Here is a 57,671-nt window from a genome sequence, read left to right on the forward strand (position 1 = left end):
CTCTCCATGGACGATTATACGTTTTTCACGTTCTTGCTCACTGGCCGATATTGTACTCGGAAAATCTGTGATGTGAATCATTCTTTGGGGTTTTCGGGCGATAGTGCTTATCGAAAAATCAAATAATGACATAACCTTACAAACTGTGGGATTTTGTTCCGCCGCCCACTGGCGTACAATAAGCCCACGTGTGAGACATCAATGCCCCTCAGGGGGATGCCAAGTCAGGAATCAAAATGGAAACAGTAGAAAGAATCAAGCAGCAAATCGCTGAAAACCCAATCATTGTCTACATGAAGGGTTCTCCAAAGCTGCCAAGCTGTGGTTTCTCTGCCCGCGTTGCCGAGATGATGATTAACATCGGTGAGCAGTTTGCCTATGTGGACATCCTGCAACATCCGGATATCCGTGCCGAGCTGCCAAAGTACGCCAACTGGCCAACCTTCCCACAGCTGTGGGTCGAAGGTGAACTGATCGGCGGTTGCGACATCCTGACCGAGATGTTCCAAAAAGGCGAACTGCAGCCGCTTATCAAAGAAGTGGCTGCCAAGTATAAGACTGAAGCAGAATAAGCCTCGGTTATTGCCTGAATAAAAAAGCCCCGCGATGCGGGGCTTTTTGTTGTCAGTATTTCCAGTTGGAACATCTAAGCCGTTTCAGAATAAAGAGTCGCTTTCGAGCTTAAGGGCTTTCGGGCTCAGGTGCCGAAGGTGGCAGCAGCAGGTTCATCAAAATGGCAACGATGCCGCACAAGCTGATGCCAGTGAGGCTGAATGAGCCAATGCCAAAAGCCATACCGCCGATACCAAATACCAGCGTTACCCCCACAATGGCGAGGTTACGCGGACAGGCCAAATCGACCTGATTGCGAATAAGGGTGCTGAGGCCCACTGCGGCAATGGAGCCAAACAGCAAACACATAATGCCGCCCATCACTGGCACTGGAATAGTTTGCATCAGCGCCCCAAGTTTGCCGATAAAGGCCAGCAGAATGGCGACAATGGCGGCCCAGGTCATGATTTTGGGGTCAAAGTTGCGGGTTAAGGTCACGGCGCCGGTCACTTCAGAGTAGGTGGTATTTGGCGGTCCGCCAAAGGCGGCAGCGGCCATGGTGGCCACCCCGTCACCGGCGAGGGTGCGGTGCAGGCCCGGGTCTTTCATAAAGTCTTTGCGGGTGACATTGGAAATCGCAAGGATATCGCCAATGTGCTCCACCGCCGGGGCTATGGCCACCGGGATCATGAACAGGATCGCCTGCCAGTGAAATTCCGGCGCGGTAAAGTGAGGCACTGCAAACCAGGGCGCGGTGATAAGGGCATCAAAGCTGACCACTCCATAGAAGAGCGCGGTGACATAACCCACCAGGATCCCGGCCAGGATCGGCATCAGTTTGAGGATCCCTTTGGCAAATATCGCCACCAGTATGGTCGTGGTCAGCGATAACAGAGAAATCACCAGCGCAGTATCACCATCAACCAACACGGCGCTTCCGTCACCGGTTTTACCCAGCGCCATATTCACCGCCACCGGCGCCAAACCAAGACCGATTATGATGATCACTGGACCCACCACCACCGGGGGTAACAGGCGGTGAATAAAGCCAACACCCTTCAGCTTGACCAGCAGCGACAGCATCAGATACACGCCGCCGGCGGCAATCAAGCCACCCATGGTGGCGGCAACGCCCCAGGTTTGCACCGCATACATGATGGGGGCAATAAAGGCGAAGGAGGAGGCGAGAAACACAGGTACTTGTCTGCGGGTGATAAGCTGGAACAGTAAGGTGCCCAGGCCCGCGGTAAAGAGCGCCACACTGGTGTCGAGCCCGGTCAGCAGCGGCATCAACACCAGCGCACCAAACGCCACAAACAGCATTTGGGCACCCTGGAGGGGCAGCAGGAGTTTGTTCATTTTTTTATGTCCTGTAAGGTTAAAATCTTCCCATTCTATCAGCTGAAACGGCTTTGGTAAGCCTGAGTACAGATTTTGTGAACTCCTTGGCGCAAAAGGACAATCTGGCCGCATGAGTGCTAAATTTGCGGCCTTTCGTTGGACTGTGTTGCCCAAGGTCAAGTGTGTTACACTGCCGCCAATTGTTTTTTCAGGGATAGACCAATTTCCATGTTGAAGACCTTTCACAAGCTGGCCCTGGCCACCGGATTGCTGCTGGGTGCCATGGGCGCCGAGGCGGTGCAGGTAAATCGCCTTAATGAAGCCGATGTGCCCATCAGTTCACGCAATGGCGCCGAACTTGAGCAGGCGATTAAAGATGCCATGGCCAAGGTCATGGTAAAAAACAGCGGCAGCCAGGAAGCACTCGCCAATGCCCAGGTACAGGCACTGATTAATCAGGCCCGCTCGGCCCTCAGCCAGTTTGGCTATGTGGAAAACAACGGCAAACTTTACGTGCGTGCCAGTTTCGACAGCGCGCGAATTACCGGCACCCTCAGAAATGCCCAGCTGCCGGTGTGGGGAAAACAGCGTCCTTTGACACTGCTGTGGCTTGCCACCGACGGTGAAACCGAAAAGGTGCTGCTTGGGGATCATTCCGATCTGCCGGTTCGCAGTCAATTCAACGATGCCAGTGCCCAGACAGGCGTGCCACTGCTGTTTCCGCTGTTGGATCTTGACGACATGATGGTCGCCAATATCAACTCGGTACGCGGTTTCTTCCCCGATGAAGTGGCCGGTGCTTCCTCACGCTATCAGTCCGATTTTTTTGCCATTGCGACTCTGGATGCCGTTGATGGCGGTTATGAGTATCGGTTGGCGCTTTACCCGCGCACGGCTGCCAATGAACCGGGGCAGGTTATTCAGGCGGTGAATGAAGTCTCTGGCCGCAGCGAAAATCTTGAAGATGCTATCTCTGCCATGCTGTCTGGCATGAGCAGTTATTATGTGTCCCGCTACGCAGTGACAGGCTCCAGCGAAACCTCGGGAACCGAGCTGGTGTTCACTGGTGTCAACAAGCTTAAAGCCGTGGTGGATATCGAAACTTACCTTGGCCAGCTGTCGATGGTGAAATCTGTACGGCTGGTGAGTATTCAGGGCGATTCGGTGCGCTTTGCACTGGCGCTTTTTGGCAGCGAAGATGAGCTAAGGCGTACTCTTGCTCTGGAGCCGCGGCTGACGCCACTTGGCGATTCATCTGCTGCTCTGGCGGGTAGCTCTGGCTCAAGCGATGCTGCCAGCCAGGGGGATAGCAGCGCGCAACCCGATCCCTTCGCCAATGCCATTAATCCAGGCGATGTACTGGAAACACCGGGGATGCCTGCCAAGCCAAATCACTACGAGTGGCGCGGCCAGTAAGGTCTGCGACTCGGAATTTAACGGCGTCCGTGTTACACTGGCGCCGTTTTTATTTCAGTGCCACCAGATTGATTGAGAAGTAACCGAGTGACACAACAGCCTCCATTGCAATTGTCTCTGCCTGTCCATTTACCGGACGATGAAACCTTCGCCAGTTATTACCCCGCAGCGGGTAATGATGAGCTTATTGGTGCCCTGAAATCGGCGGCGGGCGGCGAGGGCAATCATGCCATTTACCTCTGGGGGCCTATCAAGTCGGGGCGAACTCATCTGATGCACGCAGCCTGTGCCCACGCCAACGAGGTGGAGCGGCGCAGTTTTTATATTCCCCTTGGTATTCACGCCAGTATTTCTACCGCATTGCTCGAAGGGCTTGAGCAGTTTGACCTTATTTGTATCGACGATGTGGATGCCGTGGCCGGTCATCCGCTGTGGGAAGAAGCGATTTTTGACCTCTATAATCGGGTGCTGGAGCAAAAGCGTGGCAGTCTGATTGTCAGCGCCAGCGCCTCGCCGATGGAAGCCGGATTTGGCTTGCCGGATCTGCTCTCCAGAATGCATTGGGGGTTGACCTATCAGCTGCAACCCATGATGGATGATGAAAAACTGGCAGCATTGCAGCGCCGCTCAGCCATGCGTGGCTTGCAGTTACCTGAGGACGTAGGACGTTTTTTGCTGAATCGGATGGCGAGGGATTTACGAACTCTGTTCGATGTGCTCGACAGGCTGGACAAGGCGTCCATGGTGCATCAACGCAAGCTGACAATCCCGTTTGTGAAAGAGATGCTAAGGCTCTAATTTATTCAATAAACTAAGGATTAGCGAGTAAAAATATGGCGAAGCTATTGTTTGTATAAATATTTACCTGTCAAAGAAAATCACAAAAAAGCGCTGCATTGGCAGCGCTTTTTGCTTTCTGGCGTTACGTAAGCGTTAGCCCGTAACGATGAAGCTGTTATTGCGAAGGCTCATCTTTGGACTTTTTCTTCAGTCCAAGCCCCAATTCACGGCCGCGGTGGCGGGCGTAGAAAGGGAAGGTAACCGACAGTAAGATCAGTAAGCCCAGTTCCAGCAGCGCAAACCAGAGCCAATCACCGGCAATATAGACCAGCGTCAGGCCGTGCAGCAGATACAGACACAGCACAAAGCTTGCCCAGGCGTGGGTATAAGGGTTGCCTTTCATCAGCCCCGGCAGTGGCAGCAGCAGGGGAACCAGCCACAGGGCGTTGAATAACAGCGAATATTCCTGGCTGTTTGGGCCAAGCAAGAACCAGTAGCCAAGTACCAGCAACAGCGCCAGATAACCTGCGCGGTTTATTTTGAGCAAAAGCTGGGTATCAGACAGCACGGAAAACCTCAAAGAATGTCCAGAACCTTGACCGGAGGGCGGCCGATGGCAGCTTTGCCGTTGGCGAGCACCACAGGGCGTTCAATCAGTTTGGGGGTGGCGACCATGGCGGCAATAAGCTCAGCGTCGCTGAGGGCCGGATTGTCCAGTCCCTGGGCCTTGTACTCGTCTTCCTTGGTGCGCATCAGTTCGCGGGCGCCGAGGCCCAGCAGCGACAGAATACGGCGGATTTCGTCGGCATCGGGGGTGTCTTTGAGGTATTCAACCACCTCGACCTCAACGCCTTTTTCATTGAGCAGCGCCAGCGTTTCGCGGCTTTTGGAGCAGCGTGGGTTATGCAGGATTACGGCTTTTGTCATTGTGTTATCCGTGTCACTTACCAAAAATTGCCGCGATGATAACAAAAAAAGCGGGCGCCGTCAGGCGCCCGCAGATGGCTTAAGCTGGAATTATTTGAGCTCTTCCAATGCCCGCTCAGCTTCCTTGAACTGGCGAATACGGGCCTCGATGCGCGCCAGTTGCAACGCATCATCTTTGGTGTAGCGGTAAGCAAAGTTGAGCTGGTCAACGGCGCCCTTGTAATCGGCGGCCAGAGCCAGGTTTTCGGCGTTAGAGAAGTGCTCCAGCGCCTTATTGCCTTCCTTGCGATACGCCTCCGTCATCAGCTGATAAGGCAGCGGATTCTGACGGTCGAGGAACACCATGTCTTCCAGCAGTGGAATGGCTTTGGGGCTTTCGCCCGCTTCAATGTAGATATTGGCCAGGTTGGCATTTATCACCTGCGAGGTGGGCTTGAGCTTACGCTTGGCCTCCAGCAGGGTAATGGCGCTCTTGTAGTCTTTGCGCTGGGCTAACAGGTCGGTTTTGGTGTCGAGATAAAACAGATTGTTGTCGTCCCGTGCCAGAAGTTTATCGATAATCGCTTCAGACTCATCAAAACGCTTTAACCGAAACAGGGCCAGCGCCTTGCCATAAAGCGCTGCGCTTTCAAAAGCATAGGTGTGGCGGGCAAGCTGTTTGTCAAACAGGGCCAGTGCCGATTCTTCACTGTAGCTTGAAAAGCGCACCTGGATCCGGGCCTTGGCGAGATGGTAGTTCAGGCTGTCCGGTACATAGCGGTGCGGATACTGGGTTGCGCGGTTGCGTGCCTCACTGATCCGTGACTCGGGCAGCGGGTGAGTCAGCAGCATTTGCGGCGGCTTGGTGGTAAAGCGATAACGGCTGGCGAGCTTTCCGAAAAAGTCGGCAGCGGCATTGGGGTCAAAACCGGCTTCCACCAGAATTTGCATACCGATGCGGTCGGCTTCTTTTTCATGCAAACGGGTGTAGTTGATTTTGGACTGGGTGGCCAGCGCCTGGGTGGTGGCCAGTGCCGCCATACCGGCCTGGGGCGCGGCGATGGTTAACAGGATTGCACCAAGGAGCCCGGCAATGGTGGCAGGACCGGATTTTTGCTGGGCTTCCAGTGAGCGCGCCAGATGGCGCTGGGTCACGTGGGTGATTTCGTGGGCCAGCACCGAGGCGATTTCACTCTCGGTGTCGGCATTCAAAAACAGTCCGGTGTGCACCCCAACGTGGCCGCCGAAAAATGCGAAGGCGTTGATTTCATCATTACGCAGCAAAAAGAAGTAAAAGGGGGTTTTCACGCCGGTGGCATTGGCAACGAGCTTGTTTCCAAGCTCGGTGAGGTATTGGCTCAGCACAGGGTCACTCAATAGCGGCGCCGATGAGCGAATGACCCGCATATAGGCATCGCCATACACCATCTCTTTTTCCAGACTGAAGGTATTGACTGCGGCAGTGCCAAGATCCGGCAGATCGTTATTGGCGAAACTGGTGGCCGGCAGGCTCAACAAGGCAGTGAGCCCCGCAGCGGCGAGGGTGTTGGTCAGTCGAGAGAGAGTCAATATACGCAAGTGGCTACTACTTCCTGTGTCTATGCCCGTTACCGGGTATGCTGCTTGAGGTTTAGCGTGCAAGCAAGGATAATAGCCCCGGTTTGGCTGTGGCAAGTTCATTATGATTTTTATCGATTTAACCGCGTTTCGATGTCCTGTTCCTCTGGTTCAGGTTAAGCTGGCGCTGAAAAAGTTGCCCGCAGGCGAAACGCTCGAAGTTGCCTTGTTGGACAGCGCATCCCGCCGTGATGTTCCCGCTTTTCTTGAAAAACAGGGATATCGGGTAGAAAAGACCCGGGATGACCAAAGTTGCCTTACACTTCGGATCAGCCGGATGGCACCGAATTAACACAAGGATCGCGACTTCTCTCATTAAGGAGCCCCAATGCTCGACTTCGTGACTCGCTGGTACAAGGACAAGTTCAGTGATCCCCAGGCAGTGACGCTGCTGTTTATTCTCTTTTCCCTGTGGGCCTTGATTTACTTTGCCGGCGGCTTGCTGGCGCCTTTGTTGGTGGCTCTGGTGTTGGCTTTCCTTCTGGAGTGGCCGGTGGCTCAGATGACCCGGATTGGCGTTAACCGCACCACAGGTGCCTCGCTGATGTTGGTGCTGTTTGCCGGGATAGTGCTGCTGATTGTATTTGGCCTGGTGCCCAGTATCTGGAAGCAGGGTATGGCGCTGCTGACCGAGCTGCCCACCATGCTCGATAAAGGTATGGGCTACCTTGAGGAACTGACGCAGAAGTACCCTCAATATGTGAGTGCCGATCAGGTAGTTGCCATGGAGGCTGAGCTTAAGCGTATGCTCGATACCCAGCATCTGCTGGATATCGGCAAGCAAATTCTCGGCTTTTCGGCGTCGCTGCTGGTGCTGATGGTGTACACCATTCTTGTGCCGCTGCTGGTGTTCTTTTTCCTTAAAGATAAAGAAGAGCTTATCCGCGGAAGCAAGCGCTTTTTCCCCTCTAACCGCGACCTTGCCCGTAAGGTATGGGGTGAGATGAATCAGCAGATTTTCAACTATATTCGCGGCAAAGTGATTGAAATCATTATTGTTGGCGCCGTGAGTTATGTGTTCTTTGCATTTATGGGGCTCAGATACTCGGCGCTGCTGGGGGTACTGACAGGTCTGTCAGTGCTGATCCCTTACGTGGGCGCGACCCTGGTGACACTGCCGATTGCATTGGTGGGCTTTTTCCAGTGGGGCTTCTCGGCGGAATTTGGCTACCTGATGCTGGGCTACGGCATTATTCAGGCGCTTGATGGTAACGTGCTGGTGCCGATTTTGTTCTCGGATGCAGTGGACCTGCACCCGGTTATCATTATCGCGGCTGTGCTGGTATTTGGCGGTCTGTGGGGCTTCTGGGGCGTGTTTTTTGCCATTCCGCTGGCATCGCTGGTCAAAGCCGTTATCAACGTTTGGCCGCGCAATCATCCGCCCGAGCAGCCGCTGCTACCCGGTGGTGGCGCCACAGCCACAGCAGGCAAGCCCGTGAGCGAATAACACACGCTGACGCTGCGGTACTGACCCAAACAAAAAAGGCCCGGATGGGCCTTTTTTAATGGCTGTGATTGGACATAAATCACAGCGTTCCGATATGCAAAAGATGAAGCCGGAAAAGGTGGGCGAGAAAAAGATCGCCCGGCGCCATTCCGGCGGTATCTTAACGCTATCAGCCCAGCGCTTCGAGCACAGTTTCGTGGTGGGTCTTGGTTTTGAACTTGGTCAAATCCCGGCTGATGGTGCCATCGGTGCCAACAATAAAGCTCAAGCGGTGAATGCCGTCATACACCTTGCCCATGAACTTTTTCTCACCCCAAACACCGAAGGCATCGGCCACGGCGTGGTCTTCATCTGACAGCAAATGGAAATTGAGGCTGTGCTTTTCTTCAAACTTTTTCAGCTTGGCCACGGGATCAGGGCTGATGCCAAATACAGTCACGCCCTTGGCATCCAGCTGCGGCTTACTGTCGCGAAGGCCACAGGCCTGATCGGTACAGCCAGGGGTCAGCGCCTTGGGGTAGAAGTACACCAGCACAGGACCGTTCTTGAGGCTCTCAGCCAGGGAAATCATCTCGCCGTTTTGGTTGGGCAAGGTAAACTGCGGCGCTTTATCGCCTGCTTTTAAGGTATTCATTCGTCGTCCTTTTGGTTAATGCCGGTTCAGCTTTGCATTCTTTTGATCTGACAGGCCAGCGACATCTCGCTTGCCAGCTCATGAATACTCTTTTCGAGCTTATCCAGTTCAACTTTTTCAGGAATATTGATGGCGAGGAACACGTGCTGGATAGATTCTCCGGCTGCTGTTTCCTCTGCGTTTGAGCGCACTGCTGCCAAATCCAGCGAACGGTCCGCCAAAAACTGGGTGATGCGCTTCATGGTGCCGCGCTGATCTTTACCGTGGAACTCCACCTCAATCCGCGACACATAGTTTTGCGGCGTGTGACGCGAAGTGCGCTTCATCACGGTCAGCAGTTCCATTTCCACCGACAATTGGGGCAGGGCGCTTTCAATCTTGGTGATGGCCGCCCAGGAGCCGGACACCATCATGATCAAGGTGAATTCATTGCCGAAAAGCGCCATGCGGCTGTCGACGATATCACAATCACAATCGCTGGCCAGACGGGCGAGCTTGCTGACGATACCGGGACGATCGGATCCCATGGCGGTGACGACCAGGTAATTGGTCATGTAGGTTCCTCTTTTTGTGTCGTTGTCATGGCGTCTTTTTAACCACATCGGCAGTGGTTTTGACGCGCGCCAATGCTACCACAAACAAATCCTTTTGAGAGCCCTGTAAATGGCTTGTCAATCGCCATAGGGGTCAGTACCATAGCGAATCCTGCAACCTTGGGGAAGTCAGATGATAAACGGAAGCATCGTAGCCTTAATCACGCCTATGAACAGTGATGGCTCAGTGGATTTTGCAAGTCTTGAGAGTTTAGTCGAGTTTCATATCGCCAATGGCACCGATGCCATTGTGGCCGTTGGGACCACAGGCGAATCGGCCACTCTGCCAATGAAAGAACACATCAATGTGGTGGCCAAAACCGTTGAGTATGCCAAAGGCCGTATTCCGGTTATCGGCGGCAACGGCGCCAATGCTACTGCCGAGGCAATTGAGCTGACCCAGGCCCTGTCTGCAACCGGTGTTGCGGCTATGCTCGGCGTTACGCCTTACTACAACAAACCCACGCCCAAAGGCCTGGTTGCCCACTATAAAGCGGTGGCTGCGGCCACTGACATCCCACAGATTCTGTATAACGTGCCTGGCCGTACCGCGCTGGACATGAAGCCTGAGACAGTGGCTGAACTTTGCGATGTGGCCAACATCATCGGCATTAAAGAAGCCACGGGTGATGTGAGCCGCGTGGCCCGTCTGCGTGAGCTTTGTGGCCCCGACTTTTTGCTGTACAGCGGCGATGATGCCACTGCGCGCGAATTCCTGCTGGCTGGCGGTGATGGGGTCATTTCGGTTGCCAACAACATAGTACCTGCCCAATTTAAAAAGATGTGCGCGCTGGCGCTTGCCAAAGATATCGACGGCTCGCTTGCAGCCGACGAGCCTATGCGTGGCCTGTACAGCACACTCTTTTGTGAAGCTAACCCCATTCCAGTGAAATGGGCCGCGCATCGCATGGGACTTATCAAGGATGGTTTCATTCGTTTGCCACTGACTGAACTTTCTGAGTCTTGTCATGGTCTACTGCTCGATGCCATGAAAAAAGCTGGACTGGAGGTCTAAGTCTTGAAGTTGAAACAAATCACGCCGTTCATTCTCGTCGCCCTTGCCGCGGGATGCAGTACCCCCATGGAGCGCCGTCAGGCCAATGGTAACGACGAATATGTGAACGCAGACGTGGCGGCGCCACTGAAGATCCCGGCGGGTCTTAAGTCGCCCAACTACAGCCGCGAATACGATATTCCGTCTATGGGCTCCCGCGCCAACCCCGAACTGGTTGGCAAGGCGCTGGACATTCGCCCTCCGCTGCAGGTGCTGCCAATGGCAGAAGGCACCCGGGTGGAAGAAGGCTCTGACAACATTAAAGTTATTGTTGAATCTTTCGATAACAGCCTGGATCTGAAACAGGAAATCTTCGGCCTGCTGAAGGACTACCTGGTCGGCCGTCAGGTTGAGATTGTGAAGGAAGACTACGCCACTGGCACCCTCGAGACCGGTTGGATTGAAAACCAGGAAGTGCTGGATACCAGCCTCTGGGGTTCAGATAAGGTATTTACCCTCAAACAGCGTTATCGCTATCAGGTGGAAGTGCGCCCCCATGGCCGCACCGGTGCCATCACCATCGACTTGGTTGACCATCAGGAAAGCTACGATGGCGATGATATCCAGACCAGCCTGTCTGCCGACGACAAGCGCCGTTACACCATCGACATGCTCAACAGCTCCATTGCTTACATGGCGGTGAAGCGTGAGCAGGCCATCAAAGCCAAGCGTGTTCGCGAAAGCCTGGGTATTGGTGTTGAGCTGGTTGACGGCGAAGCGGAAGGCGATGCCTACTATCTGGCCAAGGGCGATTACAACCAGGTGTGGAACCGTCTGCGTATCGTGCTGCCGGAAATGGGCTTTGAAATTGCCGATATGGACAGCAGTAAGGGTCTGTACTTCCTTAACTACAACGATGACTCTGGTTTCTGGAGTTCGCTGTGGGGTGATGCCAAGCTGGATCTGGAAAAGGGCACTTACAAGTTGAAGCTGACCGAAGGCACTCAGGGCAGCAGCGAGCTGCACATCCTCGACAAGGAGGATAAACCCCTTGCCGATGAGAAAGTGGCACAAATCTACCGCGCCATGTCTGAGCTAATGAAAGAAGACCGCAAGGTACGTTAATCACGCTTTTTAGCAAAGCTGAATAAGCAAGCGGAATAAAAAAGAGGCCATTGGGCCTCTTTTTTTATGTTGGGTTTTGCCCGTGTCCTTGTCCCTAGCCCTAGCCTGGCAACGACAGCACAGCTTTTTTTGACCAGGCGGGATCCGCAAGGGGGCATTAAACAACACGCCATACAGAAGTTATCTCTGCCACTTTTCCAATCTACTGAAGTAATTCACCGGTAGCCGTGATTTAACCAGCCGACCTCGCCGGATGGGGTACAAGTGATCCATTTTTGTCATAAAAACGTATTTTGTAAGGAAAAGTAAAACGTATTGAAGCACCTGCGTGCACGGGTAAACTAGCTTCACAATAAGCTGCGGCAAGGCATTTGCCGACAATAACGATAACTTTGCCTGAAGTTCGGAAGTCACATGAAAAAAGTCCTTATACTCCTTGCCCTCGTCGGGGGGGCTGGAGCCTGGTATTTGTATACGCAATCTGAGCCAACCGCCCAGGCTCAGCGTCCGCGTCCCATTCCCAATGTTGTGGTAACCAAGGTAGAGCTGCAAACCGTACGTGACGAAGTGGAGGCCCTGGGTACCACACGCGCCAACGAGTCAGTCACCATCACCGCCAAGGTCACAGAAACCGTGACCCGGGTGAATTTCACCGATGGCGATGTTGTTCGTCAGGGCCAGTTGCTGGTGCAGCTGCAGGATGCCGAGCAGCGTGCCCGGGTGCAGGTAGCAAAGGTTAAAGTGAGTGATAATCAGCGCGAATTTGACCGTATTCGCTCGCTGGTAACCAGCCAAACAGTAGCTGAGCTTGAGCGCGACCGGCTGCAAACCCAGATTGATACCAGCCGCGCCGAGCTTGAGCAGGCTGAATCTGCACTGCGCGATCGCGCTGTAACCGCGCCCTTCGCAGGCCGCCTGGGTTTGCGTCAGGTGAGCCCCGGCGCTCTGGTTACACCAGGCACTGCCATCACCACCCTGGATGATATCTCCATTATTAAACTCGACTTTGCGGTGCCAGAGCGGTTCCTGCCGCAGCTGAACCCCGGTAAGACACTGGAAGCCGAAGCTGTGGCCTATGCCGGTGAAGTGTTTCAGGGCAAGGTGATTTCCATCGACAGCCGGATCAATCCATCCACCCGCGCCGTGACCATTCGTGCCGAAATCCCCAACAAAGATGGCCGTTTGCTGCCCGGCATGCTGATGAAAATTCGTCTTATCAAAACCAGCCGCGAAGCCATGATGGTGCCCGAGTCGGCCATCATTCCTGTGCAAAAACGCCACTATGTGTACATCGTGGGTGCCGATAACAAGGTTGAGCGCCGCGAAGTGAGCCTTGGCCTGCGTAAGCGCGGCTGGGCAGAAATCGTCGATGGCCTCGAGCTTGGCGAAACCATCATGGTACGTGGTCTGCTCAAAGCTCGCCCCGGTGATGAAGTGAAACCCGAAATGAAAGAGCACTTCAGCGCCGCCGTAGCCGGTGATGAGGAGAATGCCGCATGATCCTGACCGATCTGTCTGTAAAGCGGCCGGTGTTTGCTTCGGTGATAAGTTTGCTGCTTATCGCCTTTGGTCTGGTGGCCTTTGATAAGCTGCCGCTGCGTGAGTATCCCCACATTGACCCGCCGGTGGTTTCCATCGAAACCAATTACCGCGGCGCCAGTGCCTCTGTGGTGGAAAGCCGTATTACTCAGTTGGTGGAAGACCGTGTCAGCGGGGTCGAGGGCATTCGCCACATCAGCTCATCTTCCAGTGACGGCCGCTCGTCGGTAACCCTGGAATTCAACATTAACCGCGACATTGAAGCTGCGGCTAACGATATCCGTGACCGCATCTCCAGTATGCTCAATAACCTGCCGGAAGAGGCCGATCCGCCGGAGATCCGTAAAGCCAATGGTGGCGATGAAGTGATCATGTGGCTCAATCTGGTGTCTGACAGTATGAACACCCTTGAGCTGACAGATTACGCCAACCGTTATCTGGCGGACCGCTTTTCGGCCATGGACGGGGTCGCCATGCTGCGCCTCGGGGGCGGCAAGGTGTATGCGCTGCGCATTTGGATTGACCGTCAGGCTTTGGCGGCACGCAATCTAACCGTAGCCGATATCGAGTCCAAGCTGCGCTCTGAGAACGTAGAGCTGCCCGCAGGTTCGGTGGAATCGAAAGAGCGCCACTTTACCGTGCGTCTTGAGCGTACTTTCCGTAACGCCGAAGACTTTGCCAATCTGGTACTGGCACAGGGCGATGACGGCTATCTGGTGAAACTGGGTGACGTGGCCAAGATTGAGCTTGGCTCAGAAGAAGAACGCATCATGTTCCGCGGTAACCGCGAGTCCATGATTGGTCTGGGTGTCACCAAGCAGTCCACTGCCAATACACTGGAAGTGGCCCGCGCGGTGAATGCACTGGTTGACCGGATTAACCCGACCCTGCCTCCCGGCATGGAAATCAAGCGCAGCTACGACAGTTCAGTATTCATCGAAGCCTCTATCAAGGAAGTGTACCAAACCCTGTTTATCGCCATGATTTTGGTGATTTTGGTGATTTACCTGTTCCTTGGAAGCGTGCATGCCATGCTGGTGCCGGCCATTACTGTGCCTGTGTCGCTGCTGGGCACCTTTATCGTGCTCTACATCCTTGGTTACACCATTAACCTGCTGACGTTGCTCGCGATGATCCTCGCCATCGGTATGGTGGTGGACGATGCTATTGTGATGCTGGAAAACATTCACCGCCGTATTGAAGAAGGTGAAACCCCACTGGTGGCCGCTTTCCTCGGCGCCCGTGAGGTGGCCTTTGCTGTGGTGGCCACCACCCTGGTGTTGGTGGCGGTATTTATGCCAATCACCTTCCTTGAGGGCGATTTGGGTAAGCTCTTTAAAGAATTTGCCGTGACCATGAGCGCCGCGGTGATTTTCTCAAGTCTGGTGGCCTTAAGCCTTAGCCCTATGATGTGCTCCAAACTGCTTAAACCCACCAGTGAGAGTTCCTGGCTGGTGAAAAAAGTGGATGCTGGCATGGAGTGGCTGGAAGGCTTCTATCGCCGTTCACTCGAGCGCACCATTCGTCATCCGTTTGCAGTGAGCCTGACGGTGATTGGCGCACTGGGTCTCAGTGTATGGATGATGCAGAAGGTGCCTCAGGAGTTTGCGCCCCGGGAAGACCGTGGCTCCATGTTCCTGATGGTCAATGGTCCTCAGGGCGCCAGCTACGAGTACATCGAAAAGTACATGAACGAAGTGGAAGAGCGCCTGATGCCGCTGGTGGAAAGCGGCGAAGTGAAGCGTCTGCTTATTCGTGCGCCCCGCGGTTTTGGCCGCTCGGCCGATTTCTCCAACGGTATGGCCATTATCGTGCTCGAAGACTGGGGCCAGCGCCGCAGCGCCTTTGCGATTATGAACGACATCCGCGCAAGGCTTTCGGATCTCGCCGGGGTACAGGCATTCCCGATTATGCGTCAGGGCTTTGGCCGCGGCGTGGGTAAACCTGTGCAGTTTGTGCTGGGTGGACCAAGCTATGAGGAGCTGGCCCAGTGGCGGGATATTCTGATGGCCAAGGCCGCCGAAAATCCCAAACTGCTGGCGCTTGACCATGACTACAAGGAAACCAAGCCGCAGATGCGGGTGGTGATTGACCGTGACCGCGCCGCCGATCTCGGTGTGTCTATCTCCCATATCGGCCGCACTCTGGAATCCATGCTCGGCTCACGTCTGGTGACCACCTTTATGCGTGATGGCGAAGAGTATGATGTGATCATCGAAGGTGACCGCGCCAAGCAGAACACAGCGCAGGATCTGACCAATATTTATGTGCGTTCCGAGCGCAGCCGCGAGCTTATTCCACTGTCGAACCTGGTGCATGTGGAAGAGTTTGCCGATGCCTCCAGCCTGAACCGTTACAACCGTATGCGCTCTATCACCATCGAAGCAAACCTGGCCGATGGTTATAGCCTGGGTGAAGCGCTGGATTACCTGAACGACATAGTGCGCACCTATCTGCCCGCCGAGGCGGTGGTGAGCTACAAGGGCCAGTCGCTGGACTATCAGGAATCCGGCAGTTCCATGTACTTTGTGTTTGTACTGGCGCTTGGGGTGGTGTTCCTGGTGCTGGCGGCGCAATTTGAAAGCTACGTGCATCCGGCGATCATCATGCTGACAGTACCGCTGGCGACTCTTGGTGCGCTCGTTGGTCTGTGGATGACCGGGCAAACCATCAACATCTACAGCCAGATTGGCATCATTATGTTGGTGGGGCTCGCAGCCAAAAACGGTATTCTGATTGTGGAGTTTGCCAACCAGCTGCGCGACAGAGGCACAGAGTTTACCGATGCACTGCTGACGGCTTCTACCCAGCGTTTGCGTCCAATTCTGATGACGGGGATCACCACAGCCGCAGGCGCGGTGCCGCTGGTAATGGCGCAGGGCGCCGGCGCCGAAACCCGCTTCGTAATTGGTGTGGTGGTGCTCTCGGGCATTCTGCTGGCCACGGTATTCACCCTGATGGTGATCCCGACGGCCTATGCACTCTTTGCCCGTCACTCAGGCTCACCTGACTCAGTGGCCCATGAACTTGAGGCCGAGCTTGCCAAGCGCAAGTCCTGAAAATAGGGTAGCGGCTGTGTAAATTGCCACCTAACTGAAAAGGCCTGAACATTTGTTCAGGCCTTTTTGTTGGCTCCGTTGCAGATTAAGACCTCTCCGCCTTATGGTGCTGAGTTAATGTCCTGATAAAGCTCCTGATACATCAGTTCCCGCATGCGGAATTTTTGCAGCTTTCCTGTCACCGTCATTGGGTAGCTCTCAACAAACTTGATGTATCTGGGTACCTTGAAATAGGCGACTTTCTCAGTGAGAAAATGGCGGATTTCCTGCTCATCCATCAGGGCCCCGGGGCGAAGTTTAATCCAGGCGCACACCTCTTCACCGTACTTGTCGCTCTGCACCCCAAATACGGCGGCATCCTGCACCTGAGGGTGGGTAAAGAGCTTTTCTTCGATTTCGCGCGGGTAGATGTTCTCGCCGCCGCGGATAATCATATCCTTAATCCGACCTACAATCTGCACGTAGCCGTTTTGGTCCATTACCCCTAAATCACCCGAGTGCAACCAGCCGTCGCTGTCGATGGTGTCGCGGGTTTTGGCTTCATCGTTCCAGTAACCAAGCATGACACAATAGCCGCGGCTGCAGACATCGCCGGGCTCGCCAATGGGTTGGGTGTTGCCGAACACATCGACAATTTTCACCTCTGTGTGGGCGAGGGCTCGGCCAACGGTGCTGACCCGCAATTCGAGGGATGAGTCGATTTCGGTGAGGTTATTGATGGGGCTGCACTCGGTTTGCCCATAGCCAATCACCACTTCGGTCATGTGCATCAGGGACTGAACCCGTTTCATCACTTCTTCCGGACAGGTGGCACCGGCCATGACACCGGTTCTGAGGCTTGAGAGGTCATATTCATCGAAGTTGGCAAGCTCAAGCTCGGCAATGAACATGGTCGGCACCCCATGTAGCGCGGTGCAGCGCTCTTGCTCTACCACCGCCAGCGTGGTGGCCGGATCGAACGCATCGCCGGGGAAGACTGCCGCTGCGCCGGAGGCGATACACACCAGATTGCCAAGCACCATGCCAAAGCAGTGGTACAAAGGCACCGGAATGCACAACTTGTCCTTTTCGGTAAAGCGCATGCCGCGGGCCACCAGTAAGCCATTGTTCAATATATTGTGGTGGGAAAGTGTTGCGCCCTTGGGGTTGCCTGTGGTGCCCGAGGTGAACTGAATATTGATGGCATCAAAGGGCGACAGCCGGGCACCAATGCCGGTCAGATCGGCATACTCAGCCTCTGATCCAAGGTTGCAGACATCGGGGAAGTTCAGCATGCCCGCTGTGGCGTCGCTGCCGGTGCGGATGACCAATTTGAGCTCTGGCAAACGTTTGGCACTGAGTTTACCCGGCTCGCACTGGTCAAGCTCAGGGGCCAGCTCCTTAAGCATGGCCAGATAATCGCTGCTTTTAAATTTATCGTGGGTAATAAGCGCCTTGCAGCCGACGTTGGTTAACGCGTATTCCAGCTCTTCCGGTCGATAGGCCGGGTTAATACACACCATCACGGCGCCGATGCGGGCGGTGGCGAACTGGGTAAGGCACCACTCAATATTATTGGGCGACCAGATCCCAACCCGATCGCCAGGGCCAATCCCCAGCGCAAGCAGGCCGGTGGCGAGGCGATCGATTTCAGTAAGATAACTGCGATAACTCCAGCGAATATCCTGATGGTGCATGACAATCGCATCGCGATCGGGGAAACGATCGGCGATTTTTTGCAGGTAGCTGCCAATAGTTTCTTCGGTGAGCGGCTCATGGGTGTCGCCGCGATAGAGGCTTTGGCTTAACGGAAACTGATTGGGCGCAGATAGGGACATGTTTGCCTCCATGGCATTGCTTGTAAGGTCTGTCGTTATTGTTGTAACCGACGCGTCTTGTCCTGACGCTGTTGCCGGTGAGCTTTGACTCTAGCCAAAAGCCCGGTGGCAGAACAAGCCTTGATTGCCATTCTTATACTAAAGGCTAATACAATGATTTATGGCGTAAAAATTCCCTGCTAACGGCATGTTGGCAAAAGCCGTTAGCAAAGCCACAAGCAGTTAACGGCTGTAAAAATGGACTCAATTTTGCTCAATAAAAAGCCAGCTGGCGCTGGCTTTAGTGGATGTTTGTTGTTGTGCAGTGCTGAGTAGTACTGATATGCGTGTCAGTTACCCGGCTTATGCACCTTCAAGCTCAGCCAGAATGGCCTTTTCCAGGAAGGTGGTAAAGTCATGGCCGTGATTGGCCAGCATCTTGGGGAACATGGAAATCTGGGTCAGACCAGGGAAGGTATTGATTTCATTCAGCAGGATTTGATTGTCTCTGGTGAGGAAGAAGTCAATCCGCGACAGATGGCGCAGTTTCATGCCTTTAAATGCCCTGAGTGCATAGTCGCGGATGGCCTCAACCGTGGCTTCATCCACATCGGGCGCTTCCACATGGGTTACCGCCTGGCTCTTGGCATCGTATTTTTCTTCAAAGCTGTAGAAGGTGTTGGCCGCACAAACAATCTCGCCCGGGCGGGTGGCCACCAGCTCGCCATCGTATTCGTATACCGCTACTTCCAGCTCGCGGGCGACTATGGTTTTTTCCACCACCACAAAAGGCGCGTACTCGAAGGCTCTTTTGACCAGCGCAGGAATGTCTTCACGCTTGGTGGCCGGGAAGCAGCCCACAGATGAGCCTTGGCTCGCAGCCTTGATGAAGACACCATTCCATTCATCGAATGCGCGTTCTACCCGGGCGATGGCGTCATCGCTGGGCTCGTCGAGGTACAGGTAAGGGGTGTTGGGGATCCCAAGGGCGCTGAACCACATCTTGGCGGTGATTTTGTTGAAACAATTGCTGGATGCTTCTGAGCCGCAGCCAAAGTAGGGCAATTGAATGAGGTTAAACCAGGACTGGATATCGCCGGTTTCGCCGGGGAAGCCGTGAATACAGGGAATGATGTAATCCACCGGCCACGCCGCCTTGGTGTCATCGGCGAAGCGAATGTCGCGGCGGTTGGTCAGCTCGACAATCTCACCTTCCTTGGTGCGGTACTCGCCGTTGGCGCCGAGTTCCAGCCACAGGGTGTTGAAGCGGGGATGGCCACTGAGGCAGGCTTCAAAGTATTTTGCCGACAGTAAGGAAATCTCATGTTCGCTGCCACCGCCGCCGCAAAGCAGCACCAGATTGTATTTTTTCATCTCGTCTCCCAAAGGCGCGTCCGGCGTAAAGGCGTATCCCAAAGCGCGCGAATAATGTCAGCCAGCAGTGTAATGAGCCCACAGGGCGGGCGCAAGGCAGATGACAGAGAATTAATCCGCCTGCCAAAGCCTTGCAGCAAGCCCCGAGGCCCGCTCGGTGCGCCGGTCTATGGCACTCTCAAATAAGGTTTCATTGCCAAGGCAGATAAACTTGTCCTTGGCCCGGGTGATGGCGGTGTAGATAAGCTCCCGTCCAATCAAGGCCTGCTGTGAAGGTGATGGCGACATGGGCAGCGACAGCGCTACGTTTGAAAATTCGCTGCCCTGACTCTTGTGTACCGTCATGGCATAGCAGGTGTCGTGGCCGGGGAGCCTTGCAGGCAGTACCTTCAGCAAGCTGCCATCGCTTTGGATAAAGTGCGCCATCAGCCGAAGATCGTCACGGCCCCTGGGCAGTAAAATGCCAATGTCACCGTTAAAGAGCCCAAGTCCATAGTCGTTGCTTTGCACTATGATGGGCCTGCCGGCATAAAACTCCTGCCGCGGCTGAATAAGCCCGCGCTTTGCCAGTGCCACAGTAATAGCGAGGTTGATGCCGTCCACGGCATATTCACCGCTGCGGGTGGCGCAAAGCACCCGGAAACGGTTGTAACGCTCAAGGATATCCTCAGGCGCGGCAAAGGTTGCCATGGCAGATAAGTAATCACTGTAGGCATCGCAGGCGAGTGAAATCAGCGCCTCGCGACCTTCACCCTCGCCCTGTGGCAGCCATTGCAGCTCACTAAAGCCGTGGCGCCACACTTCGCCAACCCGATTTTTGTCGCCCCGGTTCACGGCCAGCGCTAACTGGCCAATGCCGGCATCGGCCCTGAATCTGTGGCTGTGGGTGAGGGTGCAGAGATTATCGCCAAGGCCGGGAGTTGCCTTGGTGTCTGTGGTGGGCATGAGCGCTGTGCCCGTGAGTGCCTGGATAAGTTCACATTGGCGATGGCTATATTGATAGCCACTGCGGGCGCCTTCGCAGATATCCGCCAGTACGGCACCGGCTTCGACCGACGCCAACTGATCCTGATCCCCAAGCAAAATCAGCCTGCCGTGGGGGGGCAGCGCATCGAGCAGCCTGTCCATCATCGGCAAATCGACCATAGAAGCCTCATCCACCAGCAGCAAATCGAGATCCAGCGGATTTTGCCTGTGATGGCGGAAACGATTGCTGCCGGGGATAAAGCCAAGCAGCCTATGCAGAGTCGCAGCATCTTCCGGCAACGCATCCACATCAGCGGCGGTTATCAAACCGTCAGCCAGGCTCGCTTTAAGGCGCTGCTTACTGGCCTTGATGGATTCACTGAGGCGCGCCGCCGCTTTACCGGTTGGTGCCACCATGCGGATACGCAGGGGCGCTTGCTTCAACAGCAGAAGTAACAGCTTGGTGACAGTGGTGGTTTTACCCGTGCCCGGGCCACCTGTGATGACCGATAGCTGCTTGCCTGCGGCGAGCGCCACCGCAATCTTTTGCCAATCAGGCTCGTTGTTATCTTGCAAGCCTTGCGGCTGCGAAGGCGGGAACAGCAGATCCAACAGCTCGCGGGTGTTAGCGGCAACTGGCACAGTGCCCTGAGCGAGACGCCTTAGCCTCAGTGCTACCCGGGTTTCAAAACCATGATAGCGGCGCAGATACAGGCGCTGTCCATCAAGGATAAGCGGTTTATTGTCGGCATTGGCGGCATCCATTTGCTCCTGCACAGCGGAGGCGCTCTGGGCGGGGGCGTTTTGCCCCGAAAGCGCGCTGCCAACGGCTTCAAGCTCAGAAATCGCCGCAATTAAGGCGTCCCGGCTTAGGGGGATGCGACAGCGTGCACGCATGCTGCCAAAGGGGTTAGCCAGGGTGAGGGTGCTTAAATCCAAACAGGGATGCTGCTGCCCAAGTTGCCTTGATACCAGTGCGCACACCAGCAGCATCAGTGGCGATTCATCCTGATGCAGCCGCGCCATTTCCAGCGCAAAGTGGCGATCGAGAGAGGTGAGTTCGCCCTGTTCTGCCAAATGTTTCAGCAGGGATTTGAATTCGCCGCTGCCAAGCTCCTTGCCTGCAAATTCAATCATATCCGCACCTCATTACCTTCAAACAGCGCATCCAGTGCATCAATCAGCAGCTTGGGCGGACGGTCGAAAAACACCCCGCAGCCGGGTGCAGAGGCCGACATGCCACGCAGGAACAGGTAATAACAGCCACCAAAGTGGTGTTCGTAGTCATAGTCCACCAGTCGGCTTCGCAGCAGCCGGTGCAGCGCCAGGGTATAGAGCAGATACTGCAAGTCGTAGTGATGTTCGGCAATGGCTGAGTGCATTGCCTCATGATGGTAGTGGGCCAGAGAATCCCCCAGATGATTGGACTTGTAGTCGGCAATGTAATAGCGGCCGTCGTGGCAGAAGGTGAGGTCGATAAAGCCTTTGAGCATGCCGTTCAGGGTTTCAAAGCCAAAATCACTGCGGTAACGGTAAAGCGCCAGCAGATCCCCAAGGGCGCGCGCTTTAAGCTGGGTTACCGGCAGGTAAAACTCCATTTCAACCAGCATGTTAGTGTGGCTTAGTTGCTGCAGTGCGAATGCTGGCGCTGACAGTGGGTTAGCCTCATTGTTTGATAGCGGCGCCGCCATTAAATCCTGATACCAGTCAAGCAGCACCGACTGCCAAAGGTCATCGATACCGAACTGTGTCATGGCCTGGGGTAACACCTGTGGCAAGGTGCTGGCCACATCATCGAAGCGAATGAGCTCAAGCACCTGGTGCATAAAGCTGCCCGCATTGGCGCCGCGGGGGAAGCTGAACCGGCTCGGCAGTTCATCGGCGGGGCTGCTCAGAACGTTATTTTTGCTATCAACTAAATCAATTGGAACCTGATTTGGCTGCGGCGGGTTACTCATTGAGGCCAGATTAAATGAAATCTCTTCCAGTGAAAATGATTCATCTGATGCGCCTGGGTGCTGGCTGGTTAAACTAAGTCCATCTTCAAACAAGGTGCTGTGGCTGCTGCTTGATAACAGGCCAGCAGCGGCTGTTAAAGCTCCAGAGTCCCTAAGTGAATCAGGATCCGAAACCAAACCCGAGCCAACGGCGGGCGCCGCTGGGCTATGGGCTGGCTTACTGTGGGCCGGCTTGCTGTGGTCAGCATCGCTGTGAGCCACCAAAGCTGAGTAGCTGCCCACCCGCCAGGGAATTTCGCCGCGCCGGTCCGGCACTCTTGCGGCCAATTTCAGACCCTGCTGGCTGTCGACGTTCGCAAGGGCGCGGTTATCATTTTCAATCACCTCCACCACGGCAATAGAGTCTGCCGCCAGGCGCATGGCAGCGGCGCGCAGGGCATCGCCATCGCAGTCTTTGCTGTCGATACCAAGCAGGTACCCCAGTGCCGTTTTATGGACTTCACTGCTTATCCCGGCCTTTAACATGCGGCTGTGGTTGGCAAGGCCGAGTCGGCAGCCATAAATCGGCCGGGTGAGCGCCACGTACAATAGCCGCAGATCTTCACCGAGGCGCTCGGCATCATAGATTTCAACCCCTTCGTCGGTCTGCTCAATATCCCACACCAGGCCGTTTGCCTCGTGGTACAGCAGCGGTGAGGGCTTGCCACGGCTATCCCGCGCCAAACTTAAAAACGGGATGTAACAGAGGCCATATTCGAGCCCCTTGGATTTGTGGATGGTGACAATCTGCACCAGATTCTGCTCACTCTCGAGCCTCAGTTGCTGGATTTCATCGCCGCTCGGGCTTGCCAGTGCCTGCTCGTACCAACCGAGCAGGGCGCTGATGCCATCCAGACCGCTGGCGGCTTGCTCCAGCAGCTCGCACAGATGACGAAAATCGGTCAGGCGCCGTTCTGCCTCATCTTCACTTTGCAGCCGCTGCAGCAGCGCCGTGTCGTCGGCAAATGCCATCAGCGCCGGCATGACCCCTTGCTTTTGCCAGCGCTGATGCCAAAGCTCAAATCGCTCAAGCTCTTCGGCGCGGCGGTCTTCATCCTGATTCACCCTGGCAATATCGCTGAGGGTATAGCCCATCAGTCGGGTGGCCATGGCATTGCGAAGGCGCTTTTCATCGCGGGGATGGGCCAGAGCATACAGAAGATGCATCATCTCCTTCGCTTCCGGGGTGGCAAACACGTTGTCACGGGAGAGAAACACCGCGCCTATGTTGCGCTCGCCGAGTGCTTTTTTGATAAAGGCCGCCTCGTTCCTGTCGCGCACCAGTACGGCAATGTCTTTTGCCATCAGTGGCCGCGATTTATCGGACAGCCTGGCCCTGCCTTCGGCGGCGAGGGTGAGCAGCCTTGCGATATCGGCGGCGGCATCATTTGCCATCAGGGTACGGGCGGTTTGCTTGTTCAGTCCTTTCACGGGATCTTCCGCAAGCAAAGCGATTTCAAGGGCAGCGCCGCTGGCATTGCCATCAATCAGCAGTGCCTTATTGCCCCTGTCGGCGGCATTCACAGGCTCAAACGGGATTTCATCGGTTAAGAACACCCGCTCACGGGCCATAAACAGCCGGTTGACCGCATCCACCATCGGCCTGGAAGAGCGGTAGTTGGTGCCAAGGCTATAGTGGGCGGATGCGGCGCGTCTTGCCCCCAGGTAGGTGTGGATGTCGCCGCCGCGAAAGGCGTAAATGGCCTGCTTGGGATCGCCAATCATCAACAGGCCGCGGGCTTTGCCTTCGGGCCGATAAATGGCATTGAAAATAGCAAATTGCAGCGGATCTGTGTCCTGGAATTCGTCAATCAGGGCTACCGGATAACGGGCTGCAACTTCGGTGGCGAGCCGCTTGGCAATGGTATTGTCGTCTGCATCCGGCGCTGACTCGCCGGCAGCCGACGAATGATGCCCATGGCCCAAGGCTGCCGCGAGTGTCAGTAGCAGATCGTCCGGCGCCATCAGGTTGCGCTGGGACTTGAGTGCGACAAATCGGGCGCGGATATCATCCCGGGCCAATAACAGAAATGCTGGAATAAGCCCTTGGTGAGCCTCGATAAACTCACCAATTTGTACCAGCAGTGGCAATGCATGGGGTTCTGGCAGCACGCCGCCCTTATTGAGTTTGATGCTGTTGTAGGCCAGCGCCTGCATGGCTTTGATAGGCGGCTCCCCCTGACCGCGGGCAGCCCAGGCGTCCAGCGCCGAAGCATGGGCGTTCAGTTTGGGGAAATCATCGGCGGCCTTGCCATAACTGGTGCCATTGAGTGGCAGCTTTTTAAGGGTTTCTATCGAGGCCTGGCTATCTCTTTGCCAGGCAAGCCGCAGCCGTGACAGACGCTGATTGTAGTCGGCTGCGAGCGAGTTAAAGCTGCCCGGACGGGTTTTGGGATTTGCCATCCGCGCGCCAATCAGCGCGCGAAGCCCTGCGCCGAGTGCCTTGGGGGATGGGTATTTGGTATGCACCATGGCCGCCATCTCAGTGGACAGCGGATAGCAGTGAGCCCGCCAGAAATCCGCAACCGCAAGCTCCAGATATTCACTGTCATCGAGGGTAAACTCACTCTCGAACAGCAGCGCAGATTCAAATGCCATATCCGACAATATCCGCTGGCAAAAGCCGTGAATGGTATATATGGCTGCTTCATCCAGGGTCTTGAGCGCCAAATCGAGCTGACGCAGTGCAATGGCGGTATCGTCAATGGCTGCAACCAGTTGCAGCAAAAATGCATCGCCGGTTGGCTGACCAAGCACCGCCTTAAAGGCTTCAAGCACCCGGCGACGGATGCGATCGCGCAGCTCACTGGTGGCGGCATTGGTAAAGGTGACCACCAGAATTTCTTCCACTGTGCAGGGGCGTGGCTCACCTATCCCCAACAGCAGTCGTAAATAGAGGTTGGCGATGGTGTAGGTTTTACCGGTACCTGCGCTGGCCTCAATCAGGCGTGCTCCCGACATGGGCAGGCTGAACGCATCCAAAGGCTGGCTGACTATGGCTGACATATTACTCTCCAGTGCTCGGCTGCTCGCCCGGGGCGCGGGTGGGTTGGTATCGGGGCGCTATTGATGCAGGAGATGCGATAAAGTCGCCAAGCTCACCGAGTTTGCCGCTGTGACACAGTGCCAGCAGCGGCAGCCACAGGTAGGCGGCACGCTGCACAAAGTCGTCGCTGACAAAGTCCTCCGGGAAGCGCAGCAGGCGTTGCTGGTGGGGCTCATTGGCTTCTCCAAGACCATTGCCGTCCTGCCACACCTCTTTCAGGCGCGCTTCCAGGCTGCTGATGTCGGTATCGCCTTCAGCAAGGGCTTCGGCGGCCGCCATGGCCATGGCTGGCACCAGCGTGGATGGTTGCTGCTGGGCGGCCTCATAGATACCGTAAAGCGCGTTTAATCTGGCAAGAGCCTCACTGGCATTCAAAGGCGCCATGGCGTGGAAGTGGCCCACATCCAGAAGGAAGCTGAAGCCGCTGTGATTTGCAGCGCAAAGACACAGATGCCGCAGGTAAAGGGCAAGAAAATCCTTTGGTTTGGCGCTGCCTGGGCGGGTGACAAGCAGCCCCTTGGGGTAAACCTGCTCCAGCGTTCCTGTGAGGGTGATACCGCAATCCAGCAGCAGATTGAGGCTCAGCGTTTCACCGGTAGCATCGCCCATCAAAAAACGGCTTCGCTCCAGTAGCGGCGCCAGATCGCGGCAATAACCTCTGAACATCAGGCTATCGAAAGGCGCCATGGGCATCAGCCCCTGACCGCCGAGGCGCTCGCCCAGCGCATCCAGGGTGCCGGGCTCGAGGCTGGGTTCAACCGCCAGCGCCGTTTCCAGCATCTGCAGCTGCAGCTGATAACGCTCTAGGGCATTGAGCTCAAAGGGCTCGGCATCTTCAAGGGCATCGAGCCGCAGTGATAAATCGAGCCTTAAGCGCCGCTGGCAAAAAAACTTCACCGGATCGCGGAAAAAACGGATTAAGGAGGCGATATCCAGGGTGTTATCGTCGCTGTCTTCACTGTTTTTGTCGCCGTGCTGTTCGGCTTCACAGAGGGGACCATCGATAAAGGGCCTGGGGGAGAGCACATTGGCAGGGCACCACTGGGCGGCAAAGCTGGTGGTCAGTGTCGCTGCATCAGACGTATCTTCTTGTTGAAACAGCTTCACATCAAAGGGTTGCAGCGGCTGCTGCTGAATAAGTCTTGGGGCCAGACTGGCATCCGCTGCGCCGGGAATAAAGGCGCTTAGCTCACAGCAGTCCAGCAGCTCGCTGACCAGCATAGATGGCGTCCGCTCGCTGTCGTCCCGCTCGCTGCGACCGACAAAGCTGATATAAAGTTGGCTGCGGGCCGACAAAAGCGCCTCCAGGAACAGGTATCTGTCATCGAGCCTGCGGGAACGATCGCCCCGTCTGGCACCGGTTCGCGCCATCAGATCGAAGCCCACCGGGTGCTGCACCCGAGGGTAGACGCCATCGTTCATTCCCAGCAGGCACACCAGCTTGAACGGGATGGAGCGCATGGGCATCAGGGTGCAGAAATTAACTGAGCCTGCCAGGAAACGCTGGCCGACCCGCGATTCGGTGAGTTTGCTGCCAAGGTGTGCCTTGAAGACATCAAGTGGCAGGCTGTCCAGCTCTCCTGCTTGCAATAGCATCTCTTTGGTTTGATTGAGGGTATCGCGGATCTGGCTGATATCATCCAGGCTGGTGTCGTCGGCTTCGAACAGGGTACCGAGCAGGGTAAACAGCAGCTCGAATTTGGCCTCCAGGCTCGCGGCATCGCCAAAGTCGTGGCTGAAATTATCCAGCACTTCAATAAAATCGAGCAGCTTACCGACGCACTGGGCCTGCTGACCTTCAATGCCGGAAAACGGTAAGGTGCCCTGATAAAAATCGGCCTCATCACCCAGGGCGTACCCCAGTAAGATCCGCCGGATCCCAAAGGCCCATGAGTGTTTATCAAAGGCTGGCAGCCCCAGCGCCTCGCGGCTTTTGGCATCCCGGCCCCAACGCACACCGGCTTGTTCCAGCCAGTCGGTAAGCCGTGCCAGCTCCTCTTCATCAAGACCAAAGCGGGACATCACCGCCGGCACTTCCAGCAGACTTAAGATTTCCGTCAGGCCAAAGCGGCTGTCGGTGATATCAAGCAAGGTTAGAAACGCATGAATAATGGGGGATTCCTGCGCGGCGCCCCGGTCGGCAATGGCATAAGGAATGTAATGCTCGCCGCGTTTTGAAGCGAATACCGCATCGATAAAGGGCGCATAAGCTGCCACATCCGGCAGCATCACCACGATATCCCGAGGCGCGAGCGAGCCATTGGCACCGCTTAACATGGCAAGCAGATGGTCGTGCAGGGTTTCAACTTCCCGAAGTGGGCTGTGGCAGCTTCGAAGGCACAGGCTGTCGTCGCCGGGCTCTAGTGGCAGTTTGCCTTCTTGCTGCTGATACCGCTCGAGGGTGGCGCAAAGTGGGCTACCGGCAACCTGCATATCGAGGATATCAGCCTGCAATCTGCCAAGCAGAGTATGTGGTTCAGGCGCCTGATATTCGCTGTCGTCTATTTCGAGATGCGTTTCCGGCAAACTGAACACCAAATCGAGCAGTTCACGGCCCATTTTGCCGTTTGCCGCCAACAGCGGGTTGCCGACCTCCAGGGTATCTTCCCAGTGGGCGGGCAGCATCTTGTCTTCGCTGTACTTAAGCGCAAGTCTGGCACGTTGCCGTGGGTCGAGAATATCGCCCCAATATTGGCGACAGGGGCTGAGGCTTAACATGGTTACCGGAATGCGGCAGCCAAGGGCATGCAGTACCTCAAGGGTTTGCGGTGGCAGTGATGAAATACCAAACACAAACAATCTGGAAGGCAGGGCATGCAGCGAGGTGGCCGGGTTTCTCAGCGCTCTGACAAGCTCGGCGTGCAGGTTGGCCCTGTGCCAATGACTGTGGCCAAGCTCGTCGCGATTGTATTGCACCAGGGCGCGCCAGAGGATGGGTTGCCAGCGGCAGTTATCGGCTACCTCGGTTTGATTGGCAAAGGGATTGATGGTCAGTGGCGCATCTTTGTCGTAATTTTTGTCGTAGTTTTTGTCGTAATTGTCCAGCGAAAACAGCGGCTGCTGCGGCGCTGCATCTATGTGCTGCTCCCAGGCAAGAACCCAGTCCGGACGGTACACCAGATACTGATCGAAAATATCCGCAATACGCCCGGCCAGTTGGAATAGCTTTAACGGCGACTCCTGGGTGAGATAGTCTTTCAAGGGCTCAAAATGGGGGGCATCGACCAGCCGTGGCAGCAAGGCCATCAGTTTCCAGGTCATGGCCTCCTTGGTAAAGGCGTTTTCCTTGGGAACCCCCGGGATAAGGGCGTAGCACAGCGACCAGATAAAGTTGGAAGGCAGCGGAAACTCAAGCGCACCGGCAATGCCGTTGTGCGCGGCAATCTCAAGTCTGAGCCAGGTGGCCATGCCGGGGCTTTGCACCAGAATATGCTCGGGGGAAAGCACATTGGCGCAGCTGTGGGTCAAGTCTTTGGCCAGCCGCGCGGCGAGGCGTTCCATCTGGTTGGATTGAACGAGTGTGAACATGCTTTCCCTTTTATCTGGTTGCACGGCGTCTTTCCCGCGCCAATGCTAAGGCTTTCCCGCCGCAATGCGAAGACTTGACGGACATGTCGATTAGGGCGGTTTTCATTGCATTCACAGCCCCAGGAAGCTGCAAACAGCGGCCAAAATTAGCCGACTGTTATTTCAAGGCCGCAAAACAAGGCCGCATACGCTAAGCCTTGTCGTCCGTAAGTAAAAAATGATTGTATGAGACCTACTTAGCCGGTTCAACCGCCTTGGGTTTAACCGTTGATGCTTCGAGCAGGATTTTTGCGCCAGCAGCGGTTTTAAGGCCTGAGTTTGTTAAATGCGTAAGCGCCTACGGGGTCTGAGTCAGTGTGCCTTGCTTACGGATCGCCCGGGCGAGGCGGCGGCTTTGACGTACAAACTGCTTCTCGGCGCTCTTGCCGTGATCTTTGTTGTGGCCGGTATTCTGATAGCGCAGTGCCGTAAAGCGGCCTATCCAGTGATTGATGGCAGTTTGCATCCCTGGCAGTGCCATGGCAGCGCGCTGGCTGTAATCGATAGGGCCTTCGCCGGGAGCCCGTGGCAGAGCGATATCAGTTAAGGCGCGCTCAACCAGCAAAAAGCCCTTGATAGGGGCGGGGCGTTTTGGCGGCAGCCGTAAAATACCGGCCTGCCAGGCTAGCAGCAGAATAAGCGCGGCAACTGAAATCACAAAGGCAATCAAGCGGGAGCGGTTCACGCTGCCAAGTAATTGATTCAGCATGCCTTCACGGCGCTCATTGTCAAAGCCCAGGACCCAGACACTCCAGTAATAGTCGATGCTGGCAAGGCGCATTCTAAGCTCGTTAAGCCAGGGGATTTCTTTGACCCGGTGGGGGCTGAACAGGTTGTCGGCAAGGTAGCTTTCGTCTGAATCAAAGGCGGCATCGAAGCCATCCAAAATCCGCGACGGCGCTATCATGGCGGTGGGGTCGAGTCGCACCCAACCTTTGCCATCGAGCCAGACTTCACTCCAGGCGTGGGCCATGTACTGATAGACACTCACATATCCGCCGTTTGGATTGAACTCGCCGCCCTGATAGCCGGTTACCATCCGTGCCGGAATACCAGCTGCGCGCGCCAAAAAGGTCAGGGCAGACGCATAGTGCACACAAAAACCCTGTTTATTGTCGAATAAAAAGTCATCGATTTGCGCGCTGCCAACCGGCGGGGGCGACAGGGTATAAAAATACGCCTCCTCACTGAAGCGGTGCATTACCTGATTTAAAAACGCGTCGGCAGAGGGATATTGCTGCCAGATTGCCCTGGCAAGTTCGCGGGTTCGTGGATTGCTGTTTGGCGGCAGTGACAGATTAAGCTGCCGCACTGGCTCGGACAGACTTGCATCCATGGGAATGCGGTACGCTTCTGCTCGGTACTGGAAACGGCCATCGAGTTTTCGCTGGGCCAGCAAACGATAGTCGGGCAGGTTAAATACGCCGCTGCTGGCGGAGAAGGCCACATCCAGTCCAAACAGCCAGCGCTGACCACTGGGCTCAGCTATCACTTCATAGCTTAAGGCCTGCGCCGCGGCGGGCTTATCACGGCCGTTGCCAAGCATATAGGCTTCACGCTCCCAGAGCTTGATGCCATCGTCCTGACGCCAGTGCTTGCCATCGTAGTCTTCAAGCACCAGAGCGCGCCAGTAAAGCTCAGGGTTTGCCGGGGGCTGGCCATCGAATTTGACCCTGAATGCCAGCGCATCGGAGCGGGTGAGTTTGCTGATGTCGCCAAAGCCCACTTCATCAGACAGCCCCGTGGTAGCCGATTTGAGGCTTGGCACCATCCACAGTGGCGGCAGACGTGGCAGCACCAAAAATAGCAGCAGAGCCAGTGGCAGGCTTTGCGCCACCAGTTTAAAGGACAGGTAATCGGATTTGCTGCGGCCAAGGTACAAAGACAGCAGCGCCTGGGTATTGAGCCACACCAACGCCAGTGCCAGTGCGGCGGCGCCGATTCCCTGACTGTCGATAAGATTAAGTGCTATTAAAAAGTAACCCACCAAAATCACGGTGCGCACATCGCGCTTATCGATGATTTCGATAGTTTTCAGGCTGTAACCCAAAATCAGCAGGTTCATCAGCGCGTTAAGTAGGCCGATTTGGCTGCCAACCAGTGCCAGGGTGATGGCGGAGGCGATGCCTAAGGCGGTTACCAGCCAGCGCGGCGGGCGGGCAACCTTGCCAAAGAAAATTCCAAGCCGCCACACAAGGCAGATAGCGCTGATCCCAAGTGACCAGGGCGTGGTTTTATCGGCAAGGGGGATGACCAAGGCAAAGTGGGTCAGCAGCAACCAAAAGAGGGTGCTGCGGGCAATGATTTCTTCAGGACGTTTGGCCCACATCATGATGCGGCCTCTTTATTTTCGACGGCTTTGTTATCAGCTGCCTTGGTATGGACGCGGTTTTGTGTCTGGGTGTCGCCATCTGCTGGCTTTTGCTTATCAGCTTGCTGCCCCCGGGTGAGCAATTCACGCCGATAGGGTGCATCGAAGGTGGCCATGGCAGTCTGGCAGGCCAGGCGGTGTGGCTCTCCGCTGCCGGGGGGAATTTCCTCCCCGGGGAGGATAAGGCCATACACCTGCTGGCGCGCGGCAAGCTCATCCACCCAAAAGGACAGCAAGGACAGCCGCTCTTCAAGTGTGCCTTCTTTCAGGGAGTCCAATGCCAGCCACTCGGGCGCGCCCTGTGGTCGGGCAAAATCCTTGGAAAGCATCCCCCGGCCCTGGGCAAGTTGCTTCCAGGCAACCTGCTTGAGCGACTCACCGGGGATGTAGGTTCTAAGCCCCTGATATTCATCCATGCCGGTAACCAGCAACCCGGCCTCGTTTTCACTGCCGGCTTCTGCGTGGGCAAAGGGCGGCATCTTGCCTTCTTTATGGCTGGCAAATACCGGATGTTCGATGGCGAGGTCAACCCAGGTCCAGGTGCGCATCAGGCCCAAGGGAAAGCGGGATTCGACTTTGAGTCGTCCGGGGTTTAGCAGCCCCCGTTTTTCGGTGGGCACAGGCACCAGCACAGAGGCGTCTTCATCAAACACCGATAGATACACGGGCGTGACCCCTGGATAGGCCAGCGCCAGTTGATGCACATCGCGCGCGGCACTGACCGACAGCGGCATTGCCAGGGTTTCACCGGCGTAGATGGGGGGCAGCGGTCGCCGCTTGAGGGTAACCCCTTCCAGATTGCGGTAGCTGTATATCATGCAGGTAACAAACAGGCTGGTCAGCAGCAGAGAAATAGCCAATATCAGGTTGTTCTGATGATTGGTGCCGAGCAAATACAGCAGTAACGTCAGCACCAGCCACGCCAGACCAAAGCCGCTGGGCAAAATGAAAATGCCTTTGTGGCTTAAGGTTTGCTCGGTCGAGGGCGGCAACCGTTTGGCTAAAAAGGGCTCCAGGCGCCGTGCGAGAGGTTTTGCCATGGGTTAACGGATAGGGTTAACACTGGCAAGAATACGCTGCGCCAGGCTTTCACCCTGATGCAGACTGCTGCTTCTTAAGCGATGCTGCGCCACGCACACAAACACGGCCTGAATATCTTCCGGCACCAAAAACTGCCTTCCGGCGAGGAAGGCCCAGGCCTTGGCACTTGCCAGCAGCGCCTTGGTCGCCCGGGGCGACAGACCATAGCCCTCGCCCTGAGCGCGGGTTTCTTCCACCAGTGCCAGCAGGTATCCAAGCACGGCATCGGATGCACTCACTTTATCGACCTCGGCCTGCAGCTGCATCAGCCCCATTGGGCTGACACACTGTGGCAGGCTGCCTGCGGGATCTTCGCCTTTGCCTTTGAGCATGGCGAGTTCAGCTTCCCGGCTGGGGTATCCCACGGAAATCCGCATCATAAAGCGGTCGAGCTGTGACTCCGGCAGGGGGAAGGTGCCCGATTGGTCGGTGGGGTTTTGAGTGGCAATTACAAAAAAGGGTTTTGGCAGCGAATGGGTGTTGCCATCCACCGTGGTTTGACCTTCGGCCATGGCTTCCAGCAGCGCGCTTTGGGTTTTGGGGCTGGCGCGGTTGATTTCATCGGCCAGCACCATCTGTTTGAACAGCGGGCCTGGGTGAAACACAAATTGATTGAGGGATTTATCGTAAATCGACACCCCCAGAATATCGGCGGGCAGCATATCACTGGTGAACTGGATGCGCTGATAGGACAGACCCAGGCTTTTGGCCATGGCCTGACTGAGACTGGTCTTGCCCATGCCGGGCAAATCCTCGATAAGCAGGTGGCCCCTTGCCAACACGCAGGCCAGTGCCAGGCGGATCTGCCGGGATTTACCAAGCAGTACCCGTTCGAGTTGCGCAATTAGGTTTTCAAGCTCAGTGGCGTTCTTGGCGGCGGTATTATCCTGCATGTGATCCCTTCAATCCTTAATGGCCTGGATGTGGGTAAGACACCCGAGTTTGTGGCCTCAGTTAACCCTGCATTAACTATGCGCAATTTTGGCTGGTCATTCCAGCGCTGATGTTATTTGCGGCAAGTTCGTCCAGAAGTCCGACAGTTTTATCCGAAAGTAATTCTTTTACCATGGGTTTTATGAATTGGGCCTGAAAAAGGAAGCCTTGTGCCAGGGTAAAACCAATAGCAGCTACCGCTTGTCGCTGTTGCTCGGTTTCAATGCCCTCGATTACGGTGAACTTACCTGTGCTGTGGGCGTAGCCGACCAGCGACTCGAGTAGCTTACGCTCGGGGCCAATATGCAGCCGGTTTAGCCAGTGGCGGTCGAACTTAATCCAGTCCACCCGAGACAACAGCTCCAGCGACAACATAGCGTGGGGGGCGCCAATGTCATCCAGCGCTACGGCAATTCCTGCCGCCTGTAAGGAGGATTGCAGCGATAATGCCATCAGCGCATCACTGATGCAGGTGTTCTCAATCAGTTCAACCACCAAATCGCCCCGCGCCTGCAGCATGGGCAGCAGCGCTCCCTGAAGCTCTGGGGTCAGGCTGTGGGGGTCGAGATTAACAAACAGCGGCGCCCCCTTTGGTGCCAGTGAAAGTTGCAGCCGCTTGGCGGCAAATTCGGTTTCGGCCAGCGCGGCCGGGCAGGCGTGCAGACAGTCAAACACCCGATTGGGCGCTATGGATGAGCCATCCTTGGCATAAAAACGAGCCAGGGCTTCATAGCCTCTGGGCTTGCCGGTTTGCAGACAGACAAGCGGCTGAAATTCACAGCCCAACATCAGGGCAGTTGCGGGAGAGCTCATGGAAATCAACAAAAGTTGCAAAGTTTGGAATGGTAATTATTATCATTAATGGCGGTGGCGCAACCCAAGACAAAAGTTTTACGGTTTGAGGCGCGCTGATTGCGCTAAAACTGAACAGGGAGCCACTGGGCTCCCTGTTTGAGATGGAAATTGACTTCGCGATTAAAGCGAATTTAGTAACTGAAGTTCAGCTCCGCATCGGTAAAGAGTGGTGCGGGCTCGCCTTTTCTGTGCTCATAAATCAACCGGTAGCTGAATACCGCCTGCACATATTCGCGGGTTTCCCTAAAGGGGATGGACTCGATAAAGGCCATCACGTCCAGCTTCCCCTGTGTGCGGGCAAGCCAGGCATCGACCCGCGAGGGGCCTGCATTATACGCCGCCGTGGCCAACACCCGGTTGTTGTTGTAACGCTCAAGCAGGGAGGCGTAATAGGCGCTGCCAAGGCGAATGTTGTAGGCAGGTTCATAGAGTTCCGCTTCACCCTTGTACTTAAGCCCTTGCTTTTTAGCGGTTTGCTTGGCGGTGGCGGGCATCAGTTGCATCAGGCCGCGGGCACCCACGCCAGATACTGCCGCAGGATTAAAGGCACTTTCGCGGCGGGCAATGGCTCTTAGCTCCTCTTTATTGAGCTTATGGGCCTTGGCTGCCTTGCTGAACCCCTCGTCTTCGGCATTGGGGAAGCGCATCGACAGATCATCCCAAAACTTGCCCTGAATAGAGGCGTCTACCGCCAGCGCGTACAAACCTTTGGATTCGGCCCAGCGGCCATATTCGGCTTTGCGCTTATCATCACCGCGGCCTAAAAGCTGCAGCCATTCACTGCGGGCCTGTTTGGGGCGATCCAATGCCAAAAACTCCTGCATGCGGGCAAAGCCCTTATCGCTTTTCAGGGTTGGCAGATCAAAGCCGGTTGCGGCAGGGGTGTGGTTTAGACTTGGAGTGCTCTTTTGCCGGTCAGCGAGCGCGAAACCATAAAAGCTGCGGTCCGCCAATAGGCTTGCCTTGGCGTTGGCAATGGCGTCTGCGTCCTGCCCGAACAGGGTTTGCCAGTACTGCCAACGGTCTTTGCCAGCGGTGTCAGCGCTCAGCAGCGGCAAAAAGCGGCTGAAGGCGTCTTTGTCGTTGTCACGCAGTGCCCAGCGAAGCCGCATCTCGGTTAAATCGTCAGAGGCCAGGGCGGGGAGGTGTTTATCGCAATATGCCTGCAACGACTCCTCCTGACGGATCAGTGCCCGGCGCACGAGATACGCATGCAGCTCTTTAGCCTGAGTCTTGCTGAAACGGCCGGCCTTTTCATATTTAGCCATCAAGGCTACGGCTTCTTTAAGATCTTTACGGGCCAGAGACTTAAGCGCGAGCTCCACCATTTCGGCCATCACAGGGGCCTTGGCGCGATAGCGCTCGGTATGGCGCAGGTTGCGAGGGTCTTTATAGAGTGCCAGTAACTTTTGCGCTTCCTTGGGATAATTGGTGACCTTCTGGGCAAGATAGTTCAGCAATTTGCCTTCACGGGCCTCGAAGGCAAGGAACATCCGGCTCCAAATCATTTCCTGAGTGCGGTAGCCCGCCTTGGTCCACAGGTTGAAAAGGGGATCGCACTCTTCCGGACGGGAGCGGCCATCAAGCCAGAGTCTGCGTGCACCATCGTAGCCTTCGCTGGTGGCACCTGTGACGATTTTGGCCTGATAGAAGTAGCACTGCAGCACGGTATCGCGGGGAGCATCGGGGCTCAGGGTAAGAAAATCGCCCCAACGGCCCGCGGCGCCAGCGGTTTTCAAGTAGCGATAGCGGGCGCTGCCCAGCAGCGGGGTATTTTCAAATTCGCCAAAAGCCTTAAGCGCCTGGTTGCCTGATACTTTTACCAGCTCGTCCATGTTGGCATTGAAGTCCAGATACACCGTCAGCGGATAGTCATCCAACTGTTTGCGAAGGCGTTTAAATGTGCTGCTATCGCCCGCGCGCAGGGCCTTTTCAGCCTCGACAAACTGGCGACGTTGCTCCTGAATGTCTGCCTTGGCGGTGGCCGAAAACAGCACCAGAGAGCTGAGACAAATGCCGTAAAACTGCTTCAGCATGGGGAATAATCCTCCGTGATCCTGATGTCTCTAATTGGGTTGCAATCGGGGCGCCGAAGCGGCGCTTTCCTGTACGGGTGACTCGGTCAAGTCGTCCTCAAAATCGTCGAGGGTCTCATCCAGCGCCTTGTCCAGCAGCTGTTTATCGAGCTGCTTGCTGCTTTGAACTCCAAGTTTGTGCATCTGGTGTGCCTGACGAATAAGGTTGCCGCGCCCGGATGCGAGTTTCCCCATGGCGGACTGATAGCTTTTTTGTGCTGTCTCGAGCGAGCGGCCCAGTTTTTCCATTTCATCCACGTAGTTGCACAGCTTGTCGTAAATGCGACCAGCGGCATTGGCAATCTGCTGGGCGTGCTGATTTTGATACTCGTAACGCCAGATATTGTGGATGGTGCGCAGCGCCACCAACAGGTTAGTGGGGCTGGCCAGCATGATGTTGTGCTCAAGGGCAAAACCCACGAGGGACGGGTCTTGCTCCAGCGCCAGCAAAAAGGCGGGCTCCACCGGAATAAACATCAGTACATAGTCGAGGGTTTTCAGGCCATGTAGCTTGTGATAATCCTTTTGAGACAAAAGCTTGATATGGTTTCGCACCGATTGCACGTGCTCTTTGAGTGCGCCCTGGCGTTCAAGCTCGTCAGTCGTATTGAAGTAGCGCTCATAGGCGGTGAGGGACATCTTGGCGTCTATCACCACGTCTTTGTCGCCGGGCAGGTGAACCACCACGTCGGGTTTGAACTTCTGACCGTTGTCGGATTTGAGCTCCTGTTGGGTGTGGTATTCGTGGCCTTCACGCAGGCCGCTTTCTGTCAGCACCCGCTCCAAAATCACTTCGCCCCAGTTGCCCTGTTGCTTATTGTCACCCTTAAGTGCGTTGGTGAGGTTAATGGCATCCTGACTCATGCGCAGGTTAAGCGCCGCCAGCTGTTCAAGCTGATGCTTAAGGGTGCTGCGCTCTGCTTGCTCGATTGAATAGGATTCACTGACTTGCTTTCTGAATCCGTCAATCTGCTGCTTTAATGGTCCGATAACGGTATCGAGTTGTAGTAAATTCTGGCCCTTTAACTGCTCAGCTCTTTGTTCAAAAATTTTGTTGGCAAGATTTTCAAATTGCAACTTAAGCCGCTCTTCGGCTTCTTCGAGCAGCGCCAGCTTTTCTTCAAAGCCTTTACGTTCAACCTCGAATTTGGCGCTGAGACTCTGCTGCATCGCCTGGGCTTTGGCGGTTTCGAGCCGGGCTTCCATGAGCTGGCGACCACTGTCGGCCAGGTTTTGCTCTAGGGTTGGTAAGCGGCTGGCCTTGGCATTGGCCTCACCCAAACGCTGGCTGACGTCTTCGAGGCGGCTTTGGAGAAAATTAACTCTGTCTTCTTTGTCATCGAGCTGAACCTTGGCTTCTTCAAGCTGGGTTTCCAGTGTATCGATGGCGGCTTGATGCTGGCTTTGACGCATGGCATCCAGGCTGTCCCAACGTCTGCGGGTAAGAATTTGATTTCCCAGGGCGCCAATCATCAAAAAGAGGCAGGCAATGGCGGCGATGGCAATCCACTGGGGAACGGAAAAAAGCTCAAGCGGGGTCATGGCGTTCCTAAATCGGGTCCGATGGCGCTAAGCTTGGCATGGGCGATTACCCCCTTCAAGGGTCTAAAGCATGATAATTGTCCAGACGGACAAAAAATTGACGAGCCCATGAAAGAAGTCCGACCTTTTTCTTGTCTAATCCTCTGTGGTTGGTGACTTATTTTGGAGTAGCAGCAGATGAAATCCTTCTCCCGTCGGCGAAATCCGGTGAAACCTTCATGGCAATTGAGTGAGTCAGAGGTGACTCCTGAGTCCCTGTTTCATGACCGCCGGGCGCTCATCAAGGCGCTTGGCCTTGGAGCCATTGGCGCGAGTTTGCCAGGCTCGGTGCACGCCGGACTGTTTGATGTGTTTTCCAGTAAAGAAACCAGCGCATTTGTGCGTGAGCCGTTGAGTTTTGTGAAAGCCCCCGGATTTGATGGCGCTGGTGAAGTACTGACGCCGGAAGATAAGGTCATCAGTCACAACAATTTTTATGAGTTTGGTACCGCCAAGTCAGACCCTGCTGCCAATGCCCAGGGGCTAAAAGTGGATCCCTGGCTGTTGTCTGTTGAAGGTTTGGTGGATACGCCGTTGCAGCTCGATTACGACGACCTTATCAAGTCGTTTGGTCTTGAAGAGCGCATCTACCGGCTGCGCTGTGTTGAAGCCTGGTCGATGGTGATCCCCTGGGTTGGTTTTCCGCTGGCGGCGCTGCTTAAAAAGGCCGGTGTGAAGGCGGGGGCGACCCATGTTGCGTTCGAGACACTGTTTTCCCCTGATGAAATGCCCGGCCAAAAGAGTCGTTTGATGGGCGGTGGCATTCATTACCCCTATGTTGAGGGGCTGACGCTTGCCGAGGCGATGAACGATTTGTCGCTGCTCAGTGTGGGCCTGTATGGCAAAACCCTACCACCACAAAATGGCGCGCCTGTCCGGCTGGTTGTGCCCTGGAAGTATGGCTTTAAGAGCATCAAATCCATCGTCAAAATCCGTGTTACCGACAAGCAGCCGCCCACCAGCTGGAATCAGTTGGCGCCCCATGAGTACGGTTTTTACGCCAATGTGAACCCTGACGTGGATCATCCGCGCTGGTCCCAGGCGAGTGAGCGGCGCATCGGCCCCGGCGGGCTTTTTTCTGCCAGCCGCATCCCCACCTTGCCCTTTAATGGTTATGGCGAACAGGTGGCGGGGCTCTATAAAGGGCTGGATTTAAAGAGGTATTATTGATGAAACTGGGCAGTCGCGGCCTGCTGGTACTAAAAACCCTGTTGCACCTGGGCTTTATGCTTCCTCTGCTGTGGCTGGTATGGGGGGTAATGGCAGAGCGCCTCGGCGGCGATCCTGTGCAGTACCTTATTCATTTCACCGGTAAGGGGGCACTGCACGGGCTGATGCTTACTTTGTTGGTTTCGCCTCTCGCTAAGTGGCTTAAACTGGGAGCGCTGATGCAATGTCGGCGACTGCTGGGCCTGTGGGCCTTTGCGTATGCCTTAATTCACCTGATGCTGTTTTTAAGCCTGGATCTGTTGTTTGCATGGGGGCTGCTTTTTTCCGAAGTGATCAAGCGTCCGTATCTGGTGGTGGGCATGATATCGCTGCTTATTTTGCTGGCGCTGGCGCTGACATCCCCCAATGGTGTGCGCCGCAGGCTTGGGCGCAGTTGGCAGAGGTTGCATAATCTGGTGTATGTCGCGGCCATTCTGGTGCCGGTGCATTACCTGTGGTCGGTGAAGTCGGAAGTGATTGAGCCTGGCATCTATCTGGCAGTTTGCATCGGTTTGCTGTGGCTTAGAAAAGATAAGCTGATGCGGATGCTCGCCCGCTACTGACCTCAGCGGGGTGAGCTGGACACATAACCCTTGGGCGCGCCCCGCTTACAGGCGTACATGTTCTTGTCGGCCACTTCCAGCAGGGCTTCGATATTGGAGCCATCTTCCGGGTAGAAGGCCACGCCAATGCTTACGTCTATCAGCAGATGCACGTTTTGAAAACCGATATCCTGATGTAGCTTGTCCAATAGTTTCTCGACCACCACATCAAGCTGCTTTGGTGATTCAATGGGTTCAAGCCACACCACAAATTCATCGCCGCCCAGGCGGGAAATCATGTCCGACTGGCGCAGGGTATAAGCGATGCGACGGGCTACGGTGATCAGCACATGATCGCCGATGTTATGGCCGTAATTGTCATTGATGGGTTTGAATTTATTGATATCGATAAACAGCAGGGCACCTGTGCCGCCATTGCGCTGCAGCCGCTTGAGGCTTTGTTCGAGAATACGGGCGAAGGCATTGCGACTGTAAACCTGGGTCAGGGGATCGTGCTCGGCTTCGTACTTAAGCTTTTCTTTTTGCAGCTGCAGCAGTTCGGTGCGCTTGTTTACTTCATCCTGAAGATCGGCGCGGCTGATGGTAGAGTCTTTGAGCTCCTGCTTCATGCGATTGAAGTGCTGACTTAAGGTGGTGAACTCGGGATTCTCGACTTCTTCCGGCACCTTGCTTGCCATATCACCGCTGGCAAGCTGTCGAATGCCGCTCTCCAGGTTATCAAGGCCGCGGCGGAACAGCTTGAGGGTATTGAGGTTAAACAGGATCACCACGGTCTTGGACATAAACAGCAGCAGCGCAATCACCACCAACATCAGCTTTTTTGCTTCGTGCTGGCGCGCCACCAATTGATGCCGCAGTTCGCCCACTTCGTCCTGCATCGACAGCAAAATGGTGTTGATGCGGGCCATCAGCATATTCAGATTTTCGCTGTTTAGCGCGTCCTGAGTTCGTGGATAAAGCCCCATTAGGGTTCTGAGGTTGGTGTTGGCCTTTTCAATATGGCCAAGCCTGGCATTCTGATGCTGGTTGAGTCCCTGTATCTGAGCATCGAGGGTTAACGATAAATCAATCGCCCGTTCCAGCGCCTGAAAGTCTTCGTATTGGCGCAGCTGCCACAGCTCGCCTGAAAGCTGAGACAGGGTGATCTGCAGCTCCTGATATCGGTAACTGTTGTTGTAGCCCTGATTATCGAGGTACATGATGTAACTCAAAATCCCCATCATCACCACCAAAAACAGTGATGAGATAATCACCGCAAGCTTTAAGCGTCCTGCCAATGTCATGGTGTGCCTCCCGGGCCGCCCATTTGTCCGTGCAGCGCATTGAGCGCTGTGTCATCGATAAAGTCGCGAAAATCCGGCGCCACTAATTGTTCAACATAGCCAGATGATATAGCCCAGTGTGCCTGGGACAACAAATCCAGCTGCAATGTTTTATCCAGCGTCAGGTGAAAGTGATAATCGGGCCAGTAGCTATCGATTTCACTTGCGGGGATCTTGAGATAGTCACTCACCGCTGCCCGGGCTTCGTCCGGCTGGTTTTGAATAAGCTCAATGGCATCTTCAAGGGCCTTCAGTAGTGCTGTGTGCACACTGTGTTTGGCCTGCACATCATCGCGCTTTGCCATCAGGTTAAACGACAACCTATACAGCCCCTTTGTGGATAGCTGGAAACCTTCGTCCTTCAATGACTGAGCAACCTGATTGGCGTAGGGCTCCCACAGCGACACCATATCCACTTCATTGTTTTGCAGCGCAGGGCCAAGCTGCTCAGGCGGCAGATACACCGGGATAATGCCGCTGGGCTCAACCCCGTGCAGCATCAGTGCCGAGTGGAAAAAATACTCGCTGGCACTTGCCTTTATCATGCCGACCCTGTGTCCGGCCACATCCTCAAGCGACTCAATGCCGGCATTGCGGCGTGCCGTGAGTTTGACGTCATTATCGGAGGTGACGAAGGTAGCAATAAGTGAAAAATCGTTGCGTTTAAAGGCGTTGTACATGGCCACTGATTCTGAACTGGTGGCCAGTTCCACTTCACCGCTCATCAGAGCTTCGAAGCAGCGGTGGCCGCCATGGTAGAGCTTGATTTGTACTTCGAGCCCTTGCTTTTTAAACAGGCCGTATTTGTCGGCTAAGATAAAAGGACTGGATAGCGGCGTAGATGAAACCGCAATGGTTAACGGGGCTGAAAACACAGGTTTGGGATTGCCCATTACTATCAGCAGGTACAATCCAACTGCCAGTAGTGAAATCAGCCCAAAACCAATCGGTCTCATATTTCCCCGCGCCCCTGAAAACCCATACTAAAGTGTAGTGTGCTTTATCGGAACACGCATTAACATGGAGAAAATGTGTCCAGTTCCGGCGGGAAGGAGTCGTGCTTATGTTGAGTCAGATCCTGAGAAATATTCGAATATCCCGAAGAATGTTGTTGATGTTGGTGTTGTCTGTGGTGGCAACGCTGGCGATGTTTTTCTATGCCTTCAGTAGCATGAACACCGTACTGGTGCAGGAAAAGGAGGCGCGGCTGCGATCCCTGACCGATTTGGCGGTCAGCATGATTGATGGCTATCACCAGCAGGCCAGCAGCGGCGTTATCAGTGAAGAAGCGGCCAAAGCGGCAGCGCTGGCAGCCCTCGATGGTCTGCGTTACGCCGGCAACGAGTATTACTTCACCATCAATCGTCAGGGGGAGATGATCCAACATCCCTTCGCCAAAAAGTTGGTCGGTACCAATGTGCGAGAAATGGCCGATCCCAACGGCGTGAAACTCTTCAGTGAAATGATCCGCCTTACCGAGCGCAGCGACTCGGCGCTGGTGCATTACATGTGGAATAAACCTGATGCCGAGGCGCCAAGTCCAAAAATGAGCGTGGTCAAACGCTTTCCTGACTGGGGCTGGATTGTGGGAACCGGTATATACGTGGATGACATTGCCGCCCAGGAGAAGGCCTTCGCTTGGCAATACCTGCTGATATTTGTACTGGTGTGGGGCCCGGTGCTGGCGCTGCTGCTGGTGATAAGCCGTAGTGTCACCGAGCCGCTCAAACAAACGCTGACCGCATTCAAAGACATTGCCGAAGGTGAGGGTAACCTGACACTGCGCCTGAAAGAAGATGGCAAAGATGAACTGACTCAGGTGGCCGCCTACTTCAACCTCTTTATTGCCCGCATTCAGGAACTGGTGAGCTCGGTGCGCGACTCGGTGGAAGACAGCCGCACCCTGGCGATGGGTCTGTCGCAAATTGCCCATCAGGCCACAGATGTGACCCAAAGTATGCAGCAGGAAACCGAAAGCGTTGCCACGGCCATCAATGAAATGGCGATGACGGCATCGGAAGTGGCGTCAAATGCGCAGTTGGCGGCGCAGTCGGCTGTGAATGCTGACAGTCAGGCCGACAGTACCAATCTGGTGGTGAATAATGCCATGGAGCATATTCGCAAGCTGTCGAGCGAGCTGGAGCTGACGACTGAAGTCGCAAGGGAGTTGCAGGTAAGCTCGGGTGAAATCGGGCAGATCTTGGATGTGATTGTGGGCATTGCCGAGCAAACCAACCTGCTGGCGCTGAACGCGGCCATTGAAGCGGCCCGGGCAGGAGAGGCCGGACGCGGCTTTGCGGTGGTGGCCGATGAAGTGAGAACCCTTGCCAGTCGCACCCAGGAGTCAACCCGTGAAATCAATGGCATTATTGAAGCTATCCGAGCCGCGGTGGACAGAGTCAATGCCTCGGTCAGCCGTGCCAAGGATCAGTCTGAGGAGACTGTGGGCGAAACGGCCCAGGTAGTGGATGCGCTTGGGCAAATCAAACAGGCAATTGCGCAAATTAATGATATGAATACCCAAATTGCAGCCGCTACTGAAGAACAAAGTGCTGTGATTGCCGAACTCAATATAAATATTACCCGGATGAATGATATTTCAAGAGATAATCAGACCAAGAGTGAGGCTGTGGGCGAAACCAGCGATCGTATCGAGCAGGACTCGCGACAAATGGAAGCCATCATCGCGGTATTTAAGGTATAGCGGGAATATAAAAAATCAGGCCGCATTGGCGGCCTGATGAATTATTTCTTGCGGCTATCAAGACCAGCCATAATCTCCAACACTTCGTTATACGACAGGTTTAATTCTTTGGAGAGATTAATGACTTTGGTTTTATAAGTCTGGATGCTTTCTTTTTGGGCCAGATCGGCCTTTTTATCGGCAACCCACTCGTTTACCGCCTCTTGCAGCAGCTCCATACGGCGCAGGCTGTAGTCGAGTGAATCCAGATACTTACGCATTTGCTGCTTGTTTCTGGCCTGTTCCAGATCCGTGGACAGTTTCTTTTCGTAGCCGTATTCATCCAGAGCGGCAATTGCTTGTTGTAAATCGATTTCGGTTGTCATCTTAGCTTCACTTTACCTGTACAGATTACAGTACAAACCGACCGACCCGGGTGACGGGTCAAAAAAGGAACGTCGATTATAAAGAATAGACCACAAGAGATAAAGGAGAGTCGTCTTCTTGAGCCACAATATTCAGCGCGTTAAAGTGGTACGATGAGATGAAAAAGTGAAATGCGCTGTGGCAGGATAATCACAGCCGCAATCGAACAGAGGGTTTTGCCAGAGTGTAAGGCTCAATAAATCGCAATATCAGGGAGATAACACATGCACGACCTGTTACCGGACTTGTTTGATGAATTCAGTGAACACCTGCAGTTATTGGCAGCAGATTGGCGCCAGTTTGGCGGCAAGCGCATCTTCTATGGTGAAGTTGTCACCGTCAGCTGTTTTGAAGATAACTCCCGGGTGAAGGAAATTCTGGCCACGGCCGGTCATGGCAGAGTATTGGTGGTGGATGGCGGCGGCTCACGTCGAAAGGCTCTGCTTGGCGACTTAATTGCCAAATCGGCGGTGGACAACGGCTGGGCAGGGGTCATTATCCAGGGGGCTGTGCGCGATGCAGGCACCCTTGCCACCCTGCCGCTGGGGGTACAGGCACTTTTTGCGGTACCGATTAAAACAGAACGTCGTGGTTTGGGCGATGCAGGTGTTACCATTAGCATAGCCGGCGTCACCGTTAATCCCGGTGACTGGATTTATGCCGACGACAACGGGATAGCCATCTCCCACGATGCCTTGCCCATTATTGAACAGGATTAAACAGGACACGCAGGATGAAACTGATTAAATGGATCTTGGTTGCCATTGTACTTTTAGTGGCACTGCCGGTGATTTACATCACCCTGATTTTTGACCCCAACGACTTCAAACCCATGCTGGTGGATGAAGTGAAAAAGCAAACTGGCCGCGAGCTGGAGATCAGCGAGCCGCTGTCATGGCAGCTGTTTCCCTCTATTGGGATCCGTCTGGCTGGCGTAAGTCTGTCCAACCCACAGGGTTTCAGCGAAAGCCAAATGATGGCGGTGAATGAAGTGGTGGCCGAAGTGAAGTTGCTGCCGCTGCTGAGCCGCGATGTGCAGATCGATCAGCTGAAAATCGATGGTGCCAAGCTGACACTTATTACCACCAAAGATGGCCGCACCAGTTTTGATGGCCTGAGTAAAGGCGGTGATAAAGCGCCCAAAGCCGAAACCACCGAAGGAAGTGGCCCAGGTCTCAGCGCCATCGCCATTGGCGGGATCAGCATTACCGACACCGGCATCACCCTGATTGATGAGGCCGCTGGCAGCCGTCAGGAGTTCACGCTGGAATCGCTCACTCTGGGTGAATTTACTCCGGGCAAGGCCACACCACTTGAGATAAGTTTCCGCGCCGATACCCCGGATGTGAAGCTTGGCGGTGAAGGCAGTGCCACCCTTACCGTGAATTATGCGCTGAATGCCCTTGATTTGGCAGGCTTTAAACTGGCGCTGGATGCCAAGGGTGCCTCGCTGCCCAAGGGTGAGGTTAAGGTGCTCTTTAACGGCGGCGTGAAGGCCGACCTTGCCGCTCAGACCGCAAGCCTGGCGGTGGATTCATTAAAGGTGATGGACGTGGAAGGCAAGGGCAGTATCGATGCCAACTATGGCCGCAAGGTGCCGCAGGTGAAAGTGAAACTGGCGCTGGGTGCCATCGATGTGGACGCGCTTTTGGGTACCGACAAGGCCGATAAAGCAGCCGACGCCAAGGCGAAAGGCAATGAAAGCGCCCAGTCCGCCCAAACTGAGCCCGATTTGACCGGCATGAAAGCCGTGGATGCGACGCTTGATTTAAGCATCGCCTCAGTCAAGGTGTCGGGGTTGTCGACCCAGGACTGGAAACTCAAGGCCAATCTCAATGGCGGCGTGCTGAAGGTCGATGAGCTGTCGGCAGGGCTTTACGGCGGAAAACTGAGCGCCAGTGCCAGTCTTGATGGTCGTAAAAAAGTTGCTTCTTACAGCTTTAACAAGGTCATCAGCGGCGTACAGATTCAACCACTGCTGAAAGATGCGGCTGAGGTGGATTTGCTGGCCGGTACCGCCAACTTCAATATTCAGGGTAAGGGCGTGGGTCTGGTGCCAGAGCGCGCCAAGCAAAACCTCGTTGCCAACGGTAAGTTTGAAGTGGCAGACGGCGCGCTTTACGGCGTGAACGTGCCGCAGATGATCCGCGGTGCCCAGGCCAAGCTCAAGGGTGACTTGAGCACAGAAGGGAATGTTGAGCAAAAGACCGACTTCTCCAGCCTGACCGGCTCGATTGCCATCGCCAATGGCAAGGCCAATAACCCGGATCTGCTGATGCTGTCGCCATTACTGCGGATTTCCGGTAACGGCGGCGCCGATTTGCTGGCTGAGACCCTCGACTACAAGCTTTCCACCAAGGTGGTGGGTTCGCTCGAAGGTCAGGGCGGTAACACGGCGCTGTCGGGCGTGGATATTCCCCTTGCCATCAGCGGCAGCTTTACTGAGCCCAAGTTTGCGCTCGACACAGAAGCGCTGATGAAAGGCCAGCTTAAGCAGGAAACTGACAAGCTGAAAGACAAGCTCAAAGATTCGCTGTTCAACAAGCTGGGCGGTAAATAATGCAGCCGCGTTGTCAGGCAGGTGTGCTGCTTGTGTTATTGCAGCTCGGCGCGTTTACCGCCGCTGACGCTTGGGCGTTGGACCTAAACCCAGCCCAGGAAGCAACACAGGCAGCAGCGAGCAAAATCCAAGGAGTGGCTAAGATGCAGGACGTACAGGCAACAGCGCCTCTGCATGGCAGTTTAAGCCTGATAGAAGTGAGCGGCGAATATCAGCGCTGGCAATTGGATGTGAGCCATAGCGGCAAAGGTAGCATCAGCGCCCACTTTCGCTCAGGCATGAGTGCCGATCTTAAGCTTAGCGGCGCCAATGGTGAACGTATCTGGGCATGGTCTGATGAGATGATGTTCACCCAGGCGCTTCGCAAAGAAACCATCAGTGCCGGCAGCAGTCTGCAATTTCGCTTCGACGTGCCGGCACCTTTTGGATGGCTGCGGCGGTGAGTGCCGTTTAACCGCTGAGTTTGCCGGACGCAGCGCAGATGGCCAGGAGCTGATGCTCCCCACATTCATTAGCTTATAGCTGCTATTAGCCTATAGCAGCGTTCATATAAGATGCGCACTGCATCCGCCAACAAAAAAGCAGCCTCACGAGGCTGCTTTTTTATTCCGATGGATGTTGAGCGTGAAAGCGTTCGGATAACTACTTAACTGCCGCTCAGCATCACTGTCAGGGTTTGCCCAGGGCGAATGGCCGCACTGGAAAGCTGATTCCAGCTCATCAGTTCAGATACCTTTACCTTGAACTTTTTGGCGATCACCGACAAAGAGTCGCCACTTTTCACCTTATAAGTGGTGGATTTAGCGGTTTTTTTGCTGGCAGGCCATACAGTCAGCAACTGGCCTTTTTTGATAACAGCCTTGCTGCTGAGATTATTCCAGTTGGTCAAATCATCCACGGTAATGCCATGGGCATTGGCGATTTTCCACAGGCTATCGCCATTTTTCACCTTGTAGGTTTGCGCTTTTTGCGGCGCGGCGGCAATTGCCAGGCTGTTGGTGTCGCCGCTGGCGGGTACCACCAATTCCTTGCCCGCCACCAGACGGTTGGAATTCATGTGGTTTACCTGCTTAAGCACCTGAGGCGTGGTGCCAAAACGGCGCGCGATAACCGATAACGAATCGCCACGCTTGATTTGGTAGCGGCGCCAGTTCACCCGGCTGTCTTCCGGGGTTTGCGCTAAAGCCACAACAAAGTTTTCTACCTTGTCCACGGGCACAATCAGGGTGTGTGGGCCTTTTGGGGCGGTCGCCCACTGGCGGTAGCCGGGGTTTAAGCTTTTAAGCTCGTTTACCGACACGCCTGAGAGTTTGGCGGCCAGACTCAGTTCTATCTGGCTGCCAATGTCCACAACGTCGATAACAGGTTCGTTTTTGATGGCAGGCAGTTTCACCTGATAGCGGTCGGCATGTTTGACCACATCTGCCAGCGCCAGCAGGTTAGGCACATAATTGCGGGTTTCTTTGGGCAGTTTCAGTGCCCAAATATCCGTTGGCTTACCCTGACGCTGGTTGTTTTTTACGGCGCTCAGTACCCGGCCTTCACCACTGTTGTAGGCGGCAATGGCATAGTGCCAGTTGTTGCCGGTCCGATCGTAAAGGTACTCGAGGAAATCGGCGGCGGCCTTGGTGGAAGCGGCTATGTCGTTACGGCCGTCGTACCACCAATTCATTTTCAGGCCAAAGTAGCGCGCCATGGGTGGGGTGAGTTGCCAAAGCCCTGAGGCACTGGCGTGTGACAGTGCATCGGCATCGAAGGCACTTTCGATGGCTGGCAGCAGCGCCAGCTCCAGCGGCAGACCTCGGCGGTCGAGCTCTTCCACAATCAAATACAGAAAAGGCTCGGCGCGGCTGAAGATTTGCTCTAGATGGCGCGGATTGGCCAGCAGTCGCTTGCGATAAGGGGCCACGTAGGCTTCGTTGGGGGCTTCCCAATGCATACCATCCTGCAGCCGCTGCCACAGATCTTTCACCTCAATGACGACGTCGTCATGGTGCAGATCCTGCGGCTTTGCAGGTTCGGTCACCATGACCAGATTGGTGTCAGTGTCGTCATCGGCAGCCGGATGGTTATCGGGCGTCAGTTGACAGCCGGACAGCAGCAAAAGACCGCCGGCAAACAGTAAGTTGTAGTGTCGCATCAAAAACAGGCAACCCTCATTGTTATTGGTTTTAGCCCTGCCTGGCAGGCATGTCGCGCGTAGTAAAGGTCAAACAATCGACCAATAAATCATCCATGGAGTACGTCAAAAGGCGGATATGGTAACCCAAAGATCAGAAATTGTCTTTCCAGCGCCGCAAAAGGGCGAGGCTGGTCACTTCATCCGGCACGCCTTGCTGCCAATGTCGCGCTACAGCGGCGGTAATAGCTGGCTGCTCAGTCCGTAAAAACGGATTGATGGCAAGCTCAGTGGTAAGCACTGTGGGAATGGAAGGCTCACCCAGCTGACGCCTGGCATTTACTTCCTGGATGTAGTCAGCAAGTGCCTGATTATCAGGCTCGACTACGGCGGCGAACTTCAGGTTACTTTGGGTGTATTCGTGGGCACAGTACACCCGGGTATCGGCGGGTAGGGCTTTGATTTTGGCAAGAGAATCAAATAGCTGCTCGGGCGTACCTTCAAATAAACGGCCGCAACCGGCTGAAAACAGGGTGTCGCCACAAAAGAGGGCGTTATCGATTACAAAGGCCAAATGATCCAGGGTATGGCCGGGCACTGCGAGTACCTTCATGGAAAGCGGCGCCGTGCTGAGCTCTGACAACATCAGGGTATCGCCATCGTGGCAGGGTACATCGGTAAACTCCGATGATGCCGCGCCATACACTTTAAAAGATCCACCGCGCTTCGATGCCCACTGACGCAGGTCGGCAATGCCTCCGCTGTGGTCGCCATGGTGGTGCGTCAGCAGCACGGCGGCAATACGCAGTCCCTGTTGCTCAAGGGTAGCAATCACAGGTGAGGCGTCACCCGGGTCAACCAGCAGTACGCCATCGCCACCATCGATGGGGCCAAGCATCCAGATATAGTTGTCATTAAAGGCAGCAATAGGTGTGATGGAATACATGGGGTTGCTCGGTAATTAGTTGGGCCAGGGCCGAGTGTGTCACGGCATTACGATGAAAGTACAGTGAAAATCCCTTCACTTTACCGGGAGCTTGATTAAGCCCAATTAATGAATTTTGCGAACCGGCCCCAAGGCTTATCAGTGCCATCGGCGCAAAATTTGCGGTATGCTGTTGCTACAGTACGTCTTTTTCGACACGCCCATGACCAATGCCCCGGGCCCCTGGCAAGCACTGCCAGCCCACCCACAGCTAATGACATCGGTAAACCAGACCCTGGCGCCCTGGTGGCCCAAGGTGTTTGGCTATCATTTGCTGAAGTTGGGGGCCTTGTCGTCGTCGCTGGATACCTCGGGTTGTAAAATCGGCCATCAGATTACCCTCGACGTCGCCGAAGGGCTGGGGGTTCAGGCCGACTTCCATCAGTTACCCTTCCAAAACGCCTGTATCGATGCGGTGCTGATGAGCCTGCTGCTGGAATTTGAAGGCGATCCTTACCGCATTCTGCGTGAAGCAGACCGGGTGCTTATCAGTGGTGGCTATTTGTTTATTGTTGGCTGTAATCCGCTGAGCAGTCTGTTTTTGGGTAAGTTGCTGCCATCACTGCGGGAACAGTCGCCCTGGGACGGCCAGTTCTTCTTGCCGTCGCGGGTCCGCGACTGGTTGGGGCTGTTGGGATATCAGGTGGTGAGCGACGAGCGCTTTTTCTACCATCCGCTGATTGGCTCACCGGAGCGTTTTGGCTTCTGGCAGGATGTACTGCAGGCCTGGCTGCCCGGTGCCGGCAGCTTTTATCTGATTGTGGCGCGTAAAATCGATATCCCTCTCACCCCGGTGGGGGCCAAGTGGAAACTCAGGCAGCCCAAGTGGTCAACCGCTACCAGCGCAGGCCGCGCCGGACGCATGAGCAAAGCGGGCAGTCAGGGGCAGGGCCGCTGACCCATGAAGATGACCCTAAGACAGCTTGAAGTCTTTGAAGCCGTGGCCCGTCAGGGGCAGGTGAGCCGCGCTGCCGATGAACTTGGCATGACAGGCCCCGCCGCCTCCATGGCGCTTGGCGAGCTTGAAAAGCAATTGTCGGTGCGGCTGTTTGAGCGGGTGGGTAACCGGCTTAAACTCAATGCCCAGGGCGCGCAGCTGTTGCCTCTTGCCACCGAGCTTTTACATCAGGCGGGTAAAATCGAAGGGCTTTTTACTGCCCGATCATCAGTGCTGGCCGGCGAGCTTAAAGTGGGCGCCAGTACCACCATAGGTAACTTCCTGCTGGCCAAGTCGGCGGTGGCCTTCGGTCAGCTGCACAGCGAAGCCCAGGTGGATGTCTCGATTCACAATACCCTTAAAGTGATTGAACAGGTGGCGAACTTTGACGTGGAACTTGGCTTTATTGAGGGCCACTGTGTCGACAGGCGCTTAACCGTTACCCCCTGGCATAAAGACAGCCTTAAGGTGTTTTGTCATCCGGCCCACCCCTTTGCCGGTAAACGGGTGTCAGTGGAAGAGGTGCGGGGGCAGCCCTGGGTATTAAGAGAAGAAGGCTCGGGTACCCGTGAAGTGTTTGTGAATGCGGCCCACGATTTGGGGCTGCATCCAGAGGCGCGATTTTGTTTCTCTACCGCCGATGCCATCAAGCTTGCGGTAAAGCAGGGTGCGGGGCTTGGGGTATTGTCGCAGTTGGCGTTGGAGCGTGAGTTTGCCCGGCGGGAGCTGGGCTTGGTGGAAGTGGAGGGCTTGTCGCTCACCCGCCAGTTCTTTCTTATTCGCCACAAGAGCCGCCAGCCAACGGCATTGGCGGAGGCCTTTGTGACGTTTTGCCAGAGTTTTTTCGATATCCGGCCTTAATCTGATGGCTTAGTGTATCGGCCTTCTCAAAGGGATGCGACGTAGCCTTCGTCTGCTGTGGTGGGTTTGGCTTCGGCTGCTTCGCGGGCCAGGGTGTCGCAGCGCTCGTTTTCTTCATGGCCCGCGTGTCCCTTCACCCAGCGCCAATCTACCTTATGTTTGGCTGCTGCCGCATCGAGGCGTTTCCACAGGTCGACATTCTTCACCGGCGTTTTACTGGCGGTAACCCAACCTTTTTTCTTCCAGCCGTGGATCCACTCGGTTATCCCCTGACGCATATATTGGCTGTCGCTGGTAAGAATAACGTCGCAGGGCTCTTTTAAGGCCTCCAGCGCCAGAATGGGGGCGAGCAGCTCCATGCGATTATTGGTGGTCAGCGCGTAGCCGCCGGCCATTTCTTTGCGGTGCTGTTTGTAAATCATCACCACCCCATAGCCACCCGGGCCCGGGTTGCCAAGGCAGGATCCGTCGGTGTAAATGCGGATCTGTTTCCGTTCGCTCATCAAGTTGTTACCATAGTCGTGATTCCCGGCGAGTATAACCGTTTTTCGCCTGTTAAAGGCCAGAATTTCCTATGAATATCATCTCAAGTGCCGAAAGGCAGATCATTCTCGATACCGAAACCACAGGTATGAATCAGGGGGCCGGTGCCGTGTACCTTGGCCACCGGATCATTGAAATTGGCTGCGTGGAGGTGATAAACCGCCGCCCGACCGGTCGTACATATCACCAATACATCAACCCCGGTCAGCCGATTGATGAAGAAGCCATCGCGGTTCACGGCATTACCAACGAGCGGGTCGCCAACGAGCCAAGATTCCATGAAGTGGCCGCCGATTTTATCGAATTTATCCGCGGCGCCGAACTGGTTGCACACAACGCATCGTTCGATATGAGCTTCATTAATCACGAGTTTTCTATGCTGAACCCGCGCGGTCCAGTGGTGGACGACATCTGTGATGTGCTCGACTCCCTGGCGGTGGCCAAGTTTTTACACCCGGGCCAAAAGAACAACCTCGATGCGCTCTGTAAGCGTTACGGCATAGATAACTCGCGCCGCACCTATCACGGCGCTTTGCTCGATGCCGAGATCCTGGCCGATGTCTACCTCATCATGACCGGCGGCCAAACCAAGTTTAATTTGAGCGCAGACGAAGGCGGTCGCTCCGATGGTGGCATCATCCGCCTGGATAGCAATCGTCCTGCCCTTAAAGTTGTCAGCGCCACGGCCGATGAACTGGATAGTCATGAAAAACGGCTTGATTTGGTAGGCAAATCGGGCAAATGCCTCTGGCGGGGATAACCACCTTGTTCAAAGCCTTGCAACTTCTGCTGCTCAGCTGTGTGTGCTGCCTGTTGGCGACGCCTGTGCGCGCCGAAACCGTGCCTGTGGAGCAGGCGAGGGAGCTTAAAAACCGTTTTCGAATCGACCATATGGTCGATAGCCTCACCCTGGTGATACAGCGCGATTATGGCAGTGCCCCTGTGGTGGTGGTGCTGCCCGATGGATCCAAGTGGTATGCCAATCGTCACCCTGATACGGTGCGCTGGACCGATGGCGTCACCGGCGACATCATCACCATTGAAAACCCTGAGCCCGGCCCCTGGCAATTGGTGGGTAAGGTTACCGAAGGCTCCAAGCTGCTTATGCTGAGCAAGTTATCGGTGCAAATCGATCCCTTACCTCAGCCGCTGTTTCAGGGCGAGCGGGTAAAAATTACCGCCAGACTGATGGGGGATAACGAGCGTCTGCGGATGCCGGGGCTCGATTATCTGGTGGAATGGACCGCGCGCTTTATCAGCGATCACCAGCCAGGTGATGAAAACTTTGCCACAGGTACAGTTACTGTCGGCAGCTACAAAGATGATGGTGAAGGGCTTGATGGCCGCCCCGATGACGGCATTTTTACCGGCAAAATCAATCTCAATCAGCCTTGGGGTCACTATAAATTTTTGGTGCGGGCACGCAACAACGTGTTTGAGCGCGAGCAGGAAACCGACATAGTGCTGTCGCCGCACCCGATTGAACTCAAGCTTATCGAACCGGAAGATCCATTAACCGGCCGCTATAAGCTCGGCATTTTGGTCAATACCGAGTCGTTATCGTTGCCGGAAACCTTGCTGGAACTGGAATTGGTGGGACCTGCCGGTTTGCAGCTGCCGATGACCATCTCGGAAATGGCAGAAGGCAGCACTGAGTTTGTGCTGCCCGAAGTGCATGAGTTTGGTAGTTACCGCATTAAGGGTGACGCCTTTGCTACCACTCTCGATGGTCGCGAGATTGTGCTTAGTCTGCCAGAGCAGTTTTTCAACCTGATTGAACCGCCGGCGCCGCCACCAAGCCCAGAGGAAATTGCCGCCCGCGAAGCTGCCATCGCCGCCGCCGAAGAAGCCAAGGCTAAAGAAAGTGCCATGTATTTGCTGATTGGGGTGAATGTGGTGCTGCTGCTTTTGGGGGTTGGTGCGCTCATCTTCTGGCGTAAGCGTCAGGCGCTTAAAAAAGCCTTGGCCGCAGCCGCAGCTGAAGCGGCCGCCAAAGATGCGCCTGAAAAGGGCATGAAAGAAACCCTGGATGATATCGACCTGACCCTGCCGGACGACTAAGCCCAGCAGTGATAAACAGAGGCTGGCGGATTTTTAACCCTTTGGTTTAAAAAGTGTAAAAAAGCCATTGACCGAAATTCGTGCTCTGGGTAATATGCGCAGCATCAATTGGGGAGCGGTAGTTCAGTTGGTTAGAATACCGGCCTGTCACGCCGGGGGTCGCGGGTTCGAGTCCCGTCCGCTCCGCCAATTTCAAATTAGCCTTGTCTGTAAAGACAGGGCTTTTTTGTTTTTGGGCTTTAGACTTGCGCCGGCTGTTCAGACAGTGATGCTTTGCCCTGAACTTGCTGTGGTTTGGCGATGAGGCACATCAAAAAAAGAGCGCCCGAGGGCGCTCTTGAAATCAGGACTTGGCAGTTAGTTAAAGGTCACGCTGGAGATGTCGGAACAGTTTCCAGTGCCGTCTTCGCAAATTTGATAACTGTAGATGCCATAGGGGTTATTGAGGGTGTCAACGTAGTTGCCATCATTGGCAGTGGCGCTGATTACCACCCCATTTCGGTAAACATTGACCTTACGGGTGGTGGCGCCGGACCAGTTCAGCTCTACCTGCTCTCCGCGTTTGCCAGAGTAGCTGGAGCTGGTCAATTGAATGTCCACCGTGGGCGATGCGCTGCAGCGCTTGTCCAACAAGTATTGGTGTGCATCAGCCACTTTAACGATACCGTAGCCAAAATAGTCATCCCGGCCTGAAGCGCCTGCATCATAGGCGGTCATTTTCAGCGCTTGACGAATATCCGTGCCGTTACATTCAGGATGATTTGACCAAAGCAGTGCCGCCAAACCACTGACTGCGGGTGTAGCCATGGAAGTGCCGCTCATCAGGCCATAATCTGAGCCGCCGATTTCGACCGTCAACATGGCTGCGCTGTGAAGAGTGTCCCTGTCTTCAAGGGCTGCACCAACGGCGGGGATTGTGGTAGTTGTGTCGGCTCCGAGGGTGCCATACAGCGTGCCAGCCACATTGTTGACTATCACAGCAGCGATACCACCCGAGGCTTCGCAGTTTATCACCTTGTCGTTAAAGGAAATTTCACCCCGGTCAATCAAGCACACCTTGCCGTTTGCCATGGGGTCGACGGTTGAACCCAGACCCATGTAATATGCATCGCCAGTGACATTGCCCTTGGCAGCATAGCTCATGCCGCTAGAGCCAATGACCTCTGCGCCAGTGCTGAGCAGTGATGCCAGCGCCATGTCGGCGGGGTAGGTGGACAGGGTGTTTACCCCGCCGGCCGTGACTTCGACACAGGTCGTATCGAGGATTTGTTGGTTATTCTTATTGCCCTTGCCTGAATAGACAATGGTACAGGCGGGAAACTGGGAAAAGCTGGCAATCTCGTCGTTAGCGTCGTTAGCGTCGTTAGCGTCATTGGCGCCGTTTTCGTTGACATCGGGCCTGAATTTCTCAAGTTGATAGCCATCGTAAAAGTAGACACCATCCTGGGTCCCAAGCCACATAAACCCCTGTTTATCAAACAGCAACGCAGAAATGTTGTCTGCATCGAAGTCCAGATGTTGGGCAACTTTTTGCGGGGACGCGAATACCAGTACCGGGTGCAGAGCAAACAGGATCAGGTATACGATGATTCTTGTTACCGCTGACATATTTTGTTTACCGCACGCTACCCGCAAAAGTCCCGGCAACGCTACCATCCAGCGCCTTGAATTACAACATGCTGATAACATCGGCAGTTGCTCGACGATTTAAGGCCTGAAGCTGACTAAGGCGGCTAGCGCAATGGGTTACAAGGTCGTGCACTTTGCCGCAGCCTTCACCGGGCAGTGTGATGCCATTTGCCGAGCTGCTCGTTTACACTTCCTGCCCAATCAGTCTGTTATGACTGATGGCACTCTGCTTAAAAACAGATAAGATGTGATTGGCACGTTTAGCTGTTAACGTGGTCTTAATTCTCAGGGATATTCCGTTCAAGGACTAATACATGGTTGAACATATCACCGGCATTCTGGCGCTCATTGGGGTGCTTTCGCTGTTTTGCCAGTGGCTGGGTTGGAAACTTAGGCTCCCGGCTATTTTGCCTTTGCTGCTCTGTGGTCTGCTGCTGGGGCCGGGGCTTGGCTTTTTGAAACCGGACGCGATTTTTGGCGATCTGTTGTTTCCGATGATCTCACTCGGAGTAGCCATCATTCTGTTTGAAGGCTCTCTCACACTTAACTTTAAAGAAATCAAAGACTACGGCCGTATGGTGACCCACCTGGTGACTATAGGCATGGCCGTGACCTGGGTGGCGATTTCCCTGGCAACCCATTACTTTATGGGCTTTGATTGGGCGCTGGCGTGGCTTTTTGGGGCGCTTGTGGTGGTGACAGGCCCTACTGTGATTGTGCCTATGCTGCGCAGTGTGCGGCCCAAGTCGCAGCTTGCCAGCATTCTGCGCTGGGAAGGCATAGTGATTGACCCCATAGGCGCTGTGCTGGCGGTGTTGGTGTTTGAGTACATAGCCGCCTCACAGGATGCCACCAGTCATATGCTGATGTCGTTTGGCTCTATTCTGGCGCTGGGTTTTGGTTTTGGCGCCGCCATGGGCTATCTGGTGGGCTGGGTGCTTCGCAGGGATCTCTTACCTCATTATCTGAAAAACACCGCGGTGCTCACCGTGATGCTCGGCACCTTTGTTGGCTCGAACCTTTTGCAGGAAGAGTCGGGGCTGCTGACAGTAACTGTGATGGGCATTTGGCTTGCCAATATGCGCGGAGTTGATATTGCCGATATCCTTGAATTTAAAGAAACCCTGACGGTGCTGATGATTTCGGCGCTGTTTATTCTGCTTGCGGCCAGGCTTGACTCATCCGCCATGATGGATCTTGGCTGGGGTGGCATTGGCGTGCTGGTGATAGCTATGTTGGTGGCTCGGCCGCTCAGTGTGTGGCTGTCGGGAATAGGTACCAATCTTACCAGCCCTGAAAAGTGGTTTTTAAGCTGGGTGGCGCCGCGCGGTATTGTGGCGGCGGCGGTATCGTCACTGTTTGCCATCAAGCTTGAAGAGCAGGGCGTAGCCGGCGCCGAGAAGATAGTGCCGCTGGTGTTTCTGATTATTATCGGCACTGTGGTGGTGCAAAGCCTGTCGGCTGGCACCTGGGCACGCATTCTGAAAGTGAAAGCCGATTCGGCGCAGGGCATTTTGTTTTTCGGGGCGTCTGCTTTTTCACGCGAGCTTGCCAAGTTATTGAAAGGCAAAAACATCAAGGTGATGCTGGCCGACACCAACTGGGATAACATTCGTCTGGCACGGATGGACAATATTCCGGTGTATTTTGGTAATCCCGCATCTGAACACGCAGAGACCTACCTCGATTTAACCGGCATCGGCCGGGTGCTGGTGTTGTCGCCATACCGCCAGCTCAACCCCTTGGTGAGCTTCCATTTCCAGGACTATTTTGGCGCCGAGAAGGTGTATGGTCTGAATAACATGGAAGGCTCCAGCGCCCGTCATTTGGCGTCTGAGGCCTACATGAAGCGTCTTTGCCTGTTCGGCGAGGGCGTCTCATACGCCAAAATAGCCAGCCAAATGGCAAAGGGTGGCATTTTAAAGAGCACAACGCTGCGGGAAAACTTTACCTTGGTTGAGTTCACCCGTCGCTATGGCGAAAGTGCTTTACCGCTGGTGTACCTGCAGGATGAAAAGCTGCGTATTGTCACCGCCGGCAGTGAAATTCCGGCCACCGGCATTGAGCTTATCAGCCTTATTCCGGTTGAGGCGCAGCAATACGCTAAAGAGCAGCAGGAAAAAGAAGCG

44 protein-coding genes and 1 tRNA gene (1 of these 45 running past the window's edge) are annotated in these 57,671 nt (G+C 55.0%); 21 read left to right on the forward strand and 24 right to left on the reverse strand.

The genetic code is table 11. The features are described from left to right. Positions 1 to 236 precede the first annotated feature (236 nt). On the forward strand, positions 237 to 572 hold the full coding sequence (gene grxD / locus MJ923_RS08210) for a Grx4 family monothiol glutaredoxin (protein WP_126167064.1): 336 nt from the start codon (positions 237 to 239) through the stop codon (positions 570 to 572). Between the two features lie 109 nt (positions 573 to 681). Here the strand turns inward: grxD and MJ923_RS08215 are convergent, their stop codons facing one another. Further along, on the reverse strand, positions 682 to 1,911 hold the full coding sequence (locus MJ923_RS08215) for a uracil-xanthine permease family protein (protein WP_240590668.1): 1,230 nt from the start codon (positions 1,909 to 1,911) through the stop codon (positions 682 to 684). Positions 1,912 to 2,121: 210 nt separating this feature from the next. On the opposite strand from MJ923_RS08215, the gene MJ923_RS08220 reads away from it, so the two are divergent. Further along, positions 2,122 to 3,309: a DUF2066 domain-containing protein gene (locus MJ923_RS08220; RefSeq protein ID WP_240590669.1), complete on the forward strand. Its 1,188-nt coding sequence runs from the start codon at positions 2,122 to 2,124 to the stop codon at positions 3,307 to 3,309. 87 nt (positions 3,310 to 3,396) lie between these two features. Then, a complete protein-coding gene (gene hda, locus MJ923_RS08225) occupies positions 3,397 to 4,107 on the forward strand; it encodes a DnaA inactivator Hda (RefSeq protein WP_240590670.1) in 711 nt (236 codons plus the stop codon). A 157-nt stretch (positions 4,108 to 4,264) separates the two neighbouring features. Here hda and MJ923_RS08230 read toward each other — a convergent pair whose 3' ends face one another. The 3 genes from MJ923_RS08230 to bepA form a co-directional block, all read right to left on the reverse strand. After that, a complete protein-coding gene (locus MJ923_RS08230; protein WP_237158792.1) occupies positions 4,265 to 4,669 on the reverse strand; it encodes a DUF2069 domain-containing protein in 405 nt (134 codons plus the stop codon). Continuing rightward, the gene (arsC, locus tag MJ923_RS08235; RefSeq protein WP_240590671.1) at positions 4,666 to 5,016 is read right to left on the reverse strand and encodes an arsenate reductase (glutaredoxin); all 351 of its coding nucleotides are present in this window, start codon (positions 5,014 to 5,016) and stop codon (positions 4,666 to 4,668) included. Before arsC ends, MJ923_RS08230 begins: the two co-directional genes overlap by 4 nt. 90 nt (positions 5,017 to 5,106) lie before the next feature. Next, on the reverse strand, positions 5,107 to 6,573 hold the full coding sequence (gene bepA, locus MJ923_RS08240; protein WP_126167059.1) for a beta-barrel assembly-enhancing protease: 1,467 nt from the start codon (positions 6,571 to 6,573) through the stop codon (positions 5,107 to 5,109). Between the two features lie 103 nt (positions 6,574 to 6,676). On the opposite strand from bepA, the gene MJ923_RS08245 reads away from it, so the two are divergent. Both MJ923_RS08245 and MJ923_RS08250 read left to right on the forward strand, forming a co-directional pair. Beyond that, positions 6,677 to 6,904 (forward strand): sulfurtransferase TusA family protein, encoded by a 228-nt coding sequence (locus MJ923_RS08245; protein ID WP_126167058.1) that lies wholly within the window; start codon positions 6,677 to 6,679, stop codon positions 6,902 to 6,904. A gap of 36 nt (positions 6,905 to 6,940) precedes the next feature. After that, positions 6,941 to 8,059, forward strand: a complete 1,119-nt coding sequence (locus MJ923_RS08250) for an AI-2E family transporter (RefSeq protein ID WP_240590672.1) — start codon at positions 6,941 to 6,943, stop codon at positions 8,057 to 8,059. Between the two features lie 169 nt (positions 8,060 to 8,228). On the opposite strand, the gene bcp is transcribed toward MJ923_RS08250, so the two are convergent. Both bcp and MJ923_RS08260 read right to left on the reverse strand, forming a co-directional pair. Continuing rightward, positions 8,229 to 8,693, reverse strand: a complete 465-nt coding sequence (gene bcp, locus MJ923_RS08255; RefSeq protein ID WP_240590673.1) for a thioredoxin-dependent thiol peroxidase — start codon at positions 8,691 to 8,693, stop codon at positions 8,229 to 8,231. A gap of 26 nt (positions 8,694 to 8,719) precedes the next feature. Then, entirely contained in the window at positions 8,720 to 9,247 is a 528-nt protein-coding gene (locus MJ923_RS08260) for a glycine cleavage system transcriptional repressor (RefSeq protein WP_240590674.1), read from the reverse strand. Between the two features lie 172 nt (positions 9,248 to 9,419). On the opposite strand from MJ923_RS08260, the gene dapA reads away from it, so the two are divergent. The 4 genes from dapA to MJ923_RS08280 all read left to right on the forward strand — a co-directional run bounded on the left by dapA (position 9,420) and on the right by MJ923_RS08280 (position 16,003). Next, a complete protein-coding gene (gene dapA, locus MJ923_RS08265; protein ID WP_240590675.1) occupies positions 9,420 to 10,301 on the forward strand; it encodes a 4-hydroxy-tetrahydrodipicolinate synthase in 882 nt (293 codons plus the stop codon). 66 nt (positions 10,302 to 10,367) lie between these two features. Beyond that, a complete protein-coding gene (gene bamC, locus MJ923_RS08270; RefSeq protein WP_240590884.1) occupies positions 10,368 to 11,405 on the forward strand; it encodes an outer membrane protein assembly factor BamC in 1,038 nt (345 codons plus the stop codon). Positions 11,406 to 11,819: 414 nt separating this feature from the next. Next, positions 11,820 to 12,905, forward strand: a complete 1,086-nt coding sequence (locus tag MJ923_RS08275) for an efflux RND transporter periplasmic adaptor subunit (protein ID WP_240590676.1) — start codon at positions 11,820 to 11,822, stop codon at positions 12,903 to 12,905. Continuing rightward, complete coding sequence (locus MJ923_RS08280) at positions 12,902 to 16,003, forward strand: efflux RND transporter permease subunit (protein WP_240590677.1); 3,102 nt, start codon at positions 12,902 to 12,904, stop codon at positions 16,001 to 16,003. The genes MJ923_RS08275 and MJ923_RS08280 overlap by 4 nt, the downstream gene beginning before the upstream one ends. A gap of 101 nt (positions 16,004 to 16,104) precedes the next feature. Here the strand turns inward: MJ923_RS08280 and MJ923_RS08285 are convergent, their stop codons facing one another. From MJ923_RS08285 to rmuC, 11 genes are all read right to left on the reverse strand, one after another. Continuing rightward, positions 16,105 to 17,820, reverse strand: a complete 1,716-nt coding sequence (locus MJ923_RS08285; protein WP_240590678.1) for an AMP-binding protein — start codon at positions 17,818 to 17,820, stop codon at positions 16,105 to 16,107. Positions 17,821 to 18,162: 342 nt separating this feature from the next. Continuing rightward, entirely contained in the window at positions 18,163 to 19,173 is a 1,011-nt protein-coding gene (locus MJ923_RS08290) for a D-alanine--D-alanine ligase (RefSeq protein ID WP_240590679.1), read from the reverse strand. Between the two features lie 111 nt (positions 19,174 to 19,284). Then, the gene (gene recD, locus MJ923_RS08295) at positions 19,285 to 21,276 is read right to left on the reverse strand and encodes an exodeoxyribonuclease V subunit alpha (protein WP_240590680.1); all 1,992 of its coding nucleotides are present in this window, start codon (positions 21,274 to 21,276) and stop codon (positions 19,285 to 19,287) included. Next, complete coding sequence (gene recB, locus MJ923_RS08300; RefSeq protein ID WP_240590681.1) at positions 21,273 to 25,142, reverse strand: exodeoxyribonuclease V subunit beta; 3,870 nt, start codon at positions 25,140 to 25,142, stop codon at positions 21,273 to 21,275. The genes recD and recB overlap by 4 nt, the downstream gene beginning before the upstream one ends. Position 25,143: 1 nt before the next feature. Next, the gene (recC, locus tag MJ923_RS08305; protein WP_240590682.1) at positions 25,144 to 28,710 is read right to left on the reverse strand and encodes an exodeoxyribonuclease V subunit gamma; all 3,567 of its coding nucleotides are present in this window, start codon (positions 28,708 to 28,710) and stop codon (positions 25,144 to 25,146) included. 337 nt (positions 28,711 to 29,047) lie between these two features. Further along, positions 29,048 to 31,081, reverse strand: coding sequence for a transglutaminase TgpA family protein (locus MJ923_RS08310; RefSeq protein ID WP_338092219.1), 2,034 nt, complete (start codon positions 31,079 to 31,081; stop codon positions 29,048 to 29,050). Then, positions 31,078 to 32,160 (reverse strand): DUF58 domain-containing protein, encoded by a 1,083-nt coding sequence (locus tag MJ923_RS08315; RefSeq protein ID WP_240590683.1) that lies wholly within the window; start codon positions 32,158 to 32,160, stop codon positions 31,078 to 31,080. Before MJ923_RS08315 ends, MJ923_RS08310 begins: the two co-directional genes overlap by 4 nt. Positions 32,161 to 32,163: 3 nt before the next feature. Continuing rightward, positions 32,164 to 33,093 (reverse strand): AAA family ATPase, encoded by a 930-nt coding sequence (locus tag MJ923_RS08320; protein ID WP_240590684.1) that lies wholly within the window; start codon positions 33,091 to 33,093, stop codon positions 32,164 to 32,166. 76 nt (positions 33,094 to 33,169) lie between these two features. Then, positions 33,170 to 33,946 carry an EAL domain-containing protein gene (locus tag MJ923_RS08325; protein ID WP_240590685.1) on the reverse strand — a complete coding sequence of 259 codons (777 nt, stop codon included), beginning with the start codon at positions 33,944 to 33,946 and terminating at the stop codon, positions 33,170 to 33,172. Between the two features lie 173 nt (positions 33,947 to 34,119). Then, positions 34,120 to 36,024 carry a transglycosylase SLT domain-containing protein gene (locus MJ923_RS08330; RefSeq protein WP_240590686.1) on the reverse strand — a complete coding sequence of 635 codons (1,905 nt, stop codon included), beginning with the start codon at positions 36,022 to 36,024 and terminating at the stop codon, positions 34,120 to 34,122. 30 nt (positions 36,025 to 36,054) lie between these two features. Next, positions 36,055 to 37,605, reverse strand: a complete 1,551-nt coding sequence (rmuC, locus tag MJ923_RS08335; protein WP_240590687.1) for a DNA recombination protein RmuC — start codon at positions 37,603 to 37,605, stop codon at positions 36,055 to 36,057. Between the two features lie 177 nt (positions 37,606 to 37,782). Between rmuC and msrP the strand changes: the two genes are divergently transcribed. Together msrP and msrQ are read left to right on the forward strand one after the other, a co-directional pair. Further along, positions 37,783 to 38,814: a protein-methionine-sulfoxide reductase catalytic subunit MsrP gene (gene msrP / locus MJ923_RS08340; protein ID WP_240590688.1), complete on the forward strand. Its 1,032-nt coding sequence runs from the start codon at positions 37,783 to 37,785 to the stop codon at positions 38,812 to 38,814. After that, complete coding sequence (msrQ, locus tag MJ923_RS08345) at positions 38,814 to 39,416, forward strand: protein-methionine-sulfoxide reductase heme-binding subunit MsrQ (protein WP_240590689.1); 603 nt, start codon at positions 38,814 to 38,816, stop codon at positions 39,414 to 39,416. The genes msrP and msrQ overlap by 1 nt, the downstream gene beginning before the upstream one ends. Positions 39,417 to 39,418: 2 nt before the next feature. Here msrQ and MJ923_RS08350 read toward each other — a convergent pair whose 3' ends face one another. Both MJ923_RS08350 and MJ923_RS08355 read right to left on the reverse strand, forming a co-directional pair. Then, complete coding sequence (locus MJ923_RS08350) at positions 39,419 to 40,699, reverse strand: diguanylate cyclase domain-containing protein (protein WP_240590690.1); 1,281 nt, start codon at positions 40,697 to 40,699, stop codon at positions 39,419 to 39,421. Continuing rightward, positions 40,696 to 41,694 (reverse strand): ABC transporter substrate-binding protein, encoded by a 999-nt coding sequence (locus MJ923_RS08355; protein ID WP_240590691.1) that lies wholly within the window; start codon positions 41,692 to 41,694, stop codon positions 40,696 to 40,698. The genes MJ923_RS08350 and MJ923_RS08355 overlap by 4 nt, the downstream gene beginning before the upstream one ends. Positions 41,695 to 41,801: 107 nt before the next feature. On the opposite strand from MJ923_RS08355, the gene MJ923_RS08360 reads away from it, so the two are divergent. Then, positions 41,802 to 43,442, forward strand: coding sequence for a methyl-accepting chemotaxis protein (locus tag MJ923_RS08360; protein WP_240590692.1), 1,641 nt, complete (start codon positions 41,802 to 41,804; stop codon positions 43,440 to 43,442). A 41-nt stretch (positions 43,443 to 43,483) separates the two neighbouring features. On the opposite strand, the gene MJ923_RS08365 is transcribed toward MJ923_RS08360, so the two are convergent. Beyond that, positions 43,484 to 43,807, reverse strand: a complete 324-nt coding sequence (locus MJ923_RS08365) for a hypothetical protein (RefSeq protein ID WP_126167037.1) — start codon at positions 43,805 to 43,807, stop codon at positions 43,484 to 43,486. Positions 43,808 to 44,071: 264 nt separating this feature from the next. On the opposite strand from MJ923_RS08365, the gene MJ923_RS08370 reads away from it, so the two are divergent. The 3 genes from MJ923_RS08370 (at position 44,072) to MJ923_RS08380 (ending at position 46,850) form a co-directional block, all read left to right on the forward strand. Next, the gene (locus MJ923_RS08370) at positions 44,072 to 44,566 is read left to right on the forward strand and encodes a putative 4-hydroxy-4-methyl-2-oxoglutarate aldolase (RefSeq protein ID WP_240590693.1); all 495 of its coding nucleotides are present in this window, start codon (positions 44,072 to 44,074) and stop codon (positions 44,564 to 44,566) included. 14 nt (positions 44,567 to 44,580) lie between these two features. After that, positions 44,581 to 46,407: an AsmA family protein gene (locus tag MJ923_RS08375; RefSeq protein ID WP_240590694.1), complete on the forward strand. Its 1,827-nt coding sequence runs from the start codon at positions 44,581 to 44,583 to the stop codon at positions 46,405 to 46,407. A 143-nt stretch (positions 46,408 to 46,550) separates the two neighbouring features. Continuing rightward, positions 46,551 to 46,850: a BsuPI-related putative proteinase inhibitor gene (locus MJ923_RS08380; protein WP_240590695.1), complete on the forward strand. Its 300-nt coding sequence runs from the start codon at positions 46,551 to 46,553 to the stop codon at positions 46,848 to 46,850. A 203-nt stretch (positions 46,851 to 47,053) separates the two neighbouring features. Here MJ923_RS08380 and MJ923_RS08385 read toward each other — a convergent pair whose 3' ends face one another. Together MJ923_RS08385 and gloB are read right to left on the reverse strand one after the other, a co-directional pair. Further along, complete coding sequence (locus MJ923_RS08385; RefSeq protein WP_240590696.1) at positions 47,054 to 48,547, reverse strand: lytic transglycosylase; 1,494 nt, start codon at positions 48,545 to 48,547, stop codon at positions 47,054 to 47,056. Between the two features lie 133 nt (positions 48,548 to 48,680). Continuing rightward, complete coding sequence (gloB, locus tag MJ923_RS08390) at positions 48,681 to 49,472, reverse strand: hydroxyacylglutathione hydrolase (protein ID WP_240590697.1); 792 nt, start codon at positions 49,470 to 49,472, stop codon at positions 48,681 to 48,683. Between the two features lie 166 nt (positions 49,473 to 49,638). Here gloB and MJ923_RS08395 point away from each other — a divergent pair, with 166 nt between their 5' ends. Both MJ923_RS08395 and MJ923_RS08400 read left to right on the forward strand, forming a co-directional pair. Next, positions 49,639 to 50,409 carry a class I SAM-dependent methyltransferase gene (locus tag MJ923_RS08395; RefSeq protein WP_420854423.1) on the forward strand — a complete coding sequence of 257 codons (771 nt, stop codon included), beginning with the start codon at positions 49,639 to 49,641 and terminating at the stop codon, positions 50,407 to 50,409. Positions 50,410 to 50,412: 3 nt separating this feature from the next. After that, complete coding sequence (locus MJ923_RS08400) at positions 50,413 to 51,309, forward strand: LysR substrate-binding domain-containing protein (RefSeq protein WP_240590698.1); 897 nt, start codon at positions 50,413 to 50,415, stop codon at positions 51,307 to 51,309. Positions 51,310 to 51,335: 26 nt separating this feature from the next. Here MJ923_RS08400 and rnhA read toward each other — a convergent pair whose 3' ends face one another. Further along, the gene (gene rnhA / locus MJ923_RS08405; protein ID WP_240590699.1) at positions 51,336 to 51,812 is read right to left on the reverse strand and encodes a ribonuclease HI; all 477 of its coding nucleotides are present in this window, start codon (positions 51,810 to 51,812) and stop codon (positions 51,336 to 51,338) included. 71 nt (positions 51,813 to 51,883) lie between these two features. Between rnhA and dnaQ the strand changes: the two genes are divergently transcribed. From dnaQ to MJ923_RS08420, 3 genes are all read left to right on the forward strand, one after another. Beyond that, positions 51,884 to 52,612 (forward strand): DNA polymerase III subunit epsilon, encoded by a 729-nt coding sequence (gene dnaQ, locus MJ923_RS08410; RefSeq protein WP_240590700.1) that lies wholly within the window; start codon positions 51,884 to 51,886, stop codon positions 52,610 to 52,612. Continuing rightward, positions 52,594 to 53,913, forward strand: coding sequence for a TIGR03503 family protein (locus MJ923_RS08415; protein WP_240590701.1), 1,320 nt, complete (start codon positions 52,594 to 52,596; stop codon positions 53,911 to 53,913). Before dnaQ ends, MJ923_RS08415 begins: the two co-directional genes overlap by 19 nt. Positions 53,914 to 54,025: 112 nt before the next feature. After that, positions 54,026 to 54,102: transfer RNA gene (locus MJ923_RS08420), tRNA-Asp, on the forward strand. Positions 54,103 to 54,270: 168 nt separating this feature from the next. On the opposite strand, the gene MJ923_RS08425 is transcribed toward MJ923_RS08420, so the two are convergent. Continuing rightward, on the reverse strand, positions 54,271 to 55,521 hold the full coding sequence (locus MJ923_RS08425; protein WP_240590702.1) for a S8 family serine peptidase: 1,251 nt from the start codon (positions 55,519 to 55,521) through the stop codon (positions 54,271 to 54,273). Between the two features lie 335 nt (positions 55,522 to 55,856). On the opposite strand from MJ923_RS08425, the gene MJ923_RS08430 reads away from it, so the two are divergent. Then, on the forward strand, positions 55,857 to 57,671 hold the 5' portion of the coding sequence (locus MJ923_RS08430; protein ID WP_240590703.1) for a cation:proton antiporter. 186 nt of this gene lie beyond the right edge of the window; the window shows 1,815 of its 2,001 coding nt (coding positions 1-1,815); it begins with the start codon at positions 55,857 to 55,859; its stop codon lies beyond the right edge, outside the window.

The sequence above is a fragment of the Shewanella zhuhaiensis genome (genome assembly GCF_022484835.1).
GTDB classification, from domain to species: Bacteria; Pseudomonadota; Gammaproteobacteria; order Enterobacterales; family Shewanellaceae; genus Shewanella; species Shewanella khirikhana.

Excerpts from the sequence above, each read along its gene's own strand:
- MJ923_RS08380 (WP_240590695.1), top strand. The coding sequence starts at position 46,551 with ATGCAGGACGTACAGGCAACAGCGCCTCTGCATGGCAGTTTAAGCCTG.
- MJ923_RS08260 (WP_240590674.1), bottom strand. The coding sequence starts at position 9,247 with ATGACCAATTACCTGGTCGTCACCGCCATGGGATCCGATCGTCCCGGT.
- recC (WP_240590682.1), bottom strand. The coding sequence starts at position 28,710 with ATGTTCACACTCGTTCAATCCAACCAGATGGAACGCCTCGCCGCGCGG.
- MJ923_RS08350 (WP_240590690.1), bottom strand. The coding sequence starts at position 40,699 with ATGACATTGGCAGGACGCTTAAAGCTTGCGGTGATTATCTCATCACTG.
- MJ923_RS08215 (WP_240590668.1), bottom strand. The coding sequence starts at position 1,911 with ATGAACAAACTCCTGCTGCCCCTCCAGGGTGCCCAAATGCTGTTTGTG.
- MJ923_RS08325 (WP_240590685.1), bottom strand. The coding sequence starts at position 33,946 with ATGAGCTCTCCCGCAACTGCCCTGATGTTGGGCTGTGAATTTCAGCCG.
- dapA (WP_240590675.1), top strand. The coding sequence starts at position 9,420 with ATGATAAACGGAAGCATCGTAGCCTTAATCACGCCTATGAACAGTGAT.
- bamC (WP_240590884.1), top strand. The coding sequence starts at position 10,368 with ATGGAGCGCCGTCAGGCCAATGGTAACGACGAATATGTGAACGCAGAC.
- MJ923_RS08330 (WP_240590686.1), bottom strand. The coding sequence starts at position 36,024 with ATGCTGAAGCAGTTTTACGGCATTTGTCTCAGCTCTCTGGTGCTGTTT.
- msrP (WP_240590688.1), top strand. The coding sequence starts at position 37,783 with ATGAAATCCTTCTCCCGTCGGCGAAATCCGGTGAAACCTTCATGGCAA.
- MJ923_RS08425 (WP_240590702.1), bottom strand. The coding sequence starts at position 55,521 with ATGTCAGCGGTAACAAGAATCATCGTATACCTGATCCTGTTTGCTCTG.
- bcp (WP_240590673.1), bottom strand. The coding sequence starts at position 8,693 with ATGAATACCTTAAAAGCAGGCGATAAAGCGCCGCAGTTTACCTTGCCC.
- recB (WP_240590681.1), bottom strand. The coding sequence starts at position 25,142 with ATGTCAGCCATAGTCAGCCAGCCTTTGGATGCGTTCAGCCTGCCCATG.
- rnhA (WP_240590699.1), bottom strand. The coding sequence starts at position 51,812 with ATGAGCGAACGGAAACAGATCCGCATTTACACCGACGGATCCTGCCTT.
- recD (WP_240590680.1), bottom strand. The coding sequence starts at position 21,276 with ATGATTGAATTTGCAGGCAAGGAGCTTGGCAGCGGCGAATTCAAATCC.
- msrQ (WP_240590689.1), top strand. The coding sequence starts at position 38,814 with ATGAAACTGGGCAGTCGCGGCCTGCTGGTACTAAAAACCCTGTTGCAC.
- MJ923_RS08360 (WP_240590692.1), top strand. The coding sequence starts at position 41,802 with ATGTTGAGTCAGATCCTGAGAAATATTCGAATATCCCGAAGAATGTTG.
- MJ923_RS08415 (WP_240590701.1), top strand. The coding sequence starts at position 52,594 with ATGCCTCTGGCGGGGATAACCACCTTGTTCAAAGCCTTGCAACTTCTG.
- MJ923_RS08290 (WP_240590679.1), bottom strand. The coding sequence starts at position 19,173 with ATGAAAAAATACAATCTGGTGCTGCTTTGCGGCGGCGGTGGCAGCGAA.
- MJ923_RS08245 (WP_126167058.1), top strand. The coding sequence starts at position 6,677 with ATGATTTTTATCGATTTAACCGCGTTTCGATGTCCTGTTCCTCTGGTT.
- MJ923_RS08280 (WP_240590677.1), top strand. The coding sequence starts at position 12,902 with ATGATCCTGACCGATCTGTCTGTAAAGCGGCCGGTGTTTGCTTCGGTG.
- MJ923_RS08320 (WP_240590684.1), bottom strand. The coding sequence starts at position 33,093 with ATGCAGGATAATACCGCCGCCAAGAACGCCACTGAGCTTGAAAACCTA.
- grxD (WP_126167064.1), top strand. The coding sequence starts at position 237 with ATGGAAACAGTAGAAAGAATCAAGCAGCAAATCGCTGAAAACCCAATC.
- MJ923_RS08315 (WP_240590683.1), bottom strand. The coding sequence starts at position 32,160 with ATGGCAAAACCTCTCGCACGGCGCCTGGAGCCCTTTTTAGCCAAACGG.
- MJ923_RS08375 (WP_240590694.1), top strand. The coding sequence starts at position 44,581 with ATGAAACTGATTAAATGGATCTTGGTTGCCATTGTACTTTTAGTGGCA.
- MJ923_RS08385 (WP_240590696.1), bottom strand. The coding sequence starts at position 48,547 with ATGCGACACTACAACTTACTGTTTGCCGGCGGTCTTTTGCTGCTGTCC.
- gloB (WP_240590697.1), bottom strand. The coding sequence starts at position 49,472 with ATGTATTCCATCACACCTATTGCTGCCTTTAATGACAACTATATCTGG.
- MJ923_RS08395 (WP_420854423.1), top strand. The coding sequence starts at position 49,639 with ATGCTGTTGCTACAGTACGTCTTTTTCGACACGCCCATGACCAATGCC.
- MJ923_RS08310 (WP_338092219.1), bottom strand. The coding sequence starts at position 31,081 with ATGATGTGGGCCAAACGTCCTGAAGAAATCATTGCCCGCAGCACCCTC.
- MJ923_RS08365 (WP_126167037.1), bottom strand. The coding sequence starts at position 43,807 with ATGACAACCGAAATCGATTTACAACAAGCAATTGCCGCTCTGGATGAA.
- MJ923_RS08355 (WP_240590691.1), bottom strand. The coding sequence starts at position 41,694 with ATGAGACCGATTGGTTTTGGGCTGATTTCACTACTGGCAGTTGGATTG.
- rmuC (WP_240590687.1), bottom strand. The coding sequence starts at position 37,605 with ATGACCCCGCTTGAGCTTTTTTCCGTTCCCCAGTGGATTGCCATCGCC.
- arsC (WP_240590671.1), bottom strand. The coding sequence starts at position 5,016 with ATGACAAAAGCCGTAATCCTGCATAACCCACGCTGCTCCAAAAGCCGC.
- MJ923_RS08220 (WP_240590669.1), top strand. The coding sequence starts at position 2,122 with ATGTTGAAGACCTTTCACAAGCTGGCCCTGGCCACCGGATTGCTGCTG.
- dnaQ (WP_240590700.1), top strand. The coding sequence starts at position 51,884 with ATGAATATCATCTCAAGTGCCGAAAGGCAGATCATTCTCGATACCGAA.
- MJ923_RS08250 (WP_240590672.1), top strand. The coding sequence starts at position 6,941 with ATGCTCGACTTCGTGACTCGCTGGTACAAGGACAAGTTCAGTGATCCC.
- MJ923_RS08370 (WP_240590693.1), top strand. The coding sequence starts at position 44,072 with ATGCACGACCTGTTACCGGACTTGTTTGATGAATTCAGTGAACACCTG.
- MJ923_RS08285 (WP_240590678.1), bottom strand. The coding sequence starts at position 17,820 with ATGTCCCTATCTGCGCCCAATCAGTTTCCGTTAAGCCAAAGCCTCTAT.
- MJ923_RS08275 (WP_240590676.1), top strand. The coding sequence starts at position 11,820 with ATGAAAAAAGTCCTTATACTCCTTGCCCTCGTCGGGGGGGCTGGAGCC.
- MJ923_RS08400 (WP_240590698.1), top strand. The coding sequence starts at position 50,413 with ATGAAGATGACCCTAAGACAGCTTGAAGTCTTTGAAGCCGTGGCCCGT.